The sequence below is a fragment of the Rhodococcus sp. IEGM 1307 genome (assembly GCF_030056915.1).
Classification (GTDB): domain Bacteria; phylum Actinomycetota; class Actinomycetes; order Mycobacteriales; family Mycobacteriaceae; genus Rhodococcus_F; species Rhodococcus_F opacus_D.
On sequence record NZ_JASHKW010000035.1, the window covers coordinates 1 to 56856 of the forward strand.

Genomic DNA, 56856 nt, shown 5'->3' on the forward strand with positions numbered 1-56856 from the left:
CAGCGCGGGGTCGGTCTTGCCGGCTGTGCCGGTGAGCATGTTCGCGGCCACCGAGCCGAGGTCGAGTCCGAGTGGGAGCAACGCTGCCGTCTGTGCCGCAGCACCGACCGGGTCGGGTTGTGCCCCGGGCGGGGGAAAAAGCTTGTCCGCGGCGGCCCACGCAATTTCCTGGGCTTGACCGGCGATGTTGGCCAGCTTGATCACGTCGACGTTGCCGAGGATGCTGGTGACCAGCGCCGCGATCTGGGTGTATCCGGACGGGTCCGGGATGATCGCGAGGATCTGGGAGATCCACTTGAGGTCGACACCGGCGACCATCTTCACCAGCGGCTCGAACTGCACGTTCAGCTCTCGGGCGGTATCGCGGGCGGCGCGGACATCGCCGGCCGCGATCTTCTGCGGGAGCACGATCAGGTTGTGCAGGATCGCTGGTATATCCAGGGCAGTGACGCCGGTGACGACGTTCAGGGCCTGGTCGACGACGACTTTCTGTTTGAGGACCGACAGCACGCTCGACGCGGAGGAGAGGGCATCTGCCGGGGTGGCGGCGACGGGTGCGATTTGGCTACCAAGTGATGCGGCGGTGCCCGCGAGTTGAGAGATCTCGGGAGCGGTGGCGGGCAGTGTGGTGTCGCCGTTATTAGAGAGTTTGGCTGCGGTGTTCGCGATCGTGGCCACCGAGTCGAGTGCACCGGCCAGGTTCGCTTGGCTGGCTGTGGTGAGGACTTGTGCGGCCGCGTTTTCCGGTGTGCCCACTGGGGCTGCGGCCAGGCCCGCGGTGGCGGCGGTGTTCGCGGCCCCGGACTGCAACAGGTCGACCAGTGGGCTGAGCGTCTTGGACAGCGAGGTCGCGGTGTCGGCGATCTGGTTCACATCGATCGAGCCGCCGGTGTCGGTGCCGGACAGTTGCTTTCCGAGCGCGTCGACATTCGATCCGAGACCGGGCAGGTCGGCGCCGGTGAAATCCGAGGTCAGCGCGGTCGCGACCGCCGCGTTACCTCCACCGGCGCCGGCACCGGCACCGGTGTTGCCGGGGGTCTTCGACAGGATCGACCCGAGAGATCCGAGGAACGGGTTGGCGCCCTTGCGGATCGAGCAGTACAGGTCTTTCGGATCGCAGATCGAGGCGACCCGCCCCGACAGCGTGCCCATGCCCTGCGACCGGGGACCGGCGATCCCCTCCCCGGAGGTCTTCGGCCCGACCGTCGCGGCGCCCTTCGTGCCGGCACCGGGATCGGCGAGCAGCGCCACACCGAGGACCTGGTCCGCATCGACCGGCCCTTGATCGTTTCCGATCGCCGACGCGAGATCGCCTGCAGCGTCCGCACCCTGGGAGTAGCCGGTGATCGTGATCTTCGCGCCCCGGCATTTGTCAGCGTAGTTCTTCAGCACCGCGGTGGCCTTGCTGACCGCGTCGGTCTTGCTGTCGGCGTAGGTGTGGCCATTGTCGAACGCGGACGCCATATACGGCAGCGAGTAAATCTGCGCGCGAGCACCATTCTGTGCCTCGATTGCCGCCGCGACCGGGGCGAGCATGCCTACGGGCTGGTTCGGGTCGGCGTTCTCGTTGGTCTCCCACGTGCCGGGGATAAACAAGTTGAAGGTCGACGCACAGTTCGCAGGGTTGGCATGGGCGATCACGGGCCCGGTGAGCAGCGCAGTCCCGCACAGCATAGTGGTGGTGACCGCCGCGAGCCCACGTCTCGCTAACCATGCCATGTGCGGACTCCTATCGCGCTGCAGCCTGTGCCTTCCGGCTGTCAGTCTCGGTCGCAGTCCGTTTACCAGCAACGACCCCCGCACGCGGTCGGGCGTGTCGGTGGAGCGCCGACGTTCTGACGTACGGCGGTTGGGCGCCCACATCCAACAAGTGGAAGTCGACGAAACCTCAGGCGCCCGGCCATCTGGTCGACGCCGGCCCAGAGATCGGCTGATCTACAGCTGTGCTCGGTCGAAGCCATTGCGGGGTAGTCGAGGTGGTGGTGTGCGGCCCCCAGCACCGCAACGACGCGGGCACTGGTGTCGTTAGGAGGCTGCCAAGTTCGTCGGCCCTCGTCCTGAACATTGTGTCGGAGTTCGCGAACTGGAACGCGGTAGTCATGCCCGACCTCGGACCGTTGTGCACGGCCACATCACCTTTGACTCAGGCCGCGGCCTTCTCCCCGCTACCCGTCCGGCCGAAGGCCTGTCCGCTTCGAGGACTCCTACGCGGGCCTGGTCGAGTTTCTGTCTGGCCGGGCCGTTCAGATGCCGGGTTTTCGCGAGCCCGCTCACAGTTGAGCGGGAAACGGCCGATCAGCGCGGCGACGGCATCGACACCACCCTGACGGGCCGTATGCAGCGCGGCGTTGCGTCCACTCGGCAACGTCGGAATGCAAGCTGCCGCCCTGTTGCACCCTCCGGCGAAACCTGCGGTCAGACAGGGGCTTGCGTGCAATCGGACCCATCCCCTGCCTGCAACGGCCTCCCACACGCTGAGACGTTGCCTGCGCCGCACCGCAACGCCGGTGCCCGTCGGCAACGAGATCCGGCATTGCGGCGTCGGCCTCGTCACCGACGTTGCGTTGCACTCTCGGGCCTTTCGTACGACCTCAGCCGACCGGTCTGCAACATCGTCCCGCGTTAGGCAAAAGTTCCTGGACGTGTTGCGGATCGCTGTTCACCGGTGCCGGCGGAATTCTTCTGTCGCCTATTGATCGGCCTTCTCGCACTCAGGCTGCAGCGCAGGAACTGGTCCTCACCGCACTTACCAGAGGCAGGTCATCACCGTGCCCCCACCAAGGTGTACTGATGGTCAAGCGTTGCCGCATTGCGTTCCTCGGCAATGTCCTCATGCTCGGGCAACGGAGGCCTCCGGAAACCGGCCTCCACGGCGCGTTGCGCGACCTTGTCGAAGCGGCGCATTGCCGTGCTCGCGGCCTTGGCTTTGGTGAGCGTGGCGATCTCGGCGTAGCTGCGCTGCTCAGTTATACGCAGCCGGGCCGTCTCCTTGACTACCGGTTCGAAGTCGGCGCAGGTATCGATGAAGGCGAGGAGGTTGTCGATGGTCTGGGCCTTATCCGGCATTACGAACCGCTCCTGCGAACCCTTCGGCGGATTGCCGATTTCTGGCGCGTGGGCATTGCCACTGTCCGTTGCATTGCGTGCAAGGTGCTCCGCGTGTTCCTTGGCGTGGGCTCTAACATCGGTGAGTTCACCAGGCTTCGCAGTGGTCGGTTGTGGGGCGTCCGCAACAGCAAGACGACCCTCCGGTTCCGGAGTCGTGGTCTCCGTACGGTCGTCGAGAACGGATGAATCGGATGCCGACGCAGCGAAGACGATGGGTGCAACGGTCGGGTCAACGGACGGCGCAATGCGTCCGGCGTTGCGATCGACCGACGACACCGGCCCTGGGGCCGGAATTCGGTAGTCGGTCGCGGTGTCCTCGTCGGACCGCTGCTGTTTACGGTGTCGGGCGTCGCGCACGACCGCGGTGCACTCGGTGTGGGCGGTGCCGATGGCCTTGATGAGGATGCCGACACCGTGGGTGAAGGCCAACACCAGCAACGGCGGAATGATTGCAATGAGCGAGGCGCCGGTCGGCGACAGCGGGGCGTAACCGAGGTCGATGCCGGCTGCAATGGTGGTCGCGGCGGCTTGCCCGGAGCGGTGTGCGTGGTAGGCGTTGCCGAAGACGCTGATGAAGACCACGACTACGGCGAGCCAGAGGAAGAACCGTTTTCCCGTTGCGCTGCCGCCGATTTTACTCAATGCAACGACCGCGATCGTTGCGCCGAGGATTGCGCCGTCGACGATGGCCGGGAAGATCCAGGTGAGGTATTGCGGGATACCCGCCTGCAACGCCAGGTCACGTTGCACGGCGAAGGACAGTACAAAGGCGCCTGTGGTGATGCCGATCGCAATGGCGATCGCAACGATGAGGGCCGCGATCAGGGCGTGAAGTTGGATTCGTGCTGCTCGGATATTGAGGTCGGTCATGCTCGGGGTCTCCTTCCACGGGGTCCCACTCGATTAGCCCCGCTGGTTGCTGCCGGTGGGTTTCCTGTGTGGCATTGCGGACGGTCGTTGCGGTGTTGCGGAGGGTGTTTGCGGTGTTGCACTGTCCGCCGCGCACCACTTCAACGCGTGCTATCGCTGCTGGCATTGCTCGCCCATTTACCAGCAACGGCCCCGTCCGAGGTCGAGTGCGTCGGAGGGCGGGGCGACGACGTTCTGGCGCACGATGGCCCGCCGCTCGTCAGCGCTGCGCCGAGCACATCGTGTGCGGAACTCCTGCGCCACGACGCAATCGCTGCTGTGCTGATGATTCGCGTGCTCTACGCGGAATACGTCCTGGTTCGCTCGGGTCCGTTGGCTAGCACTCCACCTCGGAGCTAGGGACTCAGGTGAAGACATCGACGTACCAGCGCCCGTCGATCTTGTGGGTGGTGACGGTCTGGGTGCCGCGTTTGATCGGCTGGGCGGGCTGCATCACGGACAGATCGACGAGGTAGACCCCGTGGGACAGTTCGACGGTGCGGAGGCAATAGTTGGTGCCGATCGGGACCGCGTCGATGACCTTCTGCAGTTCCGGTCCAGGGAGCACTGATGAGCTCGGTGTTGCGAGCGCTCGGGCGGTTTCACCGTTGCGCAGGCTGTAGTAGGCGTGGTTGAACGCTGCGATCACGCCCGCGCCGCTCTTCTGGTCACCGCGGTCGGCCCGGCATTCCCCGTCCGACGCGGATGTCTGTTCGACCTGTTCGGGGTCGGGCAGGTTGAGGATGGGCAGCCCGTTCGCGTCAGCTGGTGCGGTGGCGCTGGTTGTGGCCGCGGTAGACGCGGTTTCACTGTCTCCGCTGCGGAGGTGGCTGATGGCCATTCCGGCGGCCACGGCGACCGCTGCGACGGCGGCAATCGTTTTCTTTCCCGGCCCGCGGCCGGGGCGAGCCGGCGGTAGAGGTGACCGGGGTGGGGGCGGTGGTGTGGCCGGGCCGCCGGGCGCCGTGGTGCGGGCGCCCGGCGGGTGGTCGGCGGTGGGTGAGCCGTCGAGAAGGTCGATCACGGCGGGATGCCGCGACGGCTTTCGGCTCAGGGTCGGCTTTTTCATGGTGTGCACCCGCCTTCTTCGGTGTCAGTTGGCGGTCGGAATGCCGCCGCCGATGGCGTTCGAGAGCAGGTTTCCGGCCAGGCCGGCGGTGGCGTCGGTGAAGAACGAGTTCAGGGTGGTGTCGACCTGATCGATGATCTGTTCGCCGCCGGGCTGGGAAGCGACGAAGTCGCGGGCCTGCTGGTCGATCGCGGGCGCAGCTTCGACCGTGTCCTGTACGGCGTCGGCGGCCGCCTGCCCCACGGGGCCGGAGTTCTCCCAGTCGGTGAGCACGGTCTCGGTCTGGGCGGTCACGGCCTCGGAGTCGATGTCCGGGACCTCGATCTCGCGCGGTTCTCCCTTGTCGCCGGCAGCGATCGGGGTCACCGCTGCGACGGCGGCCGCGCCGCCGACGACCGCTCCGGCCGCAGCGACGGGGATACCCACCGCGGCACCGAGGCCGGCACCCGCGGCGGTGCCGACGATCCCGGCGGGTACCCACCCGAGTCCGGGAAGGAAGACGTTGCCTGCGGTCATTCCGGTGAGGCCGCCGATGGTGCCACCGACCAGTGCGCCCGCGGTGGCTGCCGCCCCGCCTGCGGTGACTGCGCCGAGCGCTGCCCCGGCGGCACCGGCACCGACCTGTGCGGCGGCGATTCGGTCGGCCCGAGACGTTTCCACACCGATCGAGCGCCAACCTGTCGAAACCCCGGCCTGGACCACGGAGAGGGTGTTGTTGGTGCGGTCCCGGTCGCCGTCGCTGATCCAGTTCGGCTGTTTGAGATGGATTTCGCCGATGCGAAGGGTGTCGCGTGGGGCGATGAACGGGGCGGTCGGTTCCACCGGCGTGGGCAGGTGCAGCTGGTCGAGCTGCACCGGCTCGATCGAGTAGTTCTCCGGCTCGACATAGGCATTGGTGTCGTAGTCGTAGTTCGGGAGCGGTTGGTACTCGATGTTCTGGTACTCGGCGGGCGGCTCGACCCAGTACACCGGTTCCGTGGGGGTTTCGGGCACGTAGGCGGTCTCGGGTGCTGGTGTGGGGGCGGTGGTTGCGCTGGGGGTGTCCGCGCCGGTGACACCTTCCTGGGTGCTGTCGCCGGTGACGCCGTCCTGGATCGGGTCGGCGAACGCGGGCGGGCACAGGGCGATTCCGGAGGCCAGGGCGGCGGTGATGGCTGCCAGCGCGGTGGCTGCCTGTGTGGCGCTCTGTCGGCGGTGCGGGCCTCGGGCGCGGCGGGCGGCGCGGTTGCCGGCGGTGGCGTTGCTCATTGTGTGCCTTTCGTGAGGTGGCCAGAAGGGTGGTCAGACGCGAATCGAAGGTGGATGTGCCCGTCGAGGGTGGCGTGAGATCTGTTCGGTCGGTGGGTGATGGCTGAGTCAGGGGCCGGTGATTGTCTTGACAACTTCTTCGGCTAGTCGGGTCAGCGCTGCTCGGGTGTGGGGTTGGAGCCGGGAGAGTGCAAGGCGTTCCCCGGAGGCGAACAGCGGCTCGAACGGCATGCGCGCCACGAGGGGTACTCCCAGGTCCCGGAGGGCTTCGACGGTGTCCTGTTCGACCATCGGGGCGTCCCCGGGGCCGGCGGTGATGACAACGATCGTGCGCTGGAGAACATCGGTGGTGGTCGACGCCAATTCCGTGATCATTTCTTCTGCGGCGTCGGCGGCGTCCCAGCGCAAGGGAACGGGGATAACGACGACGTCCGCTGCCCTCACTGCCCACTTCCAGGTTCCCGCGAGGGGGTTGTTGCCGGTGTCGGCGACGAGGATGTCGCGGTGCTGGGCCACGATCGCGGCCAGATGCGCCGCATGGTCTTCGCCTAGAACCGATGTCGTGTCGCCGCGGCGTCCCGCGATGATGTCCTCACCCGACGGTTGACGGGTCAGGTGCTGCGAGAGCGCTGAGGGTCGGATGGCGACATCAGGGTCGGGATGTGCTGCCAGCAAGGCGGGGACGTCGTTGCCCGGCGACGGACGGACGGCGACCCGGTTGGCGAGACTGCCGCCGACCTCACCGAAATCCGCGCACACCACGGTGCTGGCGCCGCGCAGGTCGGCCAAGGTCTGGGTGAGAGCCACGGCGAACGGGGTCTTGCCGACCCCACCTTTCGGGTTGGCGACGGTGATCACCGAGAAATCGGGCAGCCCCCGGGTGATCACCGACTCGGCGGCCCGCAGCCGCATCTCCGGCGACTGCGCTTTCGGGGCGAGACTCAACCCGAGCATGGCGTTGAGTCGACCTCGCACCCCCAGGCGGGCAGGCTCACCGGCCCCGGGAACGATCTCGGGGGCGGCCAGCCCCGACACCGGCCGCCGCGGCCGGGCGGGTGGTGTGCGGTCGTGTCCGCCTTCGCGCTCGGCGGATACAGCTGCCCGCGCGCGTGTCGGATCGGTCGCCGGCCGCCGCACAGCAACCGTGGGCTCATTGCCTTCGTCCTGGATCCGCACGACGGGAGTGCCGCCCGCCGGGCGGCGCTGGGGCCGTTCCCGGATGGGCGACACAGATTCCTGCGGCGGTGCCTGCTCCGGGGCGGGGCGGATGGTCTGGTCGGGGTCGACCTCAAGCCGCATCGGCGCGGTGTCGGCGCCGCCGCTGACCGCGACGGTGATCGTCTGGCCGCTGCTTCGGGCTTCGGCGTGGGCCTGCGCGAACACGGCGGTCATCAGGTCTTGCTCGGTGTCGCCTCGCAGGTCGAGCGTCGCGGCCTGCGACGGCACATACGCCGTAGCGTGACGTCCTCCGCCGTCGATGGCGACGGTCATCTGCGGGGCGGACATCACAGACTCCCGGCGCCCGAGGTGGTGCCGTCGAGCTGGGCGAGCATTTCGGTGATCAGCTCGTCGAGGCTGGTGAGCTGATCGAGTGCCTCGGTCTTGACCTCGCCGTCGGGGAGCGCCCCCACGAGGTCGCGCCGATGACCGATCGCGCTGAGGAGCTCGTCGAGACGGCTGCGGGAGACGGTCTTGCTTTCGGTGTCCAGGGCGGCCAGCCACCCGGGTGTGGAGGCCCGCAGCGCTTCTCGGAACGCGCGAACGACGGGGTCGGAGTTGCCCTTGTTGACGAATGGGCGGTGCATGGCCTCGATGTCCTCGGGTTCGAGGATTACTGCGCGTTCGATCTGCCGGACTGCCATCGGTGGCCTCTCTCTCGTGTTTTCAGTGGTGGAGCGGATAGAGCCGGGACATCAGGGGTCAGACGGCGGCAGCGAGGTCGACCGCGGCGAGGAAGACGGTGTCGAGTCCGCTGTATTCGAGGATCAGGACCTCGGGCCGGCGGCCGGTGGATTCCACTGACACCTCCACCCGCACCAGACCCTCCTCGGTGACCGTGCCGTCGCTGTCGCGGGCAATCTTGCGGATGGTCTCGACGGTCAGGACGGTGCCGGTGCGGTCCGGTTCGTCGTCGAGGCCGAGGACGATGTTCATGCCTTCCTCGAGGGCACCAGCCGGGATCGCATCGGAGATGTGGTCGATCAGGGATGTCACCGACGACCCGGAGACTGCGACGGGCTCGCGGACGTCATCGGCCATCGTGGTGATCAGGTGCTGTTCGTCGGCGATGAACTGCGCCAGCTCGGCCGAGAAGCAGTACACCGGGGTATCCCTTGTCGGGCGCAGGCTGTCGACGGCGTGTGCTTCCTCGGCGGACAGGTCGCTGCGGGCGGCGGGGTGGTCGTCGATGGTGGGGGTGAACCACACCTGTGCGAGGGCGGGGTCACCGGAGGGGTCACTGACCGTGGCGCGGCCGCGGATCTTGGCGTCGATGTCGCGGCCGACAGTGGTCTCACCCCACATCATGTAGGCGCCGTCACTGCTCAACCGTGCGAGCGCTGCTCGGGTCTGGAAGTTGTCGCGGACACTGCCGGAGTCCCGTCCGAACAGGTGCGCATCGGGGCGTTGAACTCCCACGGCGAGGCGAATGCCTGCCGAGCGGGCCAGGGCGACGAGTTCGCCGATTCGCCCGAGTGGGTTGCAGCGTTTGATGACTTCCTTCTCCTCGTCGGTGCCGGACTTGGCCAGCTGTGTCCAGGCCGCGGAGAGGATGAAGAACTCGTCGAGCACCGCCACTAGTAGCGGCATGTTGCGTGCCTTCAGACGCTGGGTTTGCATGTACTTGGTCCGTGCGTGCATTTCGCGCCACAGCGCGTAGATGAACTCGGCGGCCCGCAGGGGTTCGAAAACAATCGCGGGGACCCCGGGGTAGCCGAGGAATTGGTGCAGTTCGATGCGTTTGGGGTCGACACCGATCACCGGGACTCCGCGGAGTGTGAGTTCGGTGATCACGGTGGTCAGCAGAACCGTTTTGCCGCCGCCGGTCGGTCCGACGACCAGCATGTGCGGTGCCGAGGAATCGTCGGAGATGTTCCAGTAGGCGTCGACGACGCCGGCATCGGTTTCGCAGGACGCGTACGGGACATGCAGGCGTTGCCCGGGCGCGCTGGGGTCGCTTCCTGGCCAGGGCATCTGCTGGCGTCGCGCGATTCCGCGTTCGTCGAGTTGTGGAACGGGAAGGTCGGCGGCCGGGATTTTCAGCGAATGCATCACCATTGTCGCGAGCGGCTTTCGGAGCGAGAGGGTGATGATGGGCTTCTCCGGGGCCCAGTCCACTCGCCACAGCTGCCCTGATTCGTGGGTGCCGAGGGCGGCGAGCAGAGCCTCGGTGAGCTTGTGCCGGTTGACTTCCATGCCCGTGGCCAGCGTGGGCTTGTAGTGGATGCGGTAGGAGGCTTCGGTTCCGTCGTAGGCGTAGGAGTCGACCGAGACGGTCACGTCTTGCAGGGCCTTGCCGTCGGAGAACAGCTCGGCGAGCATGCTGTGACGTGCGCTGCGGGTGTCCGGGAGCACCGGTCGGCGGACGATCGTGATGGTGCTCCTGTCGGCACGGAAGGCGGTGACGTACTTCCAGTCGGTGACCGTGGGTCCGAGGAATCGGCTCATTGCTCCGCCTTCGGCGTCGAGGGTGCAAGGCTGTCGGGTCCCGGTTCGCCCGCCGGGACGCTGTGGATCTGGACCGGCGTCCTCCGCGGCAGAAATCGCAGGGGGCGGGTGGGGGCGAGGGCCGGTAACGCGGCGCGCACGCGGTGCCACAGCGGCGATCCGACGATCAACGCATTGACTGCCGAATTCAGACGCTCCTGACGGTTCGCATCGACGACCGCTCCCTGCGGCAGGCGGATTGCCGCCCACGCGGTGCTGTGCCACCCGGTACGCACACTGAGCCTGATCCGCACGGGGATGTGGCCGGTGGTCTGTCGCACCACCGCGGACAGGATTCGCCGCTGCCGATGCCGCAGGAACCGGCTCAAGTCCAGGAGACCGACGAGGGCCCCGGCGACGACGAGCCTGGGCCGAAAGTCGATGAGCCACTGCGCCCAGAGCGGCGAACGCGGCCACAGCTCGGTGATCTGAGCGGACTCCAGCAGGGTCGGCGCCCACCACACGGCGATGGTGACGGCCAGGACGACGAGCACCCACGGGGTGAACCGCGCTGCCTCTTCCTCCCCCGACTGCTCGGACCGCCTGCGTCCGCCGGCGGCCGACGAGGTACCGGAAGGACCGAACACATCCCGGAAGAACTCGCCCACGGGGTCATTCGACGGCATCGCGGAAACCCCTTCTCGGTCGGTCATCTGCATCGCGGATGATGCGCACACAGTGAATCTGCTCGCCGGCGGATTCACCAAGGACCCCCGCACGCGTTCGGGCGTGTCGCCTCGTCCGCCAACCATGCGAGTGCGTCCCAGGCCGCTGTGAGGCGAACTCCGCCGGTATCTCCAAAACCTCTCTGCCAAGTGGTGTTTGAACCACTGTTCGCTGAAACCGGTCCGGGGCGCTATTCTCAACTTCGCCTCCCCCCGTAGGGGGGAGGCGTCTCCCGAAGGGAGTGGGGGCGCAGGCGTCACCGATCCCCCAATCGTCGACATATGCCCCACATGGGGCCAATCACGTTCTTCGCGAGGGTTGTCCGAAGAGAGCGTGCCCGGAGGGCAGCACCCGTCCCCGCAGCGACCGGTCCCCACCCTCAGTGCCCCGCCGCGATACGACCCGTCCTCGTGGACCCACCGCCAACCAGTCCCACCCTCAGTGGACCCCGCAGCGACACGCCCGAGCGCGTGCGGGGGTCTTCGTGTGCCGAAGCTGCCCTGTGCCAATGTTCTGACGTCACCGTTCGGTGTTGCCCGCGAATCTTTTGGGAGAGAGCATGCTTCATGAGTCTTTCGAGGCTGCGTCGCAGCTGACGTTCCTGGCACAGGAGGGGATCGAGACCAGCGGGGTGGGAGATTTCCTCCGCGAGCAGGTAGTCCCTCCGATCCTCGGCGTCGGAGCGATTGTGCTTCTGGCGAAGGCGATTCGCTCGTCCTGGTCTGCCGTCATCACCATCGCCAGTCTGTCCCTGATCGCGTTGGGCTGGTTCGGGTTGTCGGCGAACCCCGACGCGGCGATGAATGTCGGCACCGGACTCATCCGGCTGATCGTCCCCGGCGTGTGACCGGTAGCGGACACAGCCCATTCGGACTCACCCTTTTCGAGAGGACCTCATCCCATGTCTGCCATGACGATCATCTTCGGCGTGGTCATCGCCGCCGCCATCGTGTTCGCAATCGGTCGCGCCATCAGTGAGCGCCGGTGAGGGGCGTGCGGTGATCGAGACCGATGACGACCTGTACCGGGTGGATCAGCACTGGCTAGGTCCTCCGGGACGGGCGTTCCCGAGACCAGTCAGATGGCAGGCAGTGGGTATCGGTGCGGTGTTGTTGGCGCTGTCGTACATCCTCGTCATGGGAGTGCTGTCGGTGCCGTGGAGCGGCTGGTCCGTCACCGTAGTGCTGGGGTTGACCTATCTCGGGACGAAACGGATCGTCGACGGGCTCGGTCATGAACGCACCATCCGGTCGCTGGCCCAGTCCGCGATCAACGACCTCACCTCCCCACGCCCCGCGGCCGGCCGCAACAGGAAAGTCCGGAACGCGCCGCGGACGGTGTCGATCCCCGATCAGATTGCGCGCGTTCGCCTCGCCCCCGCTGCCGGCGGTCACACGACTTCTTCGACTACGAGCAGGTAGGTCATGAGCTATCCCGGTAACCGGTTCGACCCGGCCGACCTCGTCCCACCCCCCGGGGCACTGCCGCCGGTGCTGCCCGAGTCGTGGCTGCGCGCGGCGCGCCAAGCCGGGCTGCAGACCGCCGATCCGCACACCGCCGCGCCACAAGCAAGCTTGGGTGATGCTGTGCTCACCGACCCCTCCCCGGTCACCAACCCCGAATATCCCGCCGAAGCTCCCACCGAACCCGCCCACCGCAAAGGCAGCAAGCGGGGCGGGAAGAAGTCCCGGCCAGCCCCGCAGGGGCACTCGACCAGTGCGGCCGCTGAGCGCGGGGGCAGGGCGCGGTTGCGGAAGCAGTCCAAGTGGCGTCTGCGGGCGGTGCTGGGAAACGTCACCATCACCGACGACACTGCCACGTTGTGGTTCGTGCAATCGCCCGGCACGTGGAGCATGCGGGCGATTGCTGATCAGTCGCGGTTCATCCGGAACGAAGCGTTGGTGCTGGCGGAACTGCGCGGCAAAGGGGTGTCCGGTATCCATCGGCGCACTGTGCGCGAGCCCTGGCCGGTCAAGGAATGGGGCCGTGCACACGCGCTGCTCGCCGAGGACCGCCTCCCCGACGTTCCCGGTGCCCTCGCGTGGGACGACTACCTCGTCGGTCAGCAAGTCGCGCTGCTGGACTCCGCCCCTACCCGCAAGCGCCGTTACTGGGGCGTCGAACTGCCCCGGCGGTCGATGACCGCGCAGGCGGTCGTCGCGGTGGCCGACATGTGGTCCGGGGTGAAGGGTGTGGGGCCGCGGTTGTCGAAGTGGTCCGAGCAGGTCCTGATCGCGGAGCAGGACGCGGCGGCCGAACACATCGCCGAGATCGAGCGCGTGATGCTCTCCCCTGGTGTCGAAGCCCTGCCTGCCGACAGCGGTCAGGTGGACTATCTGCTGCGCCGCTCGGCCGCGGTGGGGATGCCGTTGACCGAACCGGCGGCCGCGAACGCACCGTCGGGGTGGGGCCTGTCCGATCTGTTGTCGCTGAGCAGCCTGACGGAAATGCATTACACGCCCGGCGCCGGACACACCGTCGTCGAGGGCACCATCGCCGGCCGCACTTATCGGTCGTACGTGACGGTGCTGACGGTGGGGCGGATGGCACCGCTGGCCATCCCCGAGCAGAAGATGCCGTGGCAGCTGCTCGGTGACCAGCTCGGGCTGCCGTTGGAGTGGTCCGAGCGGATCACCCTGCACACCCCGGAAGAAACCCTCGGCGAGATCCAGAAGCAGCGCAACGCGATCGAGTCGCAGTACCGGCACTACACCGTCGAGCACGACGAAACGCCACCCGATGAGTTGGCGGCGCAGCACGGGTTGTCCCGGCGGCTGCGGACGGAGATGTCGAACGGTGGGGCACTGGCCACTCGGGGGTCGGGGTGGTGGCGGATCGCTGTGTCCGGTTCCTCCCCGCAGCAGGTGCGGGACCGTGTCTCGAAGCTGCAGCAGCAGTACGCGCCGGATGTCGAACTCGAAGTCGAGAACGGCCAGTACCACCTGCTCAAAGAATTCATGCCCGGTGAAAAGCTGGCCAACACCGCCCACAAGCGCAGGATGAGTGTCCTCGCCATGTCGGCGGGGATGGGGGCGGCGGCCGACCGGATCGGGGACGAGGAAGGCATCATCCTCGGCGAAACCTCGTCGATCTCGGTCCGCCCGGTCGCCTGGAACCTGTTCGCCGCCCACGACTTCTTCGACAAGGGCGGCCTGACCCCGCTGGTCGGCGTCCAGGGCGCCGGCAAAACCCATCTGGCCGGGATGATCACCTATCAGGCGCTGCGCCTGGGCGCGCACGGGGTGATCCTGGATCCGTCCGGGCCGCTGCGAGCGCTCGCCGATCTGCCCGAACTCAAGCCGTTCACCCGCGTCTACGAGCTGACCGGCCGCGGCGCCAAGCCCGGCGTCCTCAACGTCTACCGGGTCGTGTCCGAGCCCGACCCGGCCGACGAGATCTACCGCCCCACCCATCCCGAGTACGCGCACGAATCCGACCCGGCCGCCGCCGCAGCAGCGGCCTACGAGGACGATCGCGGTGCCGCCCATGCCGAACGAGTCCAGCTCGCGTCCTGGGTGCTGATCTCGATGCTCGACACGGACGACCGCAGCGACCGAGCTGCCAAGAGCGTGGTCCGGATGGCGGCGGCGATGGTCGGGGGCCAGCCGACCAACCATCTTGGCAAGGTCCTCGACGCGATCGACCACATCGCCGCCGGCATGGTCTACACCAACGGCCACGGGGCCGCCCACGGCACGACCAACGGCCAGACCAACAGCTCCGAGAACACCCCCGTCATCGGCGAAGGACTGCGCACCGCCGCGGGCCGGATCGGGCCGATGCTGCGCACGATGTCGCAGCTGCGCGATGCCCGGGTGCTGTTCCCGTCGGCCACGGCCGGCGACGATGCCGCCGCCGAACTGTTCGACTCGGTCCTCGACGAGCGACTGACGATCCTGACCATGCCCGGCCTGCAGATCGACGACAAGGCCGAGGGCAGTGCGGCCACCGACAGCCAACGCCTGGCCGGGCCGCTGATCCACCTGGCGGCATGGTTGGCGACCCGGTTGGTCTACGACAAGCCGCGCGCGCTTCCGAAACTGCTGTTCCTGGACGAGAACAAGTACCTCAAGCAGTCCGGGGCCGGCCGCACCCTCTACGTCCGGCTCGGCCGCGACACCCGCAAGTTCCGCACCCGCGCACTGGTGTGCAGCCAGCTCGCGGGCGATTTCCTCGGATTGGCGGACGGCGCGGATGACCAGGACCAGTCGCAGCTGACCGACGAGATCATCATCGGCCGACTCGGCTCCTCCGAACGGGCGATCTCCGACGCACTCACACTCCTCGGCCTCGAAGAGGGTGAGGGGTACGAGACGATCCTGGCCAACCAGCTCGGCGGGGGCCGCAACGACACCTATGACCCGCGCGCGAACAAGGCCCGCAAACAGCGCGCCGCGAAGACCGGCGCCGACGAAGCCCGCACCTACGTCGTCCGCCTCGGCGGCGACATCGAACTGGTGCGCGCGAACTGGACGAACTTCACCCACATCGCCCACGTCGCGCAAGCACTGAACTCCCGGGCCACCGCCGCCTGACCCCCTTTGGGAAGGACATTCTCGATGCCCGCCACCGCCCGCACCACCAGCTCGCCCGCACACCTGCTGCAGCGGATCACCCAACTGTGCGCGGTCATGATGCTGGTCGGACTCAGTGCCCTGTGCGGGCAGACCAGCGCCCACGCCGCGGGCTTCAACTGCAAGGATGTGCCGGCACCGCAGTCCCCGAACTCGGCGGCGCCGGCGTTCTTCGACTCCGGGTCGGTGGACAAGCCCGCGGAATCCCAGCTCTCCGGCACCGGGTACGGCGGCCACGGCTGGGCCGGTCTGACGTGGCACATCTACGACCTCGGCTGCGGCGAGGACATCACCGGGGTATCGCTGGTGCGCAACAAGACCGACGTCGGAAACACCTTCCTCACAATCGGACAATCGTTCGCGGCCGCGGCGTTCTGGCTCGACGAGCAGGCCAACATCCCCGCCGAGGGCCGCGAGACCGGCCGCCAGGGGGCGATCGCGCAGTTCGACGAGATCGTGCTCGCGGTCTCCGACTCGCTGCGGCCGACCGTCTACGGGCCGTGGCTGGGGCTGGGGGTGGGGGTGGCCGGGCTAATCATCCTCTACCGCGGTCTGCGATCAGATGCCCCGGCGGTGTTCCGGCAGCTCGCGATCGGTGCCGGCGCGCTGGCGATCGGCGGGTTGATGGTCGGTGCCCCGGCGAAGGCGATCCAGATCTCCGACGACACGTTCAGCGCGCTGATCACCGAGACCCAGGGCGAGATCTTCAACTCCGCGGGCATGACCGATGACCCGCGGTTGGTGATCACCGACCGGATCATCATCCCGGACGTGCAGCGAGGGTATTTCGGCACCAACGCGAACGACACGACGCTCGACGATCTGTGGCCGAAGTTGCGGGAGTCGATCGCTTACACGTATGACGAGCAGGCCCGGATCCAGGCCGACAACGCCGCACAGAAGGAGATCGACGAGGCCAAGGCCGAGAAGTTCCGGCGGGAGGTCGTCGAGCCGTTGGAGAGTAAGGGGCTCTCGTTCTACACCTTTCAGGGCAAAGACTCGAGTCGGGTCACGACCGGGTTCCTGTCGATGGTCAAGACGTCGATGCCCTCCATTTTGTGGATCGGTTCCTCGGTGCTGAAACTCTCGGCGCTGCTGGCGGTCCGGCTGGCGATCATCACCGCGCCCGTGTGGGTTCCGCTCGCCATCGTCTCCGGATCGATCCTGCTCCGTGTCGGGCGCATCCTCGGTGGGATCTACCTGTGGGCGGTCGGTGCCGCGGTGCTGATGTCGGTCTACCTGCTGATCTTGATCAAGCTGTACCGCAATGATGCGGTCGACGGGACCTGGCGGCTGTGGTTCCTGGTCATCCTCACCATCGTCTTCTGGATGTTGTTGCGCCCGTTCAAGAGGCTTTCACAAACCATCACCCAGTCGCATCGCGGCATGATCGGCGGTGCGATGGACCGGCACAAGCACGGTTCCTGGAAGCAGAAACTGCTCACCGCCAGCTCGATGGTCACCAATCCCGCCATGGGGCTGGCCGAGAAGAGCCTCGAACTCGCCCGCGGCGGCATTAACCGCTCCGCCGACGGGGCCGGTCGTCAGTGGTCCGACATGATCGGCGGCAGCAAGCCTCCGATCATCCGGCAGGAAGGTCGCGCGCTGTCGGCCGCACGCATCGACGACTACCGCGGCCGGGCCCGTCAAGCACAGCTGGCCGCCCTACGCGGCGGCGCGGGCGGAGTGTTGGCGGACCTGCGCAAAGCGTCCCCGGAGGGGCCCGAGTCCGGCACCCGACTCCCCGGTGTCAACCTCACTGCCGGCCCGGCCGACGGCACTCGGCGCACCGGGCTCGCGGATCTGCGCAAACACACCCCTGAAACGGGTTTCACTGACGGTTTCGAGTCCCTCGACACCGGTGACAGTGAGGTCTTCGTTCCTCATCAGGACGCGTACCGGTGGGACGGCGGGCCGGACGCGGTCATCGCACCGACCACCATCTACCGGCCGAGTGAGGAACCCGACGCGTCCGGAAAGCCGCCGCGTCCGTGGGTGTCGATCACCCGCCCCGCACCGGCCTCGTCGGCGAGGACCGTCAGCAGTGATCTGCCCCGGGCGGGATTGAGTGAGGACACCGCGTCGGCTCAGTCGACGGGAGTGCTCGACCGGCCGAATCGGGACCTGGGAGTGAACTGGTGAGAACAGGTGCCAACCCGATCACCACCGCGATCCGTAGCTGGGTCCTGCGCAGTCCCGGTCGGCTCGCCAGCGGGCTCGCGATCATGGTCGCGGTCCTCTACATCGCCCGCCTGATTGTCACCGCGGTCACCGGGGCAGAGAACAGCGGAAGCGACGTGCGCGCCCACGACGCAGACACCAGTAACACATCAGTGACCTCGACGCCTGCGGCAGCCGAAGAAGTCACCGAAACCGCGGTGGCGACAATGTCGGCCAGTTCGATCGGTCGTAGCCCCGCGACAGCGGCGATGTATTACGCGCACGCGTTCGTCGACACCACCGCATCGCCAACTCAGTGGGCGGTCGCGCTCAGCCGGGTCACCCGCCCCGAGCGCGTCAACGACACCCTCGCGGCGGCCCGGCCCACCGCACCGGTGTCGATTCTCGGGCCGACCCGCACGCTGCCAGGCACCGGCACCACCGGAACGATCGTGGAGATCGATACCAGCGCCGGGACCATGACCGTCGCGGTCACCGACACCGACGACGGCTGGCAGGTCGCCTCCCCCCTCCCCACTCTCGACCTCGACGACGTGGCCGCGGCCACTCCCACCGCCGGGCGCACCACAGCGCCCACCACGACAACCACCACCACGACGCCGACCACCACGCCGTCCCCGGGCACAGCACCGAGCCCGCAGCGCATTCCCGAGTCCCCGTCGTCTTCGGAGCCTGCTCCGCCCGCCCAGCAGGCCACCAGCCCCGCCCGCATCCCCGTCCCGGTTCCCGGCACCATCCCGATCCCCGAACTCGACACACCTTTGCCAGGCCCGATCGCATGACCGCTCCACGTCTGACTGCGGCTGTGCTTGGCGCGTCATTCACTATCGGGCTGGCCAGCGCCTGCACCGGCGGGGCGATCATCGACCTGCCCAAACCTTGCCGGCCCGTCCACTCCGATTCCGGGGGCACGCGCGCAGAAAGCACACCCGGTGATCGGCCAGCGGCGGCGCTGACCCCGTCCGGGCCGATCCAGCAACCCACCGCACCGGGAACCACCACGTTCACCTCCGGTTTCGGACCCCGCTGGGGAGCGATGCACAACGGTGTCGATTTCGCCGGTCCGGTCGGCACCCCGATCTACGCCGCCCTCGACGGCCTCATTGCCGCCGCCGGCTCGAGTGGGGAGGGACCCGGTGTCGGTTTCGAGAACTGGATCATCATCGACTCCGTCGTCGACGGCCGCCCGGTCTCCACCGTCTATGGGCATATGTACGCCAACGGCATCCATGTCAAACCCGGGCAGACCGTCAAGGCCGGTGACCACATCGCCGAGATCGGCAACGCCGGCGGATCCACCGGTCCGCACCTGCACTTCGAGTACTGGGACGGCGGCCGCCTGCAGGGTGGCACCGCGATCGACCCGACCACCAAGCTGGGCGGCGCCCCTGCACCATCCGGACAGGACGCGAGTGCACCGGGATCGAATATCGATCTCATGGCCGCTTCCACCCCGGTCGACTGCGGCAAGGGCTTCGGCACCGCGGGCGGCGGTGATCTCAAGCCCGGCAGTGTCCCACCGGCATTCGAAGAATGGTTCCGCAAGGGCGGATCGCTGTGCCCGCAGATCAGCCCGGCGCTGCTGGCCGCGGACACCAAAGCCGAAAGCGGCTTCCGGGCTGTCACCAGCCCCGCAGGCGCAAGAGGCTATACGCAGTTCATGGATGGCACCTGGGCCGTCTACGGCCGCGACGACGACGGCAACGGCCGGATCTCCCAAAGCGATGTCGGAGACGCCGTGATGGCTCAGGGCAGATACTTCTGCGAGATCGCGCGATCGGTCGACAGCTGGATCGCCGACGGCTCCGTGAAGGGCGATCCGCTTTCGCTCTACATCGCCAGCTACAACGCCGGTGAGGGGGCCATCAAGCAGGCCGGTGGGATGCCCTCCGGTGGTGACTATTCCAGCGAAACCCGACCCTACGTGCAGAAAGTACTCTCCTACATTCCCGAGTTCGAGCAGCCCGGAGGCCGCGGGGAGTTCGTTCCCTCCCCCACCGCTGGCGGCAGCAATGTCGTCGAGGCGGCCAGCCAGTATTTCGGCACCCCGTACGTGTGGGGCGGCGGCGGCGCGGGTGGCCCGTCCGGGGGCGGGTTCGACTGCTCGGGACTGACCCAGTACGCCTACACCCGGGCCACCGGCGGCAAGACCGTCCTTCCCCGCACCTCCGAACAGCAGTGGACGGTCGGCACCGAAATCCCCCTGTCCGAGGCCAAGCCCGGCGACCTCGTTTTCGGATCCTGGGAGGCCGGCGGCCCCGGCCACGTTGGCATTTACGCCGGGAACGGTCAGATGGTCCACGCACCCACCGCCGGTGACGTCGTCAAACAGGCACCGGTAATGGCAGGCATGCGCGCCCGCCGTATGTGACCCCAGAAGGAGAGGAACGATGCGAAAATCCCTGATCCTGCTCGCAGTGATCATCGCCGCGACCGCGGCACTGCTCTACTCGTGCCAGGACAACGCCAACCCCTCAGGAACCGCGACACCGCAGAGCACCACAACCGCACCGACACCCGCACCGACACCCGCACCGGAAGCGGGCACCAGCGCACCTCAGCGACCGAAACCGACATCGCCGGAAGAAGTGGCCCGCCAAGCCGTGACCGTCGCATTCGCCTGGGCCCCCGCCACCGACGAAAGCCCTACCAGCGGATTCCGTCGCGCGACACAATGGTTCACACCGGACCTGGCTGCACGCCTGACCTCCGATGTGCGAAACGAGCGCGGACCCAGCCTGCAATGGCAGCAATGGGTCAACGACAACGCCCGAGTCATTGCCGACGTTGCCATCGGTTGCTCCGGCTGCCCACCCGACACCGACACCACCGCACACCGGGTCGCCACGATCACCCAAACCGCGCTCACCGGCGACACCATCCGCCCCGTCGAACCCGACACCACCGTCTGGCTCACCCTCACCGAAGCGGACGGCCGATGGTTGATCGATAGCCTCACCTACTGAACACAACCGAACGAACGAGGGGGAACCTTGAACTACCGCATCACCACAGCTCTGACGGTCATGGTGCTCGCCACCGTGGTGATCGCGGGGTGCGGCAACAACTCCGACGACGACACCGCATCACAACCAGCACCCACGAGCGACGCCACTACCCAGGTTCTCGATCCCTTCGTCGACGACACCGCCGACGGAGCGCAGAAGGAAACCGTCACCCGCATCATCGATCTCGGCAACCAGAGGAAGGCGTCTGATAACGCCATCATTGCGGCGCTCGTCGCCTCGCGGGCTGAAGGATTCTGGCGAGTTCACCATTCCGGATCGGGAGGGCGGAACCTCTTCGGTTGGAGCCAGATGTGGGACAACCGACCTGCCCTCGACGACGGAGCCGTCACTGACGCAATCGAGAACTTCTATGCCGGTGCGGAAAGCCCGGAGAATGCCGCAAAGAACGACGATCCGGTCGACTACGCCGTGGCGATTCAACTGTCCGACCACTTGGGTGGCCGTGTGTACTTCGAAGACCGCGAAGCCTACGACGCTAACCTGCCTGATTTCCGTACCGAGGACACTGTTCGCAACACGTACACCGAGGCACTCCCCTACGCACGTGCAGCCTACGAACAACTCGGTTAGAAGCGCGCCAAGGAGGATTCTGTTGGGAGGCCGTACACGCGGGACAGCAACGAGATGTGTCCATCTGGGCAGCTGGCTCGATTTGCCCGGCCTGGTCCCGCTCACACTGTCAGGAGGGCGTTGCCGGATCCCGCCACATCGACCACATCGTGGGGCCGGACGCGGGCAGAGTGAACACCTCTGTCACTCGAAATCCGTACTTCTCATATAGCGAGAGGTTTTCTTCCCGGGTGCAGACCAGGTAGGCAGGCATTTGCGTCTCGTCACACACCGCGAGGCGGTTGTCCAGCAAAGCGCCTGCGAATCCTTGTCCGCTGAGCGCTGGTCGTGTCCCGATGTTCACGAGATACCAGTGCGGCGCTCTGGGGTGGTGATGGTCGAGTGTGCGGCGGATTCGCAGCGCGGCGAGTGTTCGCGTTCCGAGCGCCTGTAGGAGATGGGGAGCGGCCCGGAGTGTGCTGGTGATGGGCTGCTGCCAGTGGTCCGGTGGATCCCACACCGCAACAGAGGTTGCCTCGCCGTCTTGACCCACAGCGATTTCGACTCCCCCACCTGCCAGGTGATGGGAACGCAGAGATGTACGGAAGTAGAGCGGTAGCGAGCGTTTCCGCTTCCCCGACTCGGGCCAGATCTGGGCCATCAGCGGATCGTTTGCAAAGGCGGCTGCAAGGAGTTCAGCGCACCGGTCTTCATCGTTCGTTTCCGCACTTAGGATCCTTGGCTCCATCAATTCCTCACTCAAGTGGGCACACTGTCGGTATGACTTCGAGCCTGTGCCCGTTTGCCGCTGGCACCCATGCCGTTGGCCGCATTCATGACCGTCTTCGTCAAGATACTGGTGTCCACCGCGATAAGCTTCCCGACGGCTCCCCAGTCTGGATTATCGGTGGCTATGAGGCTGTAACGAATCTCCTTGCTGATCATCGCATGTCGGCCGCCAAATCAGACTCTACTACCAATTTTCGCGGCCAGAACCTACCCAGAGCATTGGATATGAACCTGCTGAACATCGACGGTGAACAGCACCGGCGAGTGCGGCGACTCGCGACTACGGCCTTCGCTCCCGAACATCACGCTGCGCACAAGCGCGTCGTAGGCGATGCAGCGAAGAGGCTCATTGGCGATCTGCCGGCTTCCGGTGAGCTGGATTTGATGAGCGGGTTGTGCGAGCCCTTGCCGCCGCGTGTGATCGGCACTCTGCTCGGGCTTCCTCAGGACAAGCTGGACCGGTTCCAAACCGCGGCCCGCCCCATGTTTGCGATCGACACATCCGAGGAGGGCTACGCGATTCAGGGGGCGCTCGGGGCCATGCTGATGCTGGTCGCCGGTGCCATCAACGACAAGCGACAGCATCCGGGAGATGACATGCTCTCGGGATGGATCGCTGCCCGGGACGGTGAGGACTGCTTGAGTGAGGAGGAACTGATCTCCCTCGCCTTTGCGACGATCATAGGGGGATTCGAGAATGTCACCGCTTTGACCGCGCTCGTCATTGACGAAGCCGTACGATTTCGCAGCACGGAAACGCGTTTGGCGGTAGATTCCGCCGACTCCGGATCTCTACCAAAGCTCGTGCGCGAGATCATCAGTGACGTCGCCCCAGTGAACTATGCTCTGCGCCGATTTCCTCTTGAAGACATCGCGGTCAATGGAATCACCATCCCCCGAGGTGAGACAGTAATTCTATCGCTGCGTTCGGCGAATACCGACCCAGCGCGAGGTGCACGGCCCGATCTGGCCTTCGGTCGTGGCCGACATTTTTGCATCGGCGCCTCGCTCGCTGAGACGGAGGCCATTGAAGCGTTGCGCCACGTCTTTCGTCGTTGGCCACGACTGCGTCCGACGAAGGAGCGATCGGACCTCGTCCTGCGACACTCGTGGCTCGCTTATTCGCTTGCTGAACTCAGCGTATACGCCGATTGACCACTTGCCATTGCACGCTAGAACAATAGGCCTGTGTAGTCTCCTCGAATGACATTGGATTCGATCGCATTCAGGGGGCCACCTGTTGTCTACGTCGGGATGGGTGCTTGTCGAGACCCTGCAGACGAACCGTTTGACTGTCATCGAAAAGGATCGAAAGCCCAGCAGTCGAACCTCATTCGCTGGAATCCTCCGAGAGGTCAAGGACATCGGAGGGAACCGGCCTTCTAAGCAAGCTGCAGCGTGGATCGACGATCGCATCACGGAGATGCGGCAAGATTTAGTTCCCCTCGATAAGCCCGTCACGCTGGACAACGGCCGTGTTGTGCGCGTGATTGGAAGGCCAGTTGTCGGTCCCGGCGATGCACTTCACGCTGTCCACCTGTGGGTGGGGGTCGGAGCGGATACAGCACCGACGGACAAACCGTCGGCCGCCATCGGATTCACTTGGAATTCCGACCGACGGCTAGTCGATCTGACGGAGACAGCCGCTGGCGCGTTTGGACGACCCGAATGGGCCACTGCCGGCCGCGGCCTCACCGCCCCGGAAGCCCTCAGATTCGTCAGGGTTTCGGACGGCCTTTCTCTCATACGCACGATCCTCACTCGTGAGCCAGGCAAATCGTGGGTGGGGCTGGCGACTGTATTCACGCCATTGGGCCAGAGTGCCGCCCAACTGGTTGTGGGATCGGACGAATCCCCCGATGGCCGCGCAGTGTGGCGCGGTGTCCTACACGATGTCTCCGCGACCACCACCCCTCCGGCCCAGAGTCTCGAGTCAAGTGCGTTGGCCGCCCTGCGGCACGTATCGCAGAGTCACATCGTTCTCCTGGACATTGGCAAGATGCGACTGATCGACTGGATCACCGATCCGATCCCACAGATCCAGTGGAAGGGCATGGTCGACAACAGGGACACACCCCATCCAGACGACGTCCAACGCATCTTCGACACCGCAGGGCAAGTCTTCGGCGGCCACACCCCGCGCGGTGAGGTGAAAGGGATTCGATTACGCCGGTACGGTGGCGGCTGGACCGTTGTCGACGCTTCCGGAGGAGTGTTGCCCACGGCAGGAGAGGGTCCTTTGCTGGCATTGGTTCAGTTCGACGTCACCGGCATGTCCAATGAACCTGACCCGGTACCCCCGACCGATAACGGCCACCCAGGCCTCGAATGAGAGGATCGTTCGTGTTGCGAGCCACCACATGAGCCTTATAGCATCCGTGTAACTCACGCATCCTCGATGCGTTTTCCCGGCACAGGTCGCTGACGGTACCGGACGAGAGTTGAGCGTCATTCGTGACGCTCCCTTGTCCATGCCGTTTTGAAAAAGCGAGGTGCCGATGAATTCGCCGACCTACCCACTAATCACGCTGCGAGATGCCGCGGTTGGTCGCGCGACTTCATTCTTGATGTTGCCCTCGACCTCGCCGAGAGATGGCTGGTCGTCCCAAGTCACCTCGCGGCGAATCTCTTCCAACGCAAGCGCCCACGAGTTCGCACCTGAACTGACCTACGCCGGTCTACGCAGGGGTCTGCGGGGGCCGGTTTCGAGCACGAGCGTAGGCTGCTCGCAGGTCATCGACCGTAATGTTCAGCGCGGCAGCGATTCGTGCTGTCACACCGGGGTCCTCCGGCCAGGTCTCACCACGTTCAAGTCGTCCGAGCTTCGCGACGTTGATTCCCGCGGCATTGGCAAGCTCGAATTGAGTCAACTTGGCCAACGTCCGCCAGTCACCTGGAAATCGTTCGTCATGTGGCACCGAGACCACGGTCCCCAAATCTTCGACCTCGAGCACTCGGAGCACTGTGCGCAGCGAATCGATTTGGGGGGTGCCACCGCCGTTTTCCCATCGCCGGAGCGTCGTCTCTCCCACGTCCGACTTGCGGGCGAGGTCGGATATGGACATGCCAGCAGTCTCACGCGCAGCAGTCAACGCAGATGGCACAAAGCCGCGCGTCACACGCCGAGTCAACTTCGACCGCCGACGTTCTTCCCTCTCATAAGCGGTCACGATGCCTCGCTTCTGTTGACATCCGCACATACGGCGGATTTAAATGGCGGATATAGATTATGGTGTACATGCATCCTTCCACGATCCAGCACCTACTCAGAACGGACGCCATGACCTAACAGAGGGAAACCCCCGCCCGGTTGCAGCCGGACGGGGGCCGTACCGAACAGGGTTGCAGCCCTGATCAGCGTGCTTCTTCAGCTAGCAGAACTGGAGGTCTGCCAATGGAAACGATAGGCGTCGTCGACGGGGGTGTCGACGAAACAGATGTGTTGGATTGGTCGAACCATCAAATCCGAAGGTTCATCCAAGCCCACGACTCGATGTGCGGATGCTCTACAGGTACAGAGCGGTGCGCGGTGTACCGAGCAGCGCATGAAGAAGCCTTCTTCCGCCGGGTCAGCACAAACCTCCCCGATCGCGTCGACGGACCGCAGGCCACCGATGAGCGACTCCCGTGCACGCGCAATCCCCGCGGATGGGACACCGACGTCGCCAGCACAGGTCAACTCCTCGCCGCCATCGACGCGTGCAAGAGTTGCCCGTTCTTAGCGACCTGCGAGGAACAGGCGCAGGAAGGCCCCGCACGATCGATGGTGTGGGCCGCGGTGGCTTACGACCGCGACGGCGAGCCGATCGGAATCTCGGGGCTGTCCGCGTGGGTGCGAACGCGGGACGGCATCCGGCTGCGCGACCAGAAGCAGACGTCGCAGGTCACCGCACTACGTGTACCGCACACGATGTCGGCGCCAGCGGGGCGGGCATCTTGACGGCGCCGCAGATCTACCCCGTCCGCCTCCACGAGGCCACTAATGTCGAACTCTCGGCGTCGAATGTGGTTGGGGGTCCCAATCGGGTCACCTTCGATGTGAAGCGTGACTGCTCGCACTGCCCGCGGTTGGAGGCCTGTCGCGCGGATGTCGCGACGGTGGAGTCCGCGGGGGACACGCCGCGTTCCATGATCTGGACGGGTGTCGTGTGCCGGCACGACGGAACGGTGATCGCGACCGATCGTGAGATCCGGGTGTACTGCAACCAGGTCGAAGGCCAACGAGCAGTCGAGCGGGGGTCGGCGGCATGATCAGTCTTTCCGACCGCGTCCTGCTCATGGCGACCGGCGAGATCGAGTGCCCCGGCACCGAGGGGCCCGCTTCCCTGCGGTGGAACTGGCTCGCTGACATGTACTCCCACCCGGTGTGGGGTCTGGTCACCATTCCCGGCTTCTCCGTATCCGTGGGATGCGAGATCGCTATGTTGTGCCGCGATATGCCGACCGGCACGGTCAACTCCCTTGCTACCCGTTGGGATGCGGTGCACCGGCTCGGGGCGATCGGCGCCAGCCGCGCTCAGTCGGCGGCGCTCTACGCCTGGTCCGCGGTCGCCGATACCACCGTCGATGCTCATGACTACCTGAGTGGCCATCAGTTCAGTGGTGCGGAAGCTGTCGCTGCCGCGTTCTGGGCGCACCTCGCCGCCAAACCGGGCTCTGTTGCCGAGGCGTGCGTCGCCGCGGCCATCGAGGCATGGGATTTACGACTGCACCGTCCCTCGACGAGAGGGGCAGTCGCATGAGGGGTCTTACCGCCACCGACCGTCACGGGCGAACGTGGGACATCATCGCGATAGAGAGCGTCATCTGCGCACTCCTCGTCACCGACACCAGGACGCCGACCGTGATGTCCGCTCCGGATCTCATCGACACGCACGGCCCAATCCGCCTCGCACCGGACAGGTGTCGTCTCAGCCCGGGAGCACGCGACGCGCTCGTAGATGTCGTCGACCTCGTCGCATCGGAGCCCGAAACAGCCACGATTGAGCAGATCCGTGAGGTCGCCGCCGCGGCGCACCTGTTGCTCGGTGTGCAGCCGGCACCGCGGTCGGCGTAACCGAGGCGGCTGCGGCCACAACCACCCTTCCCGGTCCCCTTCAGCGGACACGCGCGAACCTCCACAGTTCGCGGTGACCGCGCTAGTGGATCGGCACCCACCCACGCCCATAGCGAGGCGATGCCCCTGACCGCGTAACCCTCGCGCTACCCGATAACCCAAATTCCATAGCAGACCCTCAGAAACACGAAAACCCCCTTGGTGGGGGTGGTTTCAGATTCACGAACCGCTCCGCGGCATTCTGTTGAGGAGGACTTGCCGGTCCTCCTCAACCAAGGGGGTGAAGGCCTTGCCGAGCCGTCACATTCTCTGAGGGTGAGTGTCGGAAGTTACCCGCTTCCGACGCTCGTACTGCATTCCCCGAAGGGACTTACCTGTGACAGGTACGTCTGATACTAACGCATGCGCTGAATCAGCACCTACACAACCTGTTTCGCCCACCAACATCCGGTCATCCGTCCACGGCGGTACGCACATTCCGCAGTCGGCAGAAGTCGACACCTGGGAAGCCTCCGTCCACGCCGCCACCCACGCCATCAACAAACTGCACGAATACAACCGCGACACCGGGCAACGCGGCCGATCCTTCACCCTCCCCACCACACCCGGACGCGAAGCCACCATCCCCGTATGGTCCGGCCGCACCGAATGGCTACGCCAACTCCGCCACCACATCACCCACACCACCACCGGCCAAGCCGCACTCACCGCCCACAGCATCGGCATCGAACGCCTGATGGCCGTCGCCACAGCCCACGCCCGATTCGCGGATTCCACCACCGGCCGCGGTGTCACCGCATCCCGGCAACTCATCGCACACCACGCCGGAGTCTCACTCTCCGTCGTCAACCGCGCCCGCCGCGTTCTCAAAACCCTGAGCATGGGCGTCGAACTCGAACGTGGCCGAACCCTCCGCACCCACGAATACCTGGCAGCCGAACTCCACCACGGCGGCCAACAACACCAAGCCGCATCCGTCTGGGCACTCAGCTCCCCGAAACACATCGTCGACGCCACTCCCCCACCCCCACAACGCCCACCGCGTCCGTGCCGCACCCGCGCCGCCCGACGTCTCGCACGCCACCGCACCCGGCCCCAACAGCCCACCACCGCGGCCAGCACAACTCATCCCCAGGCGACCGGTGCTGACACCCTATCCCCCGGTACTTACGTTCCTTCACATACTCTTTCGTTACGAAGTACTCACCAACGCGCACACGCGCGGCCCACCACACCCACCCCACAACCCCGACCCTTACACCTCCAACGAGCCGCCGCCACCCTCATCGCCCGCTCCCCCGTTCTCACCCGCGGCCATATCGGCAACATCTGCGACACCATCCAGGCCGCCGGCATCGACACCACCCGCTGGACCGGCCACGACATCGCACAGACCCTCGAGCGCGACACCCGAGAACGTGGCTGGACCTGGCCCACAGCAGACCGGATCAGCTCACCGGTCGCCCTCCTTCGCTGGCGACTGACCCACATCGACTGGACCGGCCCCTCACCCAGCCAGCACCGCGCCGCGGCCGACGCCCGGCGCCGCCGCGAACAACAAGCCCTCCGCACCGCAATCCACCGTCGCAACGCCATGCGAGCAACCCCGGAGCAGCGGGAAGCCGTCCTCGCACAGATCCGCCGGACCCTGCGTCACAACGCACATCGCCGAGTTGATGTCCGATGAGCCGTCCAGCGGGACGTTCACCAGTCTCGCGGGTAGTCCTCCACCATCATCGAGCCGCCGCACCTCGGGTCACGAACCGACTGCTACTGCCGTGGGACTACACCGGAGGCGATCCGGGGAACATCTCGATCGCAGTTGCGGCAGTGGACCGCTGCCGCAGTGGTGCGAGTTCTCAGAAGCTGGACGAGTCTCACGGCGTCCGCCCACCATTGGATTACGTCGGCTGGGTGCGGCGCAGTGTGGATACGGTGTCAGCCATGACCGACTGGGTACAGCAAGCGCAAACCCTCACCGACCAGGTGCTGCGACCCGCCGCGGCGGAGGTCGACACGTCGGGGAAGATCCCGCCCTCGCACTTTTCCGCACTACGCGACCGGGGCTTCTACGGCCTCGCCTTCGCCACCAAAGATCCCGTCAACACCCTCGCCGACGTCGGCGAAATCCTCATCAGCGGCTGCCTGGCGACCGCATTCGTCTGGGCACAACACCACGGCACCCTCCTCCGAATTATGATGTCGAGGAACAACACCCTCAAAGCCCGCTATCTCGCCGACCTGCGCAGCGGCGCCATCACCGCCGGGGTCTCCGGCAGCGGCTACGCGAACCCGGACAACCCCGTCATCGTCGCGACCGAAACAGACGATGGATACACCATTACCGGGCAGGCACCGTTCGTGACCGGATGGGGCCTCGTCGACACTATTGGCGTCACCGCATTCGACACCCGAGCCCAGAAAACCGTCACCTTCCTCATGGACGCAACCGACGGTCGAGGTGTCCACGCGAACCGAATCTGCCTGTCCGCGGCCGACGCATCCAACACCGTCGAACTGACCTTCAACGGATACGAAGTCCCCCACGCCTCGGTCATCCACGTCCGAAAGGCTCGTCGCGGCGGACTCAGCATCGCGGACCGCGCCATTCTCCGGATCAACGGCTCCCTCGCCCTCGGCGTGACACGAGCGTGCCTGACCGAAGCCGACCGCATCGGACACCCCTGCCCGCAACTGCGGGAAACACACACCACGATCCGCACAGCACTCAACAACGCGGCCACAGGCGACGGAGACATCTACAACGCCCGCGCCCAGGCCAGCCAATTCGCCGTCACCGCCGCCACCTACGTCGCCACCGCCGCGGGGAGCCGATCCGTCCAACGCGGTGAGCCCACCGAGCGGTTGGCCCGGGAAGCCGCCTTCAGTGCCGTCTGCACCACCACCCCGGAAATCAAGTCACGCATCCTGACCGCAGGAACTCCTTAGAGGGAACCGCCGGACCGAGACGCATGACGGCGATCCCAGACCCCGTTTTCGCACCCTCAGTCCCATCGCAAGCCTCCCCGTCTCACTCCACCGGAACCGGCGATCAGGCGGACCGACCCACCCGTCTGATCAGTAAGCAGAACAGCGCCCAACAGAAGAATCGTCGGCCAGGTCGCCGCCCACCGTGATGCACGGTGCATCACCCAACCCCGCCGCGAGTCCCATCTACCCCGGGCCTACCACTTCGCGGTAAGGCGACTCGGCGAGTCTCGGCCAGTTACCCTTGCGCCCTCAAACCATGCGTGGAGCACCGCGCTCAGGAATGCGGTGCTCGCTGGCGGCTCAGCTAGGCGGCTCGCAGCGGAGGCAGGAGTCAGCAAAACCGGCGGGTCGCATCCCGGAATGCCAAGTCTCGACCCGACGGAATACGGCCCGCACCCTTCACGTTAAACCGCCTCCGGAGTGACCTCAATGGCCAGTTGGGGGCGGCTTTTTGTCGTTTAGGGGACCTTCACCGCACCCGGCGGCGTGGTCTCGAAGGAAGGACCGACGATCGTCGGCGGGATTCGGGCAGGCCTTCCGACAACAGGAACCCAACAGCGCCTGTAGCTATCAGCTACACTTGTAGCAACTAGCTACACCACCCGGGAGTGAAGTGATGCAAAGTACTGCGGACAAGGTCACCCGCCTGGCAGCGGACCTGGTGGCCAGCGCCATGGCCGAGGGAGAACGGCAACACCGCACCGGACGCCAACAACTCGAACACTGGGCCCGGGTGGGACGTGCGGTCTCGAGCCGGCAGACCGCGGCCCGGCGCCGAGTAGAAGACGCTCTAGCCGGCCGGTTGCCGATCGGTGAACTCGGACCCGAAGAAGGCACAGTGTTCAACGCCGAGATCAACGCGGCGATCGAGGAACAACTGGCCACCACCGACTACAGTGCCGCGCTCGCGGCCCAGGGCATCACCACGGTCGCGCTGTCCGAGGACGGTCAGATCATCGAGTACCGTCCCGACGGCACGCGCACAGTCCTGCCCGAGTGAAACGACTCGACCTGGTGGCCGGCTGCAACGGCGCCGGCAAGTCCACCTTCGTGGCCTTCACCCTCGCTCCACTGCTTCCAGCCAGCCCGTTCGTCAATGCCGACGAGATCGCCAAACAACGATGGCCGGCAGATCCGGCTGCCCACTCCTATGAGGCGGCAGAGATCGCCGCGAAGACCCGAGCACACCTGCTCACCCTAGGGAAATCGTTCATCGCCGAGACGGTGTTCTCCCATCCGTCGAAGCTGGAGCTGATCGACGAAGCACGCACACACGACTACACCGTCGTCTTACATGTGGTGATGATTCCCGAGGAACTAGCGGTCCAGCGTGTGCGCTACCGGGTCCGAGCCGGTGGACACGAAGTGCCCGAAGACAAGATCCGCCAGCGATACCAAAGAATATGGGGTCTGCTCGCTCAGGCGTTCCCACGGTCTGATCACGTATCCGTGTACGACAACAGCTCGAGCACCGGCCCGCGCATCGTCGCCCAGTTCACCGACGGACACCTCGTCGGCGAAGCCACCTGGCCCGCCTGGACACCCGCAGAACTGACCTCGCACACCAGCCGGGGCGAGCACCCATAGGTGCGGTAACAGCCCGGCGGATCCGAACACCCAGAACACGAGAACCCAACAGGCACGGCCACCGACCACGGCGCACCGAAAGTCACCGACTCCGACGAGCCCGACACGCCCTCGAACAGCTCACCGCCAGCCGAAAGACACCCAGTCCCCCATCGTGGACGTCGAGGACACGACACCGCCGAATCCTTCGAACTGCCGGCCCTGGAGCTGACTGTCTACGGCCCGTCGAAGAACGTGCTCAGGTCCCGTGCCCTCGGAAAGTGTTCGGGTGCTTGGGGTGTGTGCGGTGCCACTACGGTGGTGATGACTCCGGTCAGTAGGTGACCTCAGGAGGGGCGCGATATGTTTCGAGGGCTCGAAGATGCGGCCCTCGGATGTTCGGTGTTCTCAGGCGCAGTCCCGCAGTCCCGCAGATCAGCTGGGCACCGCTGGCGAGGCAGATGCGGTGGTGGACGAGGAAGTAACTGGTGCACGTGAATTCGCCCGCCTGCTTCGGGATGACCCGGGCGGTGAGTTCTTCGCCGGACAGGTCTGAACCACGTCACGACACCGGCGTGCCGCTCCCGGGGTGGTCGCGGCAGTACTGTTCGGCGATCTCGTTAGCATGCCGCGCCAGCCAGATCCACTCCCCCACCACCTCATCCCCGAGCAAGATCAGATCCGCCCACCGGCACTGCGGCCCACGTACACACACCAACGCCAACCCGGAATCCGACAACGTCTGGTTCGCCGCCCGCGGGCTGAACTCGCATCGAAATCCCACCGACCCATCACCTCACGGCGCCGCTACCGGGCGCGCGTGCCCGGGGCAAGTTCCTCCGACGACACAACCACTCAGGGGCAGCGCCGTCGTGGACGGGCACACCCGGCCTGCCTGATCGATACCGACCCGGAGACCCTGCGCGTGCGGGCAGCGGCGTTCGCCGGGTAGCGCGATGATCGCGCTGGCACTGGCTCGGTTCCTGCCACCGGGCACGCCCTGTGGCCGTGGGCTGGCTGCGGAGGTTCATGCGCGGAATGGGATCACGCACGTTCTCCACCTTGTGCCCCATCCCATTCGTGGCTACCGGAGGACAGCGGGGCGGCCTCGTCGAGGAACCCGCGAGCGAACGCGATGACCTTGTATCCGAGCACCTTGTTGTACAAGGTGCCCTTCTCGGCGCCGCCCTCGTCGGAGATGGCGTCGGTGCTGTACAACGCGTCGTACAGCGAAACCCATCGAGCGTTGGAGGCATTGATCGCGAAGCGTGCATTGAGCACGGGAACCACCAACTGGGCCCGCCGTCATGATGACCTCGGTGTCGACGCCCGAGGTCGTGAGGGAAGTCGGCAGGCTCGTCGCATGTAACCGATCTCCTTCAAGAACGCCTTGTAGGTGGCGCGGTCGTAGTCGGGAACGGCATGCTCGCCGTGCCAGGCGTCGGCCTTGCCCTGCGATCTCGTCACGCACCGCCGGGAGCGCCTTGTTCTTCGGTGCCAGATCGGTCATCACCGTTTCGACGCCACCCCAGAACTGATCGGGAATCGACACCGGTACCCGGGAGCGCCTCGTTCTGCACGAAGTCGTACAGCACCTTGGCAACCTGAAGACCACCAACACTCTTGCGATCGGTCATGGTCTGTTCGGTCCCATACTTTGTCATCAGCTCGAACAGGCGCGTGCTTGCTCAGTCAACGGACTGCAACTTTCCCGAAAGTAAAAGCCCGTCGATGTTGAAGGTGGATGCCGCCACACGAGCCGTGACTGGGCTCGTCGGTTGCTACTCAGGGGATTCCCAGCGCCACCACATCCGGCGACCCCGTCCGTCGGATTATTGACGACAGGAGCATGAATTAAATTAGGTGTGGCGACCGCAGCCCTTGTCGTCAAGGACCACTTGATGAAGTCCGTTGAACTTGGTCTCCCTGTTCTTGTTCAGCTCGACGAGGATGCCTGCAACGGTTACTTCACATCGCACCAATCGAGTGCAGTGAGCGCCAAACTCTTGGTTGCGGAGATGATTTCGTCTACGTCACAGTATTCGTTCGGCTTGTGAGCGTTTGCCAGATGGCCCGGCCCATAATTCACAACCGGGATGTCTGTTCGCGCAATCCATGTCGCATCGCAGGCGGCGGGGAAAGCTTCGACTATTGCTGTGCTGCCGGTCCCTTGTTCGTGAGCGTTACCGAGAGTGCGGACGATTTCGTGATCATCTCGGGTGTTGAAGCCCGGAAACTCGACCAGCCACTCGTAGGTGGGTGGGTGCTCCGCCAACCAAGGGTCCAAGGAGACCGACCGATTGACGAAACTCTCGATCTCGAGCTTCACTGCGTCGGAGTCGTCCTCCGGTGGATACCACACGATGAAATCGATCTCACAGTACTCAGCAAAGACAAATGGAATGTCGATGTCTTTCCCGCGTCCGTGAATCGTTCCGGGCATGACGACGAAATGTCCCGGCTTGAACAGTGGGCGTTGCTTGCTCAGCCCCCATTGCTCTTCGATCCCGTATAGCGCTTGCAGAACCAAGTAGCCTTTGTCAATCGCGTTCACGCCCGCCTGCGCACCGGCCCCGCCGGCCCGTACCAGCTCGCGGCGAAGCCCTGGATGCCCGGCGAGTCCCTCGACTCGAACTCGACCCCACAACAAGCTCGCAGCAGTTGGATTGATCGTCAGCGGGGAATCGAAACTAGCGGATGGCTCGACGACTATCGCCGCGTCCGCAATGTATCCATTCTGCAGCACGCAGCCTGTCCCGACTTCATGCTCGCCCAATTCTTCACCTGCCACGGAATGAACGACCAGGTCGCCGGCAAGCTCGATACCTGACGTTCGGATCGCTTCGATCGCACTGAAGGCAGCGACAATCCCGCTCTTCATGTCGCTTGCCCCTCGGCCGTGTATTCGGCCGGAGACTTCGCTCGCGACGAAGGGGTCACCTGTCCATGTATCGAGATTCCCCGCCGGCACGACGTCGATGTGGCCGTTGAGCAACAGCGACCGACCTGTGCCACCGCCCTTCACGACACCAGCGAGGTTCTCGCGTTTTTCTTGGCTCTTGACGAGTTGGGAGCTGTCGAAGAGATAGCCGAATCTGTCGCGGAGTAAGAGGTTCGCCTCGGATTCCTGACCGAGATAGTCTTCGGACCTGACGCCAGGATAGTTCGGATTCACACTGGGCACCTCGACCAGACGTTTCACGTCGTCGATTATTCGTTGACGCGAGTCCTCGATCGCGGCGAGTACACGCCGAACTGCATGTTCTGTCATGCCCGCGTCCTTTCGAATTGATGTGATCATGAGAGCCATTGGCTGAGTGGAGCCTGACCCGGTTGGTCCACGAAACCATCGATCTGCAGTCATCGGGGTGGCCATGCCGCTTGTCCAGAAGCGATCAGCCTCGGATCCGCTCGCGCTCTCCATGCCATTCGCGGTCGCGTAACTCGTTCTTGCGAATCTTTCCGGTCGAGGTCTTCGGTAGCTCGGGTAGGAACACGATTTCTCGTGGCGCCTTGAACGCCGCGATGTGGTCCCGTACGAACTGCGTCAGGTCGGAGTCGGAGACGGTGGAATCCGTCTTCAGAACCACGAACGCTTTGGGTCGTTCTCCCCATTTCGTGTCCGGAACGCCGATCACCGCGACGTCCAACACCGATGGGTGGGACATGAGAACTTGCTCGACCTCGATTGTCGAGATGTTCTCACCGCCGGATATGACGATGTCTTTGGCGCGGTCCATGAGCTGTGTGTAGCCATCTGGGTGCATGACTCCCAGGTCGCCGGAATGGAACCAGCCCCCGGAGAAGGCCTCCGCGGTGGCCGAATCGTCGCCGAAGTACCCTTTCATGACTATGTTTCCGCGCATGACGATCTCGCCCATCTCGGTACCGTTGCTGGCGACGTCGACGAGTTCGCCATGCGGACCGCGTTGAGTGCGGACTACCCGCACTGGGCCGGAGGCGAGCATTCCCACTCCCTGACGCGCCAGCAGCCTCGCCAGTGTGTCCTCATCGAGCGCGGCCCAGTCCGCCTGAGGTTCGCAGACTGCACACGGTCCGTACGTCTCGGTCAGGCCGTACACATGCACGATTTCGGCTCCGAGTGCTCTGACCGCCCGGATTGTGGTTGGGCTGGGTGGAGCTCCTGCTGTAGTGATGGTCATGCTCCGGTCGAGCCGATGCGCTGCATCGGCAGTGGCGAGCGTCGTGAGAACCGTCGGTGCCCCACTCATGTGGTCGATCTTTTCGCTGTCGATGAGTGACCACATCGCGTCACCGCGAACCGCACGGATGCATACGTGAGTTCCAGATGCGGCAGTGACTGCCCAGGGGCCGCACCAGCCGTTGCAGTGGAACATCGGCAGTGTCCACAGGTATTTGGTGTCGATGTCGAAGTGCTGATGGTGAATCTGACTGAGAGAGTTGAGGTACGCGCCGCGATGGGTGTACATCACCCCCTTCGGGCGACCGGTGGTGCCCGACGTATAATTGATCGAGATGGTTCGGGTCTCGTCGTCGACCTCCCAGGGCAAAGGCTCTTCCGACCCGCGTGCCATGAGTGCGTCATAGGTGAGGTGTGACTGCCCGGTGTCCAGGTAGCTACCGTCCTGCTGCGGTAGTTGTACCGTCTCCCGAACTGTCAGTAGCGACGCATCATGCAGCTGTTCGAGCAAGACGGGTTCGCCGAGCAGAAGGACAGCCTCAGAGTGGTTACATATGTACTCGATCTCCGGTGGCGACAATCGCGTGTTAATTGCGACCAGTGCCGCGCCGATAAGAGGGACTGCATAGTGGGCCGCCAATAGCTCAGCCGAGTTGGTTGCCAGATAGGCAACTCGGTCACCGGATCCGACTCCTGACTGGCGAAGACCGTGCGCAAGGCGTGTGACAATGGATGCGAGGTCAGAATACGATATGCGCCGCTCCCCGTCTACGACCGCGGTCTTGTTCGGATGTACCTGGGCCGAGCGCTCAAGGAATTTCAAAGGCGTTATCGGTGTGTCCAGTCCTGTCACGAAAGCTCCTTCAATTTGAAACGGTTTGGTCATTGTCGTTGCGACTCAGCGTGCGCAGTCGATCGCCGTTCGCTGGTCAACGCCCGTGTGCACGCTCCCAAGGCTTCTGAATGTCCATGCGTGGCGTCTCACACGTGCCCGACGCGTGGGGCTGTCCGCGCGTAACATTGATCGACAAAGCGCACCGATTTCTTGAATCCACCTCGGGAAGGAAGATGTTGGACTTGCCCCAACTAATATGCTGACAACCTTGCGATGGCGGTACCCAACGCAATCCACGATGTGTCATCCAGCGCTACTGCAGACTCGCTACTTTAATATGTCCAGCAGCCGCCGACTGGGAGTGCTTACGAGCGGATCTGCGCGCGCGTTCGTTGGAAAGCGCGCCAGGTCATAGCGCGAGTACTGGGGTCATCGGTAACACCGGGCTTCAATCGATGAATTGCCTGATTGTGTGGGGCTGATTTCACAATATCGGGATTCGAATATGCCTCATCAGAAATCTGGGCGAGTACCGCGATCCATCGATCCAAGGACTCTTTGCCGTACATCTCGCCGGCCTCTGGTGTGAAGGGCTCAGGAATTAGCCACGGTTCATGGCTCGTCCACATCGCGTCGATCCCGAAGTCAGTCATACGGTTCTGCACATCGTGCACGTCGACGCCGGTGTCTTCCTTGAGGGTCTGCATGCTGTATCGCGTCATTTCGAGGCGGGGGCTCGTACTCTCAGGGTAAGACCGAGTGACGCCTCGGATTGCGAGTAGTCCTTTTTCCATGTAATTGTTTCCCAATACAGAAATGTCGGACGCCTGGGCGATACCCTCAGCGCCCATTGCTCGCACCCATGCGTACGCTTTAAGGATGACCGGCACGTTGCCCCAGAATTCGCGTATTTTTCCGACACTGTCGGGGCGGTCGTGATCGAGGTGGTAACGCTCACCGTCGAAGGTGACAAGCGGAGCGGGTAAGAACGGGGCGAGCTCAGCCGAACACCCATAGGCGCCAGTAGCGGGTCCTCCGACGCCGCTCTTAGGTGCGCCGAAGGTTTTGTGAAGCATGAACATACATGCATCAAAGCCGATTTCACGGGGTCGTATCTTCGACATCGTGCCATTGAAGTTGGCGCTGTCGTAGAAACAGAGGCCACCCGCTTCGTGGACAATCTCCACCCACTCCTTCATCTCCGGGTTGTAGACGCCCATGTCATCGGGATTACCGACCATCAAGGCCGCGGTCCGATTCGACACAGCAGCCTTGAGCGCGTCGAGGGATGGGTAGCCCTTCTCGTCGAGCATCAACGTAATCACCTTGAACCCCGCGGCAGCAGCTGTCGCGGCGTTGCAAGGGTGAGTTTGAATAGTCGTGATGACTTCGTTTCGTTGTTCCAGCTCACCCCGGGAGGCATGGTAGGCGCGGGTCACCGAGGCGTTGACGAAAGCAGCTTCCGCCCCACCACCAGCTTGAAACACAAACTGGTCCATTCCGGAAAGCTCACGCAGAATGAGATCCATCCCGTGCACAATCTCCAGTGTTCCCTGCAGCGTGTCCTCGTGCTGCAGCGGATGTACTTCGGTGACTTCCGGCCGCCACGCAAGTGCTTCGTTGACCTGCGGATTGTATTTCATCGTGCAGGTTCCGAAAAGACTGACACCCATCATTCCCAGCGTTTGTTGTGACAATCGCAGGTAGTGGTACAGCACCTCCGGCTCGGACATCTCGGGCAACCCGGGACGGTCGCATCGGCGCACGGCGGTGGGGATAAGGTCGACCGCTGCGCCAACCCGTGCTTCGATGTCGTCCTCGGCGTGAGAGAACACTGCACCTCGACGGCCAGGGTAGCCCATCTCCATGATGATCGGTTCGTTCCAAACCGGGGCCTGGATTTCGTTTACCCTAGTGCTCATTTGCAGTCACCTCTCTGAGAGCGCCCACCAGGCGATCAATATCAGCTTTTGTATGGATCTCGGTGACACAATAGAGTGCACTGGCACCTAACTCAGGGAAATCCCTCGTCAGGTCTTTCCCACCGAAGATCCCGATATTCAATAATGCATCGTTGATCTCTTCAACGGTCTTACCTGTGTTATCGAAGTTGATGACGAACTCTTTGAAGAAACCCGACGGAAAGGCAACTCGGACCCCATCGATCTCCGACAACAACTGTGCCGCATAGTGCGCGCGCTGCAGGATCAACCCCCCGACGTCCTCGAACCCTTGAGGCCCCATCAACGCCATGTATGTGGTTGCAGCGATGGCCCACATGTACACCGAATGGCCGGTCCAGTCATTTCCCTTGTCTCGCAAACCATAAGACGATTGCTCGAAAAGACTGAGACCGAATCCGTATTCCCCAGGCTTGGTCGTTTCGGCAATACTGATGAACAAGGTGGGATACTGATGAGCGTAGCGATCCTCGTCGCGTGAGGCTATGAAACCGCCGACTCCCCCGCCGGTGTGCATATGGATGCCAAGCGGCTGGATCGTTCCGACAACGAGGTCCGCGCCGAAATCTACTGGCGATGAGAGAATCCCGAGCGAAATGGGATCGACACCGACGATGGTTTCCGCACCTACAGCACGCGCAATGGCCGCGATCTCGGCCCCTTGATGCTCTATTACGCCAAGATACGATGGCGTTTCGAAGTACACCGCCGCTGTGTGCTCACCTACCGCTGCCCGAAGATCGTCCAGGTCGATCAGCCCGCTGGCAGGATCATAATCGATCAGCCGGACTGCGATGTGGCTCTCCATCTCTGTTGGCTCACAATAGTTGCGGATCACGGACAACCGCTCGGGATCGATCGCGCGGACAACCGCGACCTCCGTGCGTTGTGTAATGCGGGCAGCCATTCGTAGGGCATGGCCCGCGGCGGAACCCCAACTTCGGACGGGTAGGCCCACCAGGTCGAGTTTCAGCAGCTCGCCCAGCTGGCTGCAGAACTCAAACCATGCCTGATTACGGCCGTGATCCGAGCTGGGCTCACCAAAGACTGAGGTAAGCCATTCGTTTCGGCGAACCACCTCGTCGCACGCTGCGGGGACATGGTGTTGCCACAGGCCGGCTCCGAGGAAGTTCAAGTTCTGCTCGCACGTGCGGTTCTTCGCGAGGGTGTTCACGAGATGCCGTCGGAGTTCGGCTTCACCGAGGGTCGGCGGCAGATCGAGTTTCCGAGTAGTGCGGTGGTCGGTGGGAATTTGCTGGAAGAGTTCGGCGATGGTGGGGACGCCTATTGCGTCGAGCATCTCCTGCTGAAGCGCGGGCACCGAATTTGCCATGTACGGATGCGCTGTGCTGTTACTCATTGATGCCTCCTTATGCCTTTTATGGTTGACGTTTTTCATGAGGCGACTTTATGAATCACACTATGATCATTGCCAGTTTGAACATGGATATAACCGGTAAGCCTCTCGTCCAATTCGAGATCGCCGGTATCGACACGGAGCGGCGCATTGCCGAGCGCAATCAGCTTCTCGATAGACGAGAAAACCATAATGCGATCGAGCCCAGCTTCGCGAATTACTCTTGGGCTGATTTGCTGATTTCCGCGCCCGAAGAGGCTGCCTTGGCCACCGAGAACGCCGACGACTATTCGAGTCTCTCGACCACTCATCAGTCGAAGTAAAGTACTTTCATCGACGTCGGTTCCGACCATTTCGCCGTCGAGAACGGCATCGACACCCAACAGGGTCGAGTGCAGATTCAAAGCACTGGCTATGCGTTGTGTAGTCGTTCCCGGGCCAAGGATATATAGGCAGTCGGGCCGCATCCCTCGCGCCAACTGGTGAGCGGCGGCCTCCAGATCTTGTTCACTCCCCGGCCGCGAGCCGGACTTTGCGTTCTGGACGAGATGACGCTCGAAAGGGCTGCGCGCGTAGCCGTAGAGGCGCGCGGACATCGTGTCGTTGCGGATCGCTGCCTCGTCGAGATCCATGATCTCTGCCTCGCGCAACCTGGCCACAGGATTTCGGGACAAGTACAGACCGGCTAGACGGCCAGCGTTCGCTGGGTTCGTGCCGAACAGTGCCGAGTGCATCTTCACACCGGCGGGCACTCCGACCATGGGGACACGATCCCCTACTGACGAAAATATGTCTCGCGCAGTGCCATCGCCGCCGACGAACAGAATCAGGTCAACCGGTCGAGCGGCCATGATGGCTGCGGTCGCTCGTGTATCGGCAGCGGTTGAGCAACCAGCCGCCAATTCGTACACCGCTTCCGGCGTCAGACCTGCTGCGCGCGCAGAACATTCGCCCATCTCGGCAGGACCGGTGAGGAGTCGGAAAGAACCTGTGGTAGCAGCGAGTTGTGTCAACGCGAGGCTGGCTCGAGCCTGCGAGGTGGGCCGGGCGCCACGCGATTGCGCTTCGCGGAGTATGTCGGCTCCGTCGGTGCCTTTAAGACCGACGGCGCCGCCCATCCCTGCCACGGGATTGACGATCAGTCCTAGTGTGGGCAGCGTCGCGTCGTCATCCTGTGTGGAGGTCTCGTGCACGTCTATCTCCTATCCGGCGCGGGCAGGCCGCAATCGACTGCTGCGGTGCGAATCGGCGAGCGGTGAGAACGGTAGTTGCTCGACTGCATGGATTGGGTTGGTGCCGGTCGGCCAATTAGAGAACCAGTTCACCCGGGCCCTTGTATTCCTGAATCATGTTTCCACCATCGATGGTGATGAGTTGACCCGTCACGTACGAAGACTCTTCCGATGCGAGAAAGCCAACGAGAGCACCAATTTCACGGGGTTCACCGCTTCGCCTGAGTGGGGTGTTTTCGCCACCGATATGCATTCCGGGCGTCAACGCTGCGGTGTTGACGTATCCGGGCGCGATCGCGTTCGCAGTGATTCCGAACTGGCCGTTCTCCAGTGCGATGGACTTGGTGAGACCGACAACACCCGCTTTGGCTGCGGCGTAGGCGCCCAACCCAGCGATCGCGCCAACAGGACCGGTCACAGAGGAGAAGTTGACGATGCGGCCGTACCTCGTTTCAATCATGTGCGGTAAAACAGCCCGCACACAATTGAATTGAGTGGTGAGATTAATGGCGAGAGTGCGCTCCCATGATTCGATCGAAGTCGTGGCAAGTATCGGCACCTCGAAATCGACATCGTCACCCTTCTTTGCCCGCGCTGCGATTCCTGCGAGATTCACCAGGCCGTCGATGACACTGGCGTCTTTCACTACCTGGTCGATCAGGTCGACGACATCCGAGTGATTCGTCAGATCCACGGTGTGGGATCGGACGTCGAACCCCTCCCGCTCTAGATCATCTCGTCGCTCGTGGACCTGCTCGGAGATGTCCACCAGAGTCAGCAATGCACCTTTCTGCGCCAGCACCCGGGCGCTCCCGAAGCCGATGCCCTGAGGATCGGCGACCCCCGTGATGACGATACTTCTGTTCTCTAACTGGCCGGCCATGGTGTTTCTCTTTCTGTAGAACGGCGCCACTCACCAAGCGGCGAGCTGAAGACGGCATGCAAGCGCGAGTGTGCGAGGAGAGTCTCAGAGGTTGCTGTGTGGTTCCCCGGCCGCGAGACCCTTCGAGAGGTCCACATCACATCTGTTGTCGCCTCTGATTCTGCCGAAGTTTTACCGACGAGAGAAACAACGAGTCCATTCAGATTTACGCACTTCTGTTGTGGATTGTTTGATCGGATGTCCGTGGGGCAGGTCTCGCACATTTCAACTGGACGTCCAGTGCGGGAGCTGTCATGACCCCCACCGTTGAGTGAGAGTGGCCTCGGTCGCCAAGTCGATATCGAAGTAACGAGGCCGATTTCCCTACGGTGCACAGCGCGTCGGAAATAGTCGTCTCCTAGCACCGCGAGTTGGGACGGTACGGAACGAGACGATCGATCTGTGTCTCATACGCACTTTGGCGCGTCGGTTGGCGTGGAAGTGAGACGCTACGACCCGATTGCTTGCCGCAACATCGGCGGATCGTCGAGGTCTGGTGAGGTTGTGTGGTTTTGCGACAATCTTGTGGGCGGAGGGCATTAGCCGTCTGCGACTCGGACACCAAGACTGTCTATTAGTTGCGGAGCAAGGACGGGGTTGACGTCGACTGCCCGGATCTCTGCGCGCCGTTTGGGGCTCTAGCAAGTCGAGAGTCCCAGGACAGGGCACTAAGAGTTTGTCTCATGTGGAGAGTTTCTTGAAGCAGGTGAGTGCGGCGGCGAGATGGAGGAATCCGGCGAAGTGTTCGCCGTGGCGTTTGTAGCGGATGGTCAGGCGACGGTAACCGGTGAGCCAGGCGATCGTGCGTTCGATCTTCCACCTGTATCGCCCGAGCCGATCGTTCCTGTCGATCCCGCGTCAGGCGATGCGCGGGACGATGCCTTGGGCGCGCAGCCACCGACGGTGGACGTCGTAGTCGTAGCCCTTGTCGGCGCGGAGTTTTCCGGGCCTGCGGCGCGGACCACGCCGGGACTTCACCGGAGGGATCGCGCCGACCATCGGTTGCAGCAGGGTGCTGTCGTGGGTATTCGCTCCGGAAACGTCGACGACCAGCGGGATTCCGTTTGGATCGGATAGGACGTGGATCTTCGATCCCTTTTTGCCTTGATCGACCGGACTGGGTCCGGTCAGCGAGCCCCCTTTTTCGCCCGGACGCTTGCCGCGTCCAGGATCGCTGCCGACCAGTCGAGTTCGTCGGCGCCGCCGAGCCGGTCAAGCACCTCGCGATGCAGTTTTTCGAACACCCCGGCCGCCGCCCAGGTAGTGAACCGGCGGTGCGCGGTAGGGACGGTCACCCCGAACGACGGCGGAAGGTGCCGCCACGCGCACCCGCTTGTCAGCACGAACACGATCGCGGTGAAGATCGCACGATCGTCGACCGGCGCGCTCCCACCTCCCTGCGGGCGGGCGGCGAAGCGCGGAATCAACGGCTCGACGATCTCCCACAACGCATCCGGCACCAACCGCAGAGACAACTCATCTACCACGCGTCACATAATGCACCACAAGTCACTTCATCCACATGAGACACGCTCTAAAGATTTCTCGCCGACGACCTGCTGACAAAGCTGCTTGCTGCTCCACCCGCCAATGCGATTGCCAGCACCGCGATCAGCGCCACTGCTACGCCGTAACCGCCGACCAGCAACGGAAAATTCTTCACTACCAAAAATACCAGTGCCCCGAACGCCACGAGCGACACAGTCGGCGCAATGAACGTCGTCAGCCAGGATCCTCGTTCGTGTCCGCGGAAGAACACGATGACCGCCAACGAGGTCAAAGCCATCAACACGATAATTCCCAGAGTGGCTGCGCCGGAGAACCACGTGTACAGATCGAGCACTGGATCCAATCCCAGCATGACGGATCCTGCGATGGCGAGGAGGCAGTAAGCGGTGACTGCCAGCGATGCCCGCGACGGTGCGTGATGACGGGGATGGGCCCGACCCAATGCCGAGGGAAGCAGACCCGCCGCCCCGAAGTTGAAGGTGAACCGGGCGAGTACGTTGTGGAAGGTCAGAAAGCAACCGAAGAGACTTACCAGAACAAGTATCTGAACGGCGTCCTGTCCGAAGACGCCTAGGAACGTCCATGCCAGTTCGGTGACCAGGGTCTGAGGGTTCTCGATTGCTTTCGCGACGAGACTGTTGGGGCCGGTACCTACTGCAACGGCAAAAAGACTGAATGCATAGAACAATCCGATGGCGACGATGGACACGTATGTCGCTCGGGGAATCGTTCGACGTGGATTACGCGCCTCGCTTCGGAAAATAACAGTGGCCTCGAAGCCCACGAACCCGAAGAAGGCGAACATCAGGCCGAGCGATGGCGTGCCGTCGGTGAAGTGTAGTGGGTTCAGGGCCGATGCGGTGGTTCCCTCGGGCCCACCACGAAACACCACGACGAAATCGAGCACCAGCATGATCGCAAGTTCGAGGACCAACGAAACGCCGAGAACCTTGGTGCTCAATGCGATGTCGCGGTAAGCCAACACCCCAGTGATGAAGAGCGACACCGTGCTCCACGCCCACCACGGAATCACGGCACCGGTGAAGTACTCAATGGCACTTGCAGTGGAAGCGCCCAAATATCCGACGAGCGCGACGAACAGCAGCGCATACGACACCAGCGCCAGTGTGGCTGCCCCACGTCCGCAGACGTGGCCCAGGCCAGCACGAATGAAGTCGTAGAATGCGCCGGCGTCTGTGACTTCATGGGCCATTCGAGTGAAGCCGACGGCGAATACAGCCAAAGCCAGCGCTGCGACAACGAAGAACAGGGGTGACACGGGACTTTCGCTGGCACTGACGACAACTGGAAACACCGCTACTGCTGCCGCCAGCGGGGCAGCACCGGCAGCTACCAAAAATACGACGCCTCGGACGCCGATGCCTTTACCCATGGGGACCGTGGCGGTGCCGGTCTCAGTACTGACGACTGAACCAGAGGATGTCGAGGACGATTTTTGAGACATGCCTGCCTACCTGACGTGGGTTGTCGATCTCGCCGATCGGTCTAGTGCGAGATGATGAAAGTAGAGATTCTTGCTGTCAACCTGGAAATACGACCGATTAGGGTATCGATTGACTCGGTTGTCGACGCACCGCTCGTTTGCAGTCTGCTGGTGATTGTGACCTCACGGCTTTGGACTTATGGCCGTCGACGTGATCGCCCCGCAGCGGAGTTCACCAAGGAGCGTCCCAGCGTCAGAAGCGTTCGCTGCATACTCGCTCCTTTCGGTCGAATCGGCGGATCTCAGAGACGCGCATCACATCCAACTGCGAGTGTGCCGCACGAAACTGAGGTGAGGGAAACAAAATTTTTGACTCTATTTACGCAGATCTGTTGTGAATCGGAGCCCTGGGGGCCATGATGGTTGGCGTTGCAGTTTTAGATACCGAGAGCGAGTTCGATGGACGTTCATACGCGTCGTCTACGGCATTTCGTGGCAGTTGCAGAGACCCTTCACTTCACCCGTGCAGCAGAGAGTCTGTACGTTTCGCAGCAGGGTTTGAGTCGCAGCATCACTGAACTCGAACACGATGTAGGCGTACCGCTGCTTAAAAGGACAACGAGAGCAGTCGAACTGACCGACGCTGGCAAGGCCTTTCTCCGTTCAGCGCGTGAGGCGTTGGCAGTTCTGGACGCGGGCGTGGCAGACGCGCACCGAGCGCATTCCAAAATGTCCGGTGTTCTGCGCATCGGGTTCTTTGCCGCGTCAGCACTGGAGCTGACACCGTTGATTATTTCGGAGTTCAGAACTCGTCACCCGTCCGTCAGCCCTCGGATCGAAAGCTACGACCTCACAGATCCCTCCTGTGGTCTGCGGTCCGGAGAGACGGATGTGGCGTTCTTGCGGTTACCGATCGATCTGGCCGACCTGAACTCTGAAGTTTTGTTCACTGAACCGCTTGCAATTGGGATGACGAGCTCGCACCCTCTTGCAGCGCAGAACGTGGTGCTGTTGTCTGATTTGCAGGATCAGGTAATTTCAGCACCGGCTACCGACGACGCACGTTGGCGCGCATTTTGGACACTGCGTGATCTCGGGGTCGACGATGACAATCTGCCCCGCATCAGCAGGGAAACCGCAACGATGGATGAAGAGCTGGACAACGTAGCGGCGGGTCTCACTTTGTCGGTGTCTGTGCCCAGCATGGACCGATTCGCACATCGGGCGTCGCTGGTGTACCGAACGCTGGGTCAAGTGGCGGGATCGACGCTATGTGTCGGATGGCGCGGACAACCAACTCCACTGGTCCAAGCATTCATAGCCGTCTCGCGAAAAGTCCGCGACGAGCACCGCGACCTCGTGGCCCGAATTGAAAGCGGTAGCGCCGACTGATGGGTACTTCTTACTTGCAGTGAACCCGACTCAGTGGCAACCACTCGAGCCGCAGTTCACGCCGGAAAGCTCACCGGCACAGCTATTCCCGAACTGCTGAATACGCGTGATCACGGCTAGACTAACCACACGAGACGCACTCGTCCGCCGCGGCGCACCGACCCGCCGTCATCGACCTGCACAGCCCGTGAACCACCTCATGCGCAGTAGGCGGACGTCGAAGCTCATCTAGAGGACGGGATCACCGATTCGCCGGAACCGGTGAGCAAGAATTTTTCGTACAGCGATGCCGAAAGGCCTCGACCATCTACTGGCCGAGTCGCTGATCCCCCCAGGTGGCGTCTCAAGTCGCGTCCGCTGCGACCGATAATTCGGTGCGATGCCAGCTGGACCGTCAAGACATCTTGACAAACAGCTCGCCGCTCCCCTTCGACGCACCTCAGACACGGCTCTCGGCGTCGAGTAGGTCGAGGGTGCGTTGCAAGAGCTGCTCGATCCGGTCCTCGACGTTGTTCGACCAGGTCGGGGACGTCGGTCAAGGCGGCGTGAGCGCGGCGACGCGCCTCGACCCCAGTGCGGTAGTACTCGGAGCCGAGGTCAATCGCCGGCGTCTCCTGTGCAGCGATGGTCGTGCTGTAATCCGCGGCGTCGTCGTCGCGCAGTCGCCTGATTCGACGGCGCGGGGGGTGCTGCGGCGCAAATGCCGGTGCGGTGCCCGGCGATGACCGCCCAAATCTCGGCACCAATCATCGCCGCGACGGGCAGCGGCAGATGGCGGCCACACCGGCCGATCGGCGCCGCGACCGGCCCCGGTCTGCCCTACATCGATTAGCACCGCACACGCGCCACTCGAGAATTCCACCGCAACGACGCCGACAACGCACGGCTGCTGCCCGAGGGTGAATTAAGGTTGCGCCGCATCCCTACCTCCGAAAAGCGCGGAACACTCTCCGACATCACGAGCCATCAAGCATCACGAGTCATCAGACGGCGGTGCGCTGGCTTCGGCTCCGAAGCATGGTGGGCAGGACTATCACGACCGCCAGAAAAACCTGGATCAGTGCGAGTGCGCTCGCACCATAGAACAGCAACTCGAGCGTACCGCTCGGCGGAGGGGCGGCGTCCACGGTGTGGGGGGCCGAGCGGTGACGGTGTCCGGGGGTCGCGGTGTTCGCCGCGCCGATGAGGGTGTTCGTCATCGAGACCATCATCATCGCGTGTAAGACGAGCATCCCGGCTGCCAATGCCCCCGTGGTGGACCAGTCGCGGATGGTCGGCTTGGTCCACAGATGCCCGACGCAGAACAGGCAGGCGCAGGAGAGGGCGAGCATCAGCAGGCTGGTGCCGGGAGAGTGGGGCAGGTGGGTGAGCAGCACCGGAATGTGTGCTGCGACGCAGGCCAGAACCAAGAGGGCAGCGACCTTCCCGGCGGCGGTCGCCCGCACGGGATTGACCGGCAGGGTGGGCCGCCAAACGGTGGCGGCGGCGGAGGTGGCCATGAGTTCTCTCCTTGGGTTCACTCGTGGTTCCCGGCAAGGACGCGCCCTGAGCTGGGTACGGAAAGAGGGCGCACAGGTTTTCGGCGATGGTGCAGTGCGGCGGGTTTGCCAGAAGTGTGTGGCCGGCCCGCACCCTGATGGGCGCGGACCGAACCGGTCACGGTCATCTGTTGTCGAGTTCGGATTCGGCCTCCTCGAGGGCGGCGAATTCTTCTTCGGGTGCCTTCGCGACGAGGTGGTGTCGGCTGTAGAAGGCGAAGTACGCGATCATCACCGCGTACGCGGCGGCCGCGTACAACACCACCGAGGGGTCGACCATGAACCCGGCTGCCAGGGCGGCGACGGCCAGGACCAGGGCGATTCCGGAGGTGAGCATTCCACCGGGGGTGCGGTAGGGGCGGTGCAGGTGCGGTTCCCGGATCCGCAGGACGATGTGCGAGATCATCATCAGGATGTAGGAGACGGTGGCCCCGAACACCGAGATCAGGATGAGCAGGTCCCCGGAACTGGTGAGGGACAGAATGAATCCGATCACCCCGGGCACGATCAGCGCCAGGAACGGGGTCTTGCGCCCGTTGGTCAGCGACAGCACCTTGGGCAAGTAGCCGGCCCGCGAGAGCGCGAACGTCTGCCGCGAGTAGGCGTAGGTGATGGTGAAGAAGCTCGACACCAGACCCACCAAGCCGATGACGTTGACGAACTGGCTCAGCCAGGTGGTGCCGCCGTTGGCGGCCTCCATGGCGTCGATCAACGGGTTGTCGGAGTCCTGCAGGGTCGATGCGCCCGATCCGCCGGGTCCGAGGGTCAGCAGCAGCGCGGCGAGGGTGAGCAGCACCAGCACACCACCGATCAGTCCCTTGGGGATGTCGCGCACCGGGTTGCGGGCTTCCTCGGAGGCGAGGGGGACGCCTTCGACCGCGAGGAAGAACCACATCGCGTAGGGCAGGGCGGCCCAGACTCCGACGATGCCGAATGGAAGGAAGCTGCTGGCGCCGACAGCATTGGTGGGGGCGATGTCGATGAGGTTGCTGACATCGAAATGCGGGATCATTCCGATCGAGAAGGCCAGCAACCCGATCACGGCGACGATGGCGATGCCGAACATCAGCTTGAGCACCTGCGAGACGCCGTACAGGTGCAGACCGATGAAGGCGATGTAGAACACCGCATACACCAAGGGTCCGCTGATCCCGAAGAGGCTGTCGACATAGGCGCTGATGAACGTGACCACCGCGGCCGGGGCGAGGACGAATTCGAGGAGCACGGCGGTGCCGGTCAGGAAGCCGCCCCACGGTCCCATCGCGCGGCGGGCGAAGCCGTAGCCGCCGCCGGCCGTGGGGATGATCGAGGCCATCTCGGCCAGGGCCAGGCACATCGCGGTGTACATCAGGCCCATCAGTCCGACCGCGATGAGCATGCCACCCCAGCCGGCGTGGCCGATTCCGAAATTCCAGCCGGCGTAGTCACCGGCGACGACGTAGCCGACGCCGAGTCCGATCAGCAGGACCGGTCCTGCGGTGCCGCGGCGCAGCTGACGGCGGAGCATGTAGTCGTCGGCGACGTTGTCGTAGCCGACTCCGCCCGCGGCGTGGGCACCGGTGGTGCCCGCGTGGGTGTGGCGGCCGGGGGCCGCCACCGGATCGGTGCTCATGGCTAGTCCTCGCATCCGCAGTGCGACCCCTCGGCCTGCCGCTCGGGGCGGGGCAGATTCAGGGTGGGGTTCTGGTCGAAGAATCCGTGGGGTTGGAGGATGAAGCCGACGTGCTGGCGGGGCATGACCGGCCAGTCTTCGAGGCGCACCACGTGGTGCATGCCGAAGGTGTACCAGACCACGATGTCCTCGTCGACGATGTTGCGGTTGCCCGCGATGTAGGCGGGAAGGCCGTCGCCGCCGCGGGACTGATTCGGGTACTCCCCTGCCGGGAAGCGCTCGGTCTCGTCGTAGGCGGTGACCCAGAAGTTGTTGGTGGCGAACCCGGCTCGCTTGGCCACCCAGGAATCGGGGGTGGCGGACAGGGTGATCGCGTCGGTGGGCTGGAGCCGGTAGGCGACCGGTTCGTCGACGATGTTGCGGCGGTCGTGGTTGACGATCTTCCAGAATCGGTGCTTGCCGGCGTCGGCGAGGCGGGCGGCGTCCTGTTCCCGTTCGAGGAGACGGTCGACGGTGTAGAAGCAGCTCTGTGTCGGGTTGGTGCCGGGCACCTCGGTGTCGACCTCGTAGACCGCGTTCTTGGTGCCGTCGAGCTCGAAGTCCATACGCACGTTGAAGATGTGCTGGTGGATGGGGGCGTAGAGGCCATCGTTGTTGAGGGTCTGCCCGTACAGCGACTTGGTGCCCGGCTGCTGGCCTGCGGTGGAGAGGATGCCGGTGGCCTTGACCAGGAACTCGATGGTGCCGTCGAGGTAGAGGTGCCAGTAGAAGCCGTACTCGTAGTTGGCGACGGTGGCGATGAAGGAGATGATCAGCTTCCGTGAGCGCCGGACCTCGGCGGTGTCCTGCCGGTAGTCGTAGTGCTTCCACATGATCGAGTCGTCTTCCTCGTGCATGCAGACCGCGTTCTTGATGGTCATCGGGTTGCCGTGGCTGTCGCTGACGATGCCGTCGAAGTACTGGATTTCGCCGAGGCAGTCGCAGCCGAGTGCCAGGGAGTTCGCCAGGGCACCGATGTTGTATTCGCCGGCGTCGAAGGCGTTCTTCTTGTGCTGCACCGGGGACGGGTCACAGTAGGGCACCACCATCTCCACCAGAGAGGCGCGGTTGATCACCGACCGGTCACGGTTGCCGTCCCGGAACATCAGCTGATGCAGCACCAGACCCTCACGAGGGGTGAAGCCGACCCGGAAGCTCCAGTCACCCCAGGTCACGTGCTGGCCGTCGACCCGGAAGGAGCGGCCCTGAGGTGAGGTGATCTCGAGGGGCTTGATGTCGGTGCGGGCCGGACCGACCTGTTGGGGCAGGTAGTTGCCGGTTTGCTGCGGAACGGGGATGAGGCCGTTGTCCTCGATCTCGACGACCTCACCGTTGTTGAGGTCATAGATGATGATCAGGCCCTCGGCCGGGTGCGCGTAGGGGCTGTCGTCCGGGTCGAGCCGGGTAAAGACGAGGGCGCGCATCAGGCGGCGACCCTGGTCATCCTTGCCGAAATAGCCGGCCGACCACGGCTCGATACACACCAGGTCCAGGTTGGTCAGCCCGCGGCTGGCCAGGGCTTCGACGACGCGGGGATCGCGTTTGCAGTTGACCTCACATTCCTCGAACTCGTCGAGCATGATCGGCGGCTGCGCGCCGGACGGCAGCTCCACCCACCGCTCGAGGCTCTCGTTCTCGAGGTCGACGGTGGCCTCGTAGCCGTATCCAGTGGACCGGTCGATCAGCACGGCGCTGGCCTCGCGGCGAATCTGCGAGAGGTCACCCCGCAGTGCCTTCTTCGACGGTTCCTTCAACTCCACCTGCACGAACCGGAAGCTGTCCGCCTGCGCCTGCGTGCTCTTCAGCACCGACACCGCCTTCGAGATTTCGTCCCGGCTGAGGGGGTCGAGGGGATGTGTTCCCGGGGCGGCGACCGTGCGATCGATTTCCTGAATGGACATGGGTGTCTCGCTCCTTGGGCATGGTTCGGCCACGCGTCGACATCACGAAGAGGCGCCCTCGATGGTGGGCATTTTCCGGGTGGCACGGTGGCCGGGTCGGTTCATGAATCGATCGGTGGAGATGTCTGCGTAGATCACGGGCTTTCGCTTAGCGATGTGATCGGTCGCCGACGCCTTCGAGGTGTCCCTGAAGAGAAACCTGCCAGGGTGCGGTCAACCGTTCACAGCAAGAACCGTAACGCTGCTTTGTGATTGGGAGCACACGCCGGCGAGAACGAAGGTGAGAACTTCGTGCCGGAAAATTCTCTAGCTGGTTAACATGGATGAAACCTTCTCGTCATGTATCGGAAATGGATGGATTCGACGCTGGGCGTGACATCGATCACCACCCAGGGCCGCGTGCAGCTGCTGACCAGGCGACTTCGCTGCTTCTTTCAGAGATGAGCGTGCGGAACATGACGACTTCACCGCACAAGCGGGCGCTGGTCGCGGCGCAGTCACCCGTGCAGGGGTTGCCGCGCCGTCAGCTGCCCTTCATACCGGTATTTGCCCAGTCCGTCGCGGCGGTCGCGCCGTCGGGTGCGGCGGCAGTGATCCCGGTGCTGGTGATCGGCACCGCCGGCGGGGGCGGCGCGCTCGCCGCTTTCGTGTGCGCGGCCGTGGTCATCCTGCTCGTCTCGGCGTGCCTACGGCCGATGGCACAGCGGATGGCCTCGGTCGGCGGAATCTACAGCTATACCGCCCGCGGCCTCGGTCCGACCGCCGCCGTTCCGACCGGCTGGTCCGCGATCGTCGGATATGCGACGGTCGGCATGGCCGGCCTGCTCGCCGTCGGCACCTACCTCTCGCACATCGCCGTCACCACCGGGTTGGCGCGGGGCACCCCCACCGGTGCGATCGTCGCCGTCACGGTGGTGGCCGCCGTGGTGGCCGCCCTGGTGATGATCCGCGGCATCCGGATCTCGGCCCGGATCACCCTGCTCGTCGAGTGTGTCTCCGTCGGCCTCGTCGGTGCCCTGCTGATCTTGTTGCTGGTCACCACGACTCGCACCGGCGTACCGGTCGCCGCCGCCATGAGCTGGGAGGGCAACGCACAGGGCATGGCGCTGTCCGTCATCGTCGCCGTCAGCGCGTTCGTTGGCTTCGAAAGTTCCACGACACTGAGCGGGGAGGCTCGCCACCCATTCCTGTCGGTGCCGCGGGTGATCCGGTGGACCCCGGTCGCCGCCGCCGCGTTGTATCTGATCGCCCTGCCGGTGCAGGCGATCGCCCTCGCCGAGGCCCCCGACTCGGTGCGCGAGAGTGCGACACCGCTGGTGGCACTGCTGGTCTCGGAGGGCTCGACCGGTTTGTCGGCGATCCTCGACCTGGGAATCGCGGCCTCGTTCTTCGCCTGCACCCTGGCGTCGGTCAATGCGCTTGTACGAGTGCTGTTCTGCATGGGCCGCGAGGGCGTCGCCCCGTCTGCCCTCGGCCGCACGCACCCGCGTTTTCAGACGCCCGCCCCTGCCATCGCTGCGTCGATGGTCGTGGTGACCGCTGTGCCGATCGCGGTTCTGCTCGCCAGTGTCTCGCCCGATCAGGGTCTGCGCATCTTTCTCACCCTCAGCGCCTGCGGCTATATCGGCAGCTATCTCGCGGGGTGCTTGTCCGCGCCGATCCTGTTGCGGCGCATCGGAGAGTCGACCCCCGCGGTCTGGGTGCTCGGTGTCGTGACCACCGTCATCCTGTTGTTCCTGGTCGTCAACGCCGTGGTCTTTGCCATCCAGGACGGGATCGTGCTCCTCGCGGTCTATGCCGTGATCATGGCTGCGGCGGTGCTCTACACCCTTGCGCTTCGGCGTCTGGCTCCGCACCGGCTCGCCTCGGTCGGTATCTACGACGAGACCCAGCGCACCGACCTGCTGCCCACGGCCGCGTTCCAATGAGCCCACGCACCGACCCGTCCCGACACCACCCCAGTACCGTCTCGAACTCTCTCGACATCCTCGAGGTGGTCGCCACCCTCGGCCTCGGGGTCACCGCCAAGGAGATCGCCGGCGCCCTGCACCTCCCGCAGGCCACCGCCTACCGGCTCATCAACTCGCTCGTCGCCGAGGAGTATTTGGTGCGGACCTCGGATCTGCGCGGATTCGGGCTCGGCGCGCGCCTCAACGGGCTGGTCACCGCCGCCGTCTCCCCCACCGTTCCTACCGCCGCGCGCCGGCAACTCGACGACCTCCGCGACAGCGTGCGGTTCGCCGTCCACGTGATTGCCTTCCACAACACGACGCTGCGGGTCCTCGACGCCGACCCCGATCACCCCGTGCGCGCTACGCGTGAGCTGGTGCGTTACCTGCACGCCTCGGCCGCCGGAAAACTCTTACTCGCCGACCGCACCATCTGGCAGGAAGCGTTGCCCTCGACTCCGCTGCGGCAGCTGACCTCGGCCACCGTCATTGATCTCGCCGCTCTCGACACCGAACTGCGCACCATCCGCGATCAGCAGTTCGCCGTTCAGGTCGACCAACTCGAACAGGACCTCGCCTGCCTGGCGGTGCCGCTGCGCGACCCGGACGGAGACACCGCCGGCGCCCTCTGCCTCGCCGGCCCATCCGCCCGCATCGACGCGCTCCTCCGTCGCGCCGACTCGCTGCAACAGTGCGCGGGTGTGCTCGCGCCGTTGCTGTTCTAGGCAGCATATGAAGATATCCACCGTGCACCGATCCACCGCAGCGGCGCGACCGCCCGCGAGGTCCCCGGCCTCCAGCGGGCCCCGGCGCGGTCGGATCACTCGGTGGCCCGGATGCGTGGGAGAGCTGTGGGGGCGGCGTCCGGAGCGATCACCATCGCCGCACACGCACTCGGTGGCGGGCGAGCTTGGACCGACGGCAGCCGGCCGAAGTTGGACCACCGACAAAGGCGTGTGGCCTGGGTCACATTTCAGCGATCGCGGCGGGCGGTGGATCTACCATTTCCTCGCATCGGAACACGAAGGAGCAGGTCGATAACCCAACACGGCGCAAGCCAATCCTGGACTGGTTAGCAGGGATTGGTGCACTGCTCCGACGAAATTCGTGGCTCCGGTCGATTACTTCGCACGCAGCACATCCGAGGAGACATCAGCGACGCCCACCACCCAGGTACACCAACACGGAACCGCGCTTCTCGACTGGAGCGCGTCCCCTCCCGACGCGCAGTGCTGAGGAACGCGGTCAGGGCTCACGCGGGTACCTGTTGAATGTCCCGGCGAGGCCCGGCCGGAGCGGACTACACTCCGACCGGGCCGCTTCGGCCCACCGGGGCGTAACTGCGCCTCTGGCGCGTATGACACTGGGGCCGAGATAGTTTCAGACTCCGGTAATACCGCAGGCGCGGGCTGGGTGTCGCAGGGTGCAGCTTCGCCGCGCACTGACAGCCGAGAAGTAACCACCCCGCGCACTCGCGGCAATGTAGTCGTCTTCACGCGACACAGATCAGGACACCGACGACCGCTACTGCGGCCAGGGAGGCACCGACGCAGATCAACCACGCCCGCGTCGCCAGCTGCCGCCACCGATCACACCGCTCGTCTACATCCGCGACAGCGACCGAGCCGACCGGATTCGGATGAGACGCTCGGAACTCCGCAAGGCGGCGGACTTTTGCGTCCGCTCGTGCCGCCACACCGAACGAGACGGGGACCACCAGAAGCGTCACCGCCAGCAGTGCAACCATGAGGCCTACGCCGGTCCCGAACATCATCGTCCCTTCCACAGTAAACAGGGCCCGTCACGGGTATCGCGCGTGATCCCCGGCCACGCGAGGCCACGGGCACAACCACGCCCCTGTCAGCTCTATCGCCGAACTGCCACCGAGTGTTTCACTCGCCGGCATCGGCGCAGGACTATGGATGGCCGCGGGCGGCCCTATACGCCGGGCATCGGGAACTTCCACACCGCCACCACAACCACGCCCATGATCAGTCCGGCGTACAGAACAGTGCTAACAACACCGACCCGCAACGTGTTCAGCAGACTCGCGCCCAGGTTCTCGGTAATCCGTGCCATGACAACTCTTCTCTCACGTGCAGATAATTTCGGCAGCCACGTCGAATGGTGGCGTACCGGTTACCTTGGACCGATTTCGACACCTGCACATTGGCCGAACTACCTACGCCCATAACCGTATTTGGGTCTGGAGGTTTGGGTCTCAGTTCAGGGTCGCAACCGAACATCCCCGAGCGCCAGGCTTCTCCCACAAATTCAGCTGTGTTCTACGTCACAGACTTGGTGCCTGAGCTATGTCGCCCACGCATTTCGCATTGCCAGCACAATTCGTGTGGGGTTGCCGGCCCGCCTGCCGGTGGCGATCCGGCTCGGCCATTGGTCGTCGGCGACAACTGTAGGTGCGCGGCTCGCCGCAGATACTCGATGGCGCGGAACAGTTGCCCATGCGACTGGACACTGTGCAGCACAGAACAATCGGTAAGCGAAGCGGAACTGTCACTTGATCGCCCGCTATCGAAGCCTGCCGGCACTGTTACGGCGAGGCAGAACAACGGGTCCAGTAGCGCACCTTGTCGCTGGATCGCGCATTTCGCCCTCAGAAGCTCGCGTCCGGATCGTGCACGCACTGCAGTAGGCCTCGTCGAACTCACACTTACTGGTCGGTAATTCGGAGGTGCGAAAAATACTGCGATGGCATGGATCACACTCCCTGGACTTCCCCGTGCAGGCTCACGAAGATCAATTATGCACTGCTCGTTACTGCGTGCAGATTGTCCGTGTAGCGCCCCTGCCAGCTGATCTACATCGTTGGCGGGGGCTGCGCTTGGCTGCGCCACAACACATCAACCGTGTCACCGCCGCTGTTCGCATTTTGTGACGCGGCGCCCCTCGGATCACGTGTCACCCTCCGAGCGAGTCACCCCTTGCCCCAGTCTCGTTCGCCTATTTCCACATGCATTCTCGGCGCCCCTGACCCGAATTGGGTAGACGGTTGCGGTGACCTCGACCGCGAGGGCGACCAGGGCGAGCCAGATTCGATTCAGCAGCACGTACGGGGGCGATAGATTCCACCTCTCGTTTCCTGCACCGGAACCAACAAGCTATGTCCCGGCACAATCCCCGTTGCGACGGAAGGCTCCTTGATCGTCAGCCCGCCCACACGGTGCACACCGACTGGGCGGGCTGACGAGGGTCCTTGTAGCGCAGAACGTGCCCGCAACAAGCGGAATCAGGTGTGATTGGAGGCCCCTCTCACGCGTGGTTGCCGCCCAGACAGTTCATGGTGCTACCAACGCCCGCATCATCCTTCGCCATAGGTGAACACCCCTCCATCCAGATGTTCCATATATGCATGCAGCGGCCCGTCCGTCCGTTTCGTCCGTCACGCTCGCCTGCATCGCCCGCCGCCGCCCTCCACGCCACCGCGTGCACCGCCGAGTCGAGAGCAGTGGAACCATCCGCCGAACCTGAGGTTGTGGAGACTATCGACATACATAATCGCCCTGCACCGGGCCCCGCGCCCGCCGCGACAGCCCGCGATTCCT

The 56856-nt window shown here is 64.3% G+C and carries 43 protein-coding genes and 3 pseudogenes; 21 read left to right on the top strand and 25 right to left on the bottom strand.

Annotation, left to right across the window (positions count from 1 at the left end; translation table 11 throughout):
• From QM841_RS40355 to QM841_RS40390, 8 genes are all read right to left on the bottom strand, one after another.
• On the bottom strand, positions 1-1674 hold a 1674-nt coding region (locus QM841_RS40355), incomplete at its 3' end, for a cutinase family protein (protein ID WP_502943329.1).
• A 1089-nt stretch (positions 1675-2763) separates the two neighbouring features.
• The gene (locus QM841_RS40360) at positions 2764-3978 is read right to left on the bottom strand and encodes a DUF2637 domain-containing protein (protein ID WP_283336397.1); all 1215 of its coding nucleotides are present in this window, start codon (positions 3976-3978) and stop codon (positions 2764-2766) included.
• 403 nt (positions 3979-4381) lie between these two features.
• Positions 4382-5086 carry a DUF8176 domain-containing protein gene (locus QM841_RS40365; RefSeq protein WP_283336398.1) on the bottom strand — a complete coding sequence of 235 codons (705 nt, stop codon included), beginning with the start codon at positions 5084-5086 and terminating at the stop codon, positions 4382-4384.
• 24 nt (positions 5087-5110) lie between these two features.
• Complete coding sequence (locus QM841_RS40370) at positions 5111-6334, bottom strand: insoluble domain protein (RefSeq protein WP_283336399.1); 1224 nt, start codon at positions 6332-6334, stop codon at positions 5111-5113.
• 108 nt (positions 6335-6442) lie between these two features.
• Positions 6443-7840, bottom strand: coding sequence for a nucleotide-binding protein (locus QM841_RS40375; RefSeq protein ID WP_283336400.1), 1398 nt, complete (start codon positions 7838-7840; stop codon positions 6443-6445).
• A complete protein-coding gene (locus tag QM841_RS40380; protein ID WP_283336401.1) occupies positions 7840-8196 on the bottom strand; it encodes a hypothetical protein in 357 nt (118 codons plus the stop codon). The genes QM841_RS40375 and QM841_RS40380 overlap by 1 nt, the downstream gene beginning before the upstream one ends.
• A gap of 58 nt (positions 8197-8254) precedes the next feature.
• Complete coding sequence (locus QM841_RS40385; protein WP_283336402.1) at positions 8255-10000, bottom strand: FtsK/SpoIIIE domain-containing protein; 1746 nt, start codon at positions 9998-10000, stop codon at positions 8255-8257.
• Positions 9997-10665, bottom strand: coding sequence for a hypothetical protein (locus QM841_RS40390; protein ID WP_283336403.1), 669 nt, complete (start codon positions 10663-10665; stop codon positions 9997-9999). Before QM841_RS40390 ends, QM841_RS40385 begins: the two co-directional genes overlap by 4 nt.
• 599 nt (positions 10666-11264) lie before the next feature.
• Between QM841_RS40390 and QM841_RS40395 the strand changes: the two genes are divergently transcribed.
• The 8 genes from QM841_RS40395 (at position 11265) to QM841_RS40430 (ending at position 21059) form a co-directional block, all read left to right on the top strand.
• Entirely contained in the window at positions 11265-11552 is a 288-nt protein-coding gene (locus QM841_RS40395) for a hypothetical protein (protein ID WP_061045636.1), read from the top strand.
• 151 nt (positions 11553-11703) lie between these two features.
• On the top strand, positions 11704-12126 hold the full coding sequence (locus QM841_RS40400; protein WP_283336404.1) for a hypothetical protein: 423 nt from the start codon (positions 11704-11706) through the stop codon (positions 12124-12126).
• A 3-nt stretch (positions 12127-12129) separates the two neighbouring features.
• Positions 12130-15240, top strand: a complete 3111-nt coding sequence (locus QM841_RS40405; RefSeq protein ID WP_283336406.1) for an ATP-binding protein — start codon at positions 12130-12132, stop codon at positions 15238-15240.
• A gap of 24 nt (positions 15241-15264) precedes the next feature.
• The gene (locus QM841_RS40410) at positions 15265-17421 is read left to right on the top strand and encodes a hypothetical protein (RefSeq protein ID WP_283336407.1); all 2157 of its coding nucleotides are present in this window, start codon (positions 15265-15267) and stop codon (positions 17419-17421) included.
• Positions 17418-18242 carry a hypothetical protein gene (locus QM841_RS40415; protein ID WP_283336408.1) on the top strand — a complete coding sequence of 275 codons (825 nt, stop codon included), beginning with the start codon at positions 17418-17420 and terminating at the stop codon, positions 18240-18242. Before QM841_RS40410 ends, QM841_RS40415 begins: the two co-directional genes overlap by 4 nt.
• Positions 18239-19831: a peptidoglycan DD-metalloendopeptidase family protein gene (locus QM841_RS40420; RefSeq protein ID WP_283336409.1), complete on the top strand. Its 1593-nt coding sequence runs from the start codon at positions 18239-18241 to the stop codon at positions 19829-19831. The genes QM841_RS40415 and QM841_RS40420 overlap by 4 nt, the downstream gene beginning before the upstream one ends.
• Before the next feature lie 19 nt (positions 19832-19850).
• Positions 19851-20426, top strand: coding sequence for a hypothetical protein (locus tag QM841_RS40425; RefSeq protein ID WP_283336410.1), 576 nt, complete (start codon positions 19851-19853; stop codon positions 20424-20426).
• A gap of 27 nt (positions 20427-20453) precedes the next feature.
• Positions 20454-21059, top strand: a complete 606-nt coding sequence (locus QM841_RS40430) for a hypothetical protein (protein ID WP_283336411.1) — start codon at positions 20454-20456, stop codon at positions 21057-21059.
• A gap of 109 nt (positions 21060-21168) precedes the next feature.
• Here the strand turns inward: QM841_RS40430 and QM841_RS40435 are convergent, their stop codons facing one another.
• Positions 21169-21801: a GNAT family N-acetyltransferase gene (locus QM841_RS40435; RefSeq protein ID WP_283336412.1), complete on the bottom strand. Its 633-nt coding sequence runs from the start codon at positions 21799-21801 to the stop codon at positions 21169-21171.
• Positions 21802-21818: 17 nt separating this feature from the next.
• On the opposite strand from QM841_RS40435, the gene QM841_RS40440 reads away from it, so the two are divergent.
• Entirely contained in the window at positions 21819-22982 is a 1164-nt protein-coding gene (locus QM841_RS40440; RefSeq protein ID WP_283336413.1) for a cytochrome P450 family protein, read from the top strand.
• Between the two features lie 103 nt (positions 22983-23085).
• Positions 23086-24159 carry a GAF domain-containing protein gene (locus QM841_RS40445; protein WP_283336414.1) on the top strand — a complete coding sequence of 358 codons (1074 nt, stop codon included), beginning with the start codon at positions 23086-23088 and terminating at the stop codon, positions 24157-24159.
• Positions 24160-24505: 346 nt separating this feature from the next.
• Here QM841_RS40445 and QM841_RS40450 read toward each other — a convergent pair whose 3' ends face one another.
• Complete coding sequence (locus tag QM841_RS40450; RefSeq protein ID WP_477922897.1) at positions 24506-25027, bottom strand: helix-turn-helix domain-containing protein; 522 nt, start codon at positions 25025-25027, stop codon at positions 24506-24508.
• A 329-nt stretch (positions 25028-25356) separates the two neighbouring features.
• On the opposite strand from QM841_RS40450, the gene QM841_RS40455 reads away from it, so the two are divergent.
• From QM841_RS40455 to QM841_RS40490, 8 genes are all read left to right on the top strand, one after another.
• Positions 25357-25767, top strand: coding sequence for a hypothetical protein (locus QM841_RS40455; RefSeq protein ID WP_283336416.1), 411 nt, complete (start codon positions 25357-25359; stop codon positions 25765-25767).
• On the top strand, positions 25764-26078 hold the full coding sequence (locus QM841_RS40460) for a hypothetical protein (protein ID WP_283336417.1): 315 nt from the start codon (positions 25764-25766) through the stop codon (positions 26076-26078). The genes QM841_RS40455 and QM841_RS40460 overlap by 4 nt, the downstream gene beginning before the upstream one ends.
• Positions 26075-26569 (top strand): hypothetical protein, encoded by a 495-nt coding sequence (locus QM841_RS40465; RefSeq protein WP_061044042.1) that lies wholly within the window; start codon positions 26075-26077, stop codon positions 26567-26569. Before QM841_RS40460 ends, QM841_RS40465 begins: the two co-directional genes overlap by 4 nt.
• Positions 26566-26883 (top strand): hypothetical protein, encoded by a 318-nt coding sequence (locus QM841_RS40470; protein ID WP_283336418.1) that lies wholly within the window; start codon positions 26566-26568, stop codon positions 26881-26883. The genes QM841_RS40465 and QM841_RS40470 overlap by 4 nt, the downstream gene beginning before the upstream one ends.
• Positions 26884-27259: 376 nt before the next feature.
• Positions 27260-28570: a Rep protein gene (locus QM841_RS40475; RefSeq protein ID WP_283336419.1), complete on the top strand. Its 1311-nt coding sequence runs from the start codon at positions 27260-27262 to the stop codon at positions 28568-28570.
• Between the two features lie 257 nt (positions 28571-28827).
• Positions 28828-29832 carry an acyl-CoA dehydrogenase family protein gene (locus tag QM841_RS40480; protein WP_283336420.1) on the top strand — a complete coding sequence of 335 codons (1005 nt, stop codon included), beginning with the start codon at positions 28828-28830 and terminating at the stop codon, positions 29830-29832.
• A 658-nt stretch (positions 29833-30490) separates the two neighbouring features.
• Positions 30491-30874: a TA system antitoxin ParD family protein gene (locus tag QM841_RS40485; RefSeq protein WP_283336421.1), complete on the top strand. Its 384-nt coding sequence runs from the start codon at positions 30491-30493 to the stop codon at positions 30872-30874.
• Entirely contained in the window at positions 30871-31461 is a 591-nt protein-coding gene (locus QM841_RS40490; protein WP_283336422.1) for an ATPase, read from the top strand. Before QM841_RS40485 ends, QM841_RS40490 begins: the two co-directional genes overlap by 4 nt.
• A 409-nt stretch (positions 31462-31870) precedes the next feature.
• Here QM841_RS40490 and QM841_RS40495 read toward each other — a convergent pair.
• The 10 genes and pseudogenes from QM841_RS40495 to QM841_RS40540 all read right to left on the bottom strand — a co-directional run.
• Positions 31871-31999, bottom strand: a pseudogene (locus QM841_RS40495) (DUF4193 family protein); the annotation flags it as partial.
• 521 nt (positions 32000-32520) lie between these two features.
• Positions 32521-33077, bottom strand: a pseudogene (locus tag QM841_RS40500) (malate synthase G); the annotation flags it as partial.
• 326 nt (positions 33078-33403) lie between these two features.
• Positions 33404-34711, bottom strand: coding sequence for an ArgE/DapE family deacylase (locus tag QM841_RS40505; protein WP_164063845.1), 1308 nt, complete (start codon positions 34709-34711; stop codon positions 33404-33406).
• Positions 34712-34835: 124 nt separating this feature from the next.
• Complete coding sequence (locus tag QM841_RS40510; RefSeq protein ID WP_283336424.1) at positions 34836-36455, bottom strand: AMP-binding protein; 1620 nt, start codon at positions 36453-36455, stop codon at positions 34836-34838.
• Positions 36456-36802: 347 nt separating this feature from the next.
• Positions 36803-38359, bottom strand: coding sequence for an aminomethyl-transferring glycine dehydrogenase subunit GcvPB (gene gcvPB / locus QM841_RS40515; protein ID WP_283336425.1), 1557 nt, complete (start codon positions 38357-38359; stop codon positions 36803-36805).
• The gene (gene gcvPA, locus QM841_RS40520) at positions 38349-39758 is read right to left on the bottom strand and encodes an aminomethyl-transferring glycine dehydrogenase subunit GcvPA (RefSeq protein ID WP_283336426.1); all 1410 of its coding nucleotides are present in this window, start codon (positions 39756-39758) and stop codon (positions 38349-38351) included. Before gcvPA ends, gcvPB begins: the two co-directional genes overlap by 11 nt.
• A 35-nt stretch (positions 39759-39793) precedes the next feature.
• A complete protein-coding gene (locus tag QM841_RS40525; protein WP_283336427.1) occupies positions 39794-40948 on the bottom strand; it encodes an ATP-NAD kinase family protein in 1155 nt (384 codons plus the stop codon).
• Between the two features lie 115 nt (positions 40949-41063).
• On the bottom strand, positions 41064-41870 hold the full coding sequence (locus QM841_RS40530) for an SDR family NAD(P)-dependent oxidoreductase (protein ID WP_164063856.1): 807 nt from the start codon (positions 41868-41870) through the stop codon (positions 41064-41066).
• A 720-nt stretch (positions 41871-42590) separates the two neighbouring features.
• A pseudogene (locus QM841_RS40535) lies at positions 42591-43396 on the bottom strand (IS5 family transposase).
• Between the two features lie 47 nt (positions 43397-43443).
• A complete protein-coding gene (locus tag QM841_RS40540; RefSeq protein WP_164063837.1) occupies positions 43444-44883 on the bottom strand; it encodes an APC family permease in 1440 nt (479 codons plus the stop codon).
• 438 nt (positions 44884-45321) lie between these two features.
• On the opposite strand from QM841_RS40540, the gene QM841_RS40545 reads away from it, so the two are divergent.
• The gene (locus QM841_RS40545) at positions 45322-46254 is read left to right on the top strand and encodes a LysR family transcriptional regulator (RefSeq protein ID WP_164063835.1); all 933 of its coding nucleotides are present in this window, start codon (positions 45322-45324) and stop codon (positions 46252-46254) included.
• A gap of 983 nt (positions 46255-47237) precedes the next feature.
• On the opposite strand, the gene QM841_RS40550 is transcribed toward QM841_RS40545, so the two are convergent.
• The 3 genes from QM841_RS40550 to QM841_RS40560 all read right to left on the bottom strand — a co-directional run bounded on the left by QM841_RS40550 (position 47238) and on the right by QM841_RS40560 (position 51344).
• A complete protein-coding gene (locus tag QM841_RS40550) occupies positions 47238-47753 on the bottom strand; it encodes a hypothetical protein (RefSeq protein WP_164063833.1) in 516 nt (171 codons plus the stop codon).
• A gap of 163 nt (positions 47754-47916) precedes the next feature.
• Complete coding sequence (gene eat, locus QM841_RS40555) at positions 47917-49404, bottom strand: ethanolamine permease (RefSeq protein ID WP_283336429.1); 1488 nt, start codon at positions 49402-49404, stop codon at positions 47917-47919.
• A 2-nt stretch (positions 49405-49406) separates the two neighbouring features.
• Complete coding sequence (locus QM841_RS40560) at positions 49407-51344, bottom strand: primary-amine oxidase (RefSeq protein WP_283336430.1); 1938 nt, start codon at positions 51342-51344, stop codon at positions 49407-49409.
• 455 nt (positions 51345-51799) lie between these two features.
• Between QM841_RS40560 and QM841_RS40565 the strand changes: the two genes are divergently transcribed.
• Both QM841_RS40565 and QM841_RS40570 read left to right on the top strand, forming a co-directional pair.
• On the top strand, positions 51800-53272 hold the full coding sequence (locus tag QM841_RS40565; RefSeq protein WP_164063827.1) for an APC family permease: 1473 nt from the start codon (positions 51800-51802) through the stop codon (positions 53270-53272).
• Entirely contained in the window at positions 53269-54018 is a 750-nt protein-coding gene (locus QM841_RS40570) for an IclR family transcriptional regulator (RefSeq protein ID WP_164063825.1), read from the top strand. The genes QM841_RS40565 and QM841_RS40570 overlap by 4 nt, the downstream gene beginning before the upstream one ends.
• A 767-nt stretch (positions 54019-54785) precedes the next feature.
• On the opposite strand, the gene QM841_RS40575 is transcribed toward QM841_RS40570, so the two are convergent.
• Positions 54786-55067, bottom strand: coding sequence for a hypothetical protein (locus QM841_RS40575; RefSeq protein WP_269592235.1), 282 nt, complete (start codon positions 55065-55067; stop codon positions 54786-54788).
• A 164-nt stretch (positions 55068-55231) separates the two neighbouring features.
• Entirely contained in the window at positions 55232-55372 is a 141-nt protein-coding gene (locus QM841_RS40580) for a hypothetical protein (protein WP_200887862.1), read from the bottom strand.
• Positions 55373-56856: the final 1484 nt, after the last annotated feature.

Bases quoted from the DNA above. Each gene is read 5' to 3' on its own strand.
- QM841_RS40550 (WP_164063833.1), bottom strand. From the start codon at position 47,753: ATGGCCACCTCCGCCGCCGCCACCGTTTGGCGGCCCACCCTGCCGGTC.
- QM841_RS40545 (WP_164063835.1), top strand. From the start codon at position 45,322: ATGGACGTTCATACGCGTCGTCTACGGCATTTCGTGGCAGTTGCAGAG.
- QM841_RS40540 (WP_164063837.1), bottom strand. From the start codon at position 44,883: ATGTCTCAAAAATCGTCCTCGACATCCTCTGGTTCAGTCGTCAGTACT.
- QM841_RS40470 (WP_283336418.1), top strand. From the start codon at position 26,566: ATGAGGGGTCTTACCGCCACCGACCGTCACGGGCGAACGTGGGACATC.
- QM841_RS40560 (WP_283336430.1), bottom strand. From the start codon at position 51,344: ATGTCCATTCAGGAAATCGATCGCACGGTCGCCGCCCCGGGAACACAT.
- QM841_RS40580 (WP_200887862.1), bottom strand. From the start codon at position 55,372: ATGGCACGGATTACCGAGAACCTGGGCGCGAGTCTGCTGAACACGTTG.
- QM841_RS40375 (WP_283336400.1), bottom strand. From the start codon at position 7,840: ATGTCCGCCCCGCAGATGACCGTCGCCATCGACGGCGGAGGACGTCAC.
- QM841_RS40395 (WP_061045636.1), top strand. From the start codon at position 11,265: ATGCTTCATGAGTCTTTCGAGGCTGCGTCGCAGCTGACGTTCCTGGCA.
- gcvPA (WP_283336426.1), bottom strand. From the start codon at position 39,758: ATGAGTAACAGCACAGCGCATCCGTACATGGCAAATTCGGTGCCCGCG.
- QM841_RS40390 (WP_283336403.1), bottom strand. From the start codon at position 10,665: ATGCCGTCGAATGACCCCGTGGGCGAGTTCTTCCGGGATGTGTTCGGT.
- QM841_RS40530 (WP_164063856.1), bottom strand. From the start codon at position 41,870: ATGGCCGGCCAGTTAGAGAACAGAAGTATCGTCATCACGGGGGTCGCC.
- QM841_RS40380 (WP_283336401.1), bottom strand. From the start codon at position 8,196: ATGGCAGTCCGGCAGATCGAACGCGCAGTAATCCTCGAACCCGAGGAC.
- QM841_RS40410 (WP_283336407.1), top strand. From the start codon at position 15,265: ATGCCCGCCACCGCCCGCACCACCAGCTCGCCCGCACACCTGCTGCAG.
- QM841_RS40575 (WP_269592235.1), bottom strand. From the start codon at position 55,067: ATGATGTTCGGGACCGGCGTAGGCCTCATGGTTGCACTGCTGGCGGTG.
- QM841_RS40385 (WP_283336402.1), bottom strand. From the start codon at position 10,000: ATGAGCCGATTCCTCGGACCCACGGTCACCGACTGGAAGTACGTCACC.
- gcvPB (WP_283336425.1), bottom strand. From the start codon at position 38,359: ATGAGCACTAGGGTAAACGAAATCCAGGCCCCGGTTTGGAACGAACCG.
- QM841_RS40570 (WP_164063825.1), top strand. From the start codon at position 53,269: ATGAGCCCACGCACCGACCCGTCCCGACACCACCCCAGTACCGTCTCG.
- QM841_RS40360 (WP_283336397.1), bottom strand. From the start codon at position 3,978: ATGACCGACCTCAATATCCGAGCAGCACGAATCCAACTTCACGCCCTG.
- QM841_RS40480 (WP_283336420.1), top strand. From the start codon at position 28,828: ATGACCGACTGGGTACAGCAAGCGCAAACCCTCACCGACCAGGTGCTG.
- QM841_RS40420 (WP_283336409.1), top strand. From the start codon at position 18,239: ATGACCGCTCCACGTCTGACTGCGGCTGTGCTTGGCGCGTCATTCACT.
- QM841_RS40465 (WP_061044042.1), top strand. From the start codon at position 26,075: ATGATCAGTCTTTCCGACCGCGTCCTGCTCATGGCGACCGGCGAGATC.
- QM841_RS40440 (WP_283336413.1), top strand. From the start codon at position 21,819: ATGACTTCGAGCCTGTGCCCGTTTGCCGCTGGCACCCATGCCGTTGGC.
- QM841_RS40450 (WP_477922897.1), bottom strand. From the start codon at position 25,027: ATGTGCGGATGTCAACAGAAGCGAGGCATCGTGACCGCTTATGAGAGG.
- QM841_RS40405 (WP_283336406.1), top strand. From the start codon at position 12,130: ATGAGCTATCCCGGTAACCGGTTCGACCCGGCCGACCTCGTCCCACCC.
- eat (WP_283336429.1), bottom strand. From the start codon at position 49,404: ATGAGCACCGATCCGGTGGCGGCCCCCGGCCGCCACACCCACGCGGGC.
- QM841_RS40370 (WP_283336399.1), bottom strand. From the start codon at position 6,334: ATGAGCAACGCCACCGCCGGCAACCGCGCCGCCCGCCGCGCCCGAGGC.
- QM841_RS40365 (WP_283336398.1), bottom strand. From the start codon at position 5,086: ATGAAAAAGCCGACCCTGAGCCGAAAGCCGTCGCGGCATCCCGCCGTG.
- QM841_RS40425 (WP_283336410.1), top strand. From the start codon at position 19,851: ATGCGAAAATCCCTGATCCTGCTCGCAGTGATCATCGCCGCGACCGCG.
- QM841_RS40485 (WP_283336421.1), top strand. From the start codon at position 30,491: ATGCAAAGTACTGCGGACAAGGTCACCCGCCTGGCAGCGGACCTGGTG.
- QM841_RS40505 (WP_164063845.1), bottom strand. From the start codon at position 34,711: ATGACAGAACATGCAGTTCGGCGTGTACTCGCCGCGATCGAGGACTCG.
- QM841_RS40565 (WP_164063827.1), top strand. From the start codon at position 51,800: ATGACGACTTCACCGCACAAGCGGGCGCTGGTCGCGGCGCAGTCACCC.